The organism is Candidatus Insignibacter tubulum (assembly GCF_056790205.1).
This window is the reverse complement of the sequence record NZ_CP199715.1, coordinates 173,014-230,684: the sequence shown is the minus strand read 5'-3', so window position 1 is coordinate 230,684 and position 57,671 is coordinate 173,014. Positions and strand designations below refer to the sequence as shown.

General features: G+C 30.9%; 38 protein-coding genes, 2 tRNA genes and 1 other RNA gene (1 of these 41 running past the window's edge). 30 read left to right on the top strand and 11 right to left on the bottom strand.

Translation table 11 applies throughout. From position 1 onward, the window contains the following. The 3 genes in view from ACUBP5_RS00885 to ACUBP5_RS00875 are tightly spaced (at most 17 nt apart) and all read right to left on the bottom strand, a layout consistent with a single transcriptional unit that may run on beyond the window. On the bottom strand, positions 1-809 hold the 5' end (the start) of the coding sequence (locus tag ACUBP5_RS00885) for a protein-disulfide reductase DsbD family protein (RefSeq protein WP_482168429.1). Its footprint begins 1,135 nt before the window's first position; the window shows 809 of its 1,944 coding nt (coding positions 1-809); the start codon lies at positions 807-809; its stop codon lies off the left edge, out of view. Positions 810-826: 17 nt separating this feature from the next. After that, on the bottom strand, positions 827-2,131 hold the full coding sequence (tilS, locus tag ACUBP5_RS00880; protein ID WP_482168428.1) for a tRNA lysidine(34) synthetase TilS: 1,305 nt from the start codon (positions 2,129-2,131) through the stop codon (positions 827-829). 7 nt (positions 2,132-2,138) lie between these two features. Beyond that, entirely contained in the window at positions 2,139-2,663 is a 525-nt protein-coding gene (locus ACUBP5_RS00875; RefSeq protein ID WP_482168427.1) for a shikimate kinase, read from the bottom strand. Between the two features lie 114 nt (positions 2,664-2,777). Here ACUBP5_RS00875 and ACUBP5_RS00870 point away from each other — a divergent pair. Then, positions 2,778-2,850 (top strand) — tRNA-Lys (locus tag ACUBP5_RS00870). A gap of 860 nt (positions 2,851-3,710) precedes the next feature. On the opposite strand, the gene ACUBP5_RS00865 is transcribed toward ACUBP5_RS00870, so the two are convergent. Then, entirely contained in the window at positions 3,711-3,932 is a 222-nt protein-coding gene (locus tag ACUBP5_RS00865; RefSeq protein ID WP_482168426.1) for a hypothetical protein, read from the bottom strand. A 92-nt stretch (positions 3,933-4,024) separates the two neighbouring features. On the opposite strand from ACUBP5_RS00865, the gene fumC reads away from it, so the two are divergent. Together fumC and ACUBP5_RS00855 are read left to right on the top strand one after the other, a co-directional pair. Then, positions 4,025-5,419, top strand: coding sequence for a class II fumarate hydratase (gene fumC, locus ACUBP5_RS00860; protein WP_482168425.1), 1,395 nt, complete (start codon positions 4,025-4,027; stop codon positions 5,417-5,419). Between the two features lie 951 nt (positions 5,420-6,370). Further along, positions 6,371-6,444 (top strand) — tRNA-Arg (locus ACUBP5_RS00855). 559 nt (positions 6,445-7,003) lie between these two features. Here ACUBP5_RS00855 and ACUBP5_RS00850 read toward each other — a convergent pair. Next, positions 7,004-7,714 (bottom strand): CDP-alcohol phosphatidyltransferase family protein, encoded by a 711-nt coding sequence (locus tag ACUBP5_RS00850; protein ID WP_482168424.1) that lies wholly within the window; start codon positions 7,712-7,714, stop codon positions 7,004-7,006. A 330-nt stretch (positions 7,715-8,044) separates the two neighbouring features. On the opposite strand from ACUBP5_RS00850, the gene putP reads away from it, so the two are divergent. The 3 genes from putP (at position 8,045) to yidC (ending at position 13,958) form a co-directional block, all read left to right on the top strand. Beyond that, positions 8,045-9,520 (top strand): sodium/proline symporter PutP, encoded by a 1,476-nt coding sequence (gene putP / locus ACUBP5_RS00845; protein WP_482168423.1) that lies wholly within the window; start codon positions 8,045-8,047, stop codon positions 9,518-9,520. Positions 9,521-10,528: 1,008 nt separating this feature from the next. After that, entirely contained in the window at positions 10,529-12,139 is a 1,611-nt protein-coding gene (locus ACUBP5_RS00840) for a CTP synthase (protein WP_482168422.1), read from the top strand. 28 nt (positions 12,140-12,167) lie between these two features. Further along, a complete protein-coding gene (yidC, locus tag ACUBP5_RS00835) occupies positions 12,168-13,958 on the top strand; it encodes a membrane protein insertase YidC (protein ID WP_482168421.1) in 1,791 nt (596 codons plus the stop codon). A gap of 21 nt (positions 13,959-13,979) precedes the next feature. Here yidC and ACUBP5_RS00830 read toward each other — a convergent pair whose 3' ends face one another. After that, positions 13,980-14,726: a biotin--[acetyl-CoA-carboxylase] ligase gene (locus ACUBP5_RS00830; protein ID WP_482168420.1), complete on the bottom strand. Its 747-nt coding sequence runs from the start codon at positions 14,724-14,726 to the stop codon at positions 13,980-13,982. A 496-nt stretch (positions 14,727-15,222) separates the two neighbouring features. Between ACUBP5_RS00830 and ftsH the strand changes: the two genes are divergently transcribed. The 3 genes from ftsH (at position 15,223) to ACUBP5_RS00815 (ending at position 18,950) form a co-directional block, all read left to right on the top strand. Beyond that, positions 15,223-17,163, top strand: coding sequence for an ATP-dependent zinc metalloprotease FtsH (gene ftsH / locus ACUBP5_RS00825; RefSeq protein WP_482168419.1), 1,941 nt, complete (start codon positions 15,223-15,225; stop codon positions 17,161-17,163). Positions 17,164-17,468: 305 nt separating this feature from the next. Further along, positions 17,469-18,275 carry a phosphatidate cytidylyltransferase gene (locus tag ACUBP5_RS00820; RefSeq protein ID WP_482168418.1) on the top strand — a complete coding sequence of 269 codons (807 nt, stop codon included), beginning with the start codon at positions 17,469-17,471 and terminating at the stop codon, positions 18,273-18,275. Positions 18,276-18,287: 12 nt separating this feature from the next. Next, positions 18,288-18,950: a phosphatidylserine decarboxylase family protein gene (locus tag ACUBP5_RS00815; protein WP_482168417.1), complete on the top strand. Its 663-nt coding sequence runs from the start codon at positions 18,288-18,290 to the stop codon at positions 18,948-18,950. Between the two features lie 711 nt (positions 18,951-19,661). Here ACUBP5_RS00815 and dnaK read toward each other — a convergent pair. Next, positions 19,662-21,590 (bottom strand): molecular chaperone DnaK, encoded by a 1,929-nt coding sequence (gene dnaK, locus ACUBP5_RS00810; RefSeq protein WP_482168416.1) that lies wholly within the window; start codon positions 21,588-21,590, stop codon positions 19,662-19,664. A 361-nt stretch (positions 21,591-21,951) separates the two neighbouring features. On the opposite strand from dnaK, the gene rplM reads away from it, so the two are divergent. The 4 genes from rplM (at position 21,952) to tsf (ending at position 24,641) form a co-directional block, all read left to right on the top strand. Continuing rightward, entirely contained in the window at positions 21,952-22,407 is a 456-nt protein-coding gene (rplM, locus tag ACUBP5_RS00805; protein ID WP_482168415.1) for a 50S ribosomal protein L13, read from the top strand. 14 nt (positions 22,408-22,421) lie between these two features. Next, the gene (gene rpsI, locus ACUBP5_RS00800; protein ID WP_482168414.1) at positions 22,422-22,808 is read left to right on the top strand and encodes a 30S ribosomal protein S9; all 387 of its coding nucleotides are present in this window, start codon (positions 22,422-22,424) and stop codon (positions 22,806-22,808) included. 135 nt (positions 22,809-22,943) lie between these two features. Next, positions 22,944-23,756, top strand: coding sequence for a 30S ribosomal protein S2 (gene rpsB, locus ACUBP5_RS00795; protein WP_482168413.1), 813 nt, complete (start codon positions 22,944-22,946; stop codon positions 23,754-23,756). Between the two features lie 57 nt (positions 23,757-23,813). Beyond that, the gene (tsf, locus tag ACUBP5_RS00790; RefSeq protein WP_482168412.1) at positions 23,814-24,641 is read left to right on the top strand and encodes a translation elongation factor Ts; all 828 of its coding nucleotides are present in this window, start codon (positions 23,814-23,816) and stop codon (positions 24,639-24,641) included. Positions 24,642-24,730: 89 nt separating this feature from the next. Here the strand turns inward: tsf and mgtE are convergent, their stop codons facing one another. Further along, complete coding sequence (mgtE, locus tag ACUBP5_RS00785) at positions 24,731-26,071, bottom strand: magnesium transporter (RefSeq protein ID WP_482168411.1); 1,341 nt, start codon at positions 26,069-26,071, stop codon at positions 24,731-24,733. Between the two features lie 252 nt (positions 26,072-26,323). Between mgtE and leuS the strand changes: the two genes are divergently transcribed. Both leuS and ACUBP5_RS00775 read left to right on the top strand, forming a co-directional pair. Continuing rightward, positions 26,324-29,131, top strand: a complete 2,808-nt coding sequence (gene leuS, locus ACUBP5_RS00780) for a leucine--tRNA ligase (RefSeq protein WP_482168410.1) — start codon at positions 26,324-26,326, stop codon at positions 29,129-29,131. A 362-nt stretch (positions 29,132-29,493) separates the two neighbouring features. Further along, the gene (locus ACUBP5_RS00775; RefSeq protein ID WP_482168409.1) at positions 29,494-30,924 is read left to right on the top strand and encodes a Glu/Leu/Phe/Val family dehydrogenase; all 1,431 of its coding nucleotides are present in this window, start codon (positions 29,494-29,496) and stop codon (positions 30,922-30,924) included. Between the two features lie 45 nt (positions 30,925-30,969). On the opposite strand, the gene mfd is transcribed toward ACUBP5_RS00775, so the two are convergent. Further along, on the bottom strand, positions 30,970-33,372 hold the full coding sequence (gene mfd / locus ACUBP5_RS00770; protein WP_482168408.1) for a transcription-repair coupling factor: 2,403 nt from the start codon (positions 33,370-33,372) through the stop codon (positions 30,970-30,972). 1,356 nt (positions 33,373-34,728) lie between these two features. Here mfd and ACUBP5_RS00765 point away from each other — a divergent pair. The 12 genes from ACUBP5_RS00765 (at position 34,729) to guaA (ending at position 52,432) form a co-directional block, all read left to right on the top strand. Beyond that, positions 34,729-36,078: a peptidylprolyl isomerase gene (locus tag ACUBP5_RS00765; protein ID WP_482168407.1), complete on the top strand. Its 1,350-nt coding sequence runs from the start codon at positions 34,729-34,731 to the stop codon at positions 36,076-36,078. 296 nt (positions 36,079-36,374) lie between these two features. Beyond that, on the top strand, positions 36,375-37,667 hold the full coding sequence (locus ACUBP5_RS00760) for an adenylosuccinate synthase (protein WP_482168406.1): 1,293 nt from the start codon (positions 36,375-36,377) through the stop codon (positions 37,665-37,667). A 26-nt stretch (positions 37,668-37,693) separates the two neighbouring features. Next, positions 37,694-39,127 (top strand): adenylosuccinate lyase, encoded by a 1,434-nt coding sequence (gene purB / locus ACUBP5_RS00755; RefSeq protein ID WP_482168405.1) that lies wholly within the window; start codon positions 37,694-37,696, stop codon positions 39,125-39,127. 90 nt (positions 39,128-39,217) lie between these two features. Continuing rightward, the gene (locus ACUBP5_RS00750; protein WP_482168404.1) at positions 39,218-42,904 is read left to right on the top strand and encodes a phosphoribosylformylglycinamidine synthase; all 3,687 of its coding nucleotides are present in this window, start codon (positions 39,218-39,220) and stop codon (positions 42,902-42,904) included. A 32-nt stretch (positions 42,905-42,936) separates the two neighbouring features. Then, the gene (gene purE, locus ACUBP5_RS00745; protein WP_482168403.1) at positions 42,937-43,422 is read left to right on the top strand and encodes a 5-(carboxyamino)imidazole ribonucleotide mutase; all 486 of its coding nucleotides are present in this window, start codon (positions 42,937-42,939) and stop codon (positions 43,420-43,422) included. A gap of 7 nt (positions 43,423-43,429) precedes the next feature. Then, positions 43,430-44,137, top strand: a complete 708-nt coding sequence (purC, locus tag ACUBP5_RS00740; RefSeq protein ID WP_482168402.1) for a phosphoribosylaminoimidazolesuccinocarboxamide synthase — start codon at positions 43,430-43,432, stop codon at positions 44,135-44,137. A 21-nt stretch (positions 44,138-44,158) separates the two neighbouring features. Next, positions 44,159-45,568 carry an amidophosphoribosyltransferase gene (purF, locus tag ACUBP5_RS00735; RefSeq protein ID WP_482168401.1) on the top strand — a complete coding sequence of 470 codons (1,410 nt, stop codon included), beginning with the start codon at positions 44,159-44,161 and terminating at the stop codon, positions 45,566-45,568. A gap of 31 nt (positions 45,569-45,599) precedes the next feature. Beyond that, positions 45,600-46,607 carry a phosphoribosylformylglycinamidine cyclo-ligase gene (gene purM / locus ACUBP5_RS00730; protein WP_482168400.1) on the top strand — a complete coding sequence of 336 codons (1,008 nt, stop codon included), beginning with the start codon at positions 45,600-45,602 and terminating at the stop codon, positions 46,605-46,607. An 849-nt stretch (positions 46,608-47,456) separates the two neighbouring features. After that, on the top strand, positions 47,457-48,050 hold the full coding sequence (purN, locus tag ACUBP5_RS00725; protein ID WP_482168399.1) for a phosphoribosylglycinamide formyltransferase: 594 nt from the start codon (positions 47,457-47,459) through the stop codon (positions 48,048-48,050). Continuing rightward, the gene (purH, locus tag ACUBP5_RS00720; protein ID WP_482168398.1) at positions 48,047-49,561 is read left to right on the top strand and encodes a bifunctional phosphoribosylaminoimidazolecarboxamide formyltransferase/IMP cyclohydrolase; all 1,515 of its coding nucleotides are present in this window, start codon (positions 48,047-48,049) and stop codon (positions 49,559-49,561) included. Before purN ends, purH begins: the two co-directional genes overlap by 4 nt. A gap of 84 nt (positions 49,562-49,645) precedes the next feature. Continuing rightward, complete coding sequence (gene purD, locus ACUBP5_RS00715; RefSeq protein ID WP_482168397.1) at positions 49,646-50,884, top strand: phosphoribosylamine--glycine ligase; 1,239 nt, start codon at positions 49,646-49,648, stop codon at positions 50,882-50,884. 9 nt (positions 50,885-50,893) lie between these two features. Then, a complete protein-coding gene (gene guaA / locus ACUBP5_RS00710; RefSeq protein WP_482168396.1) occupies positions 50,894-52,432 on the top strand; it encodes a glutamine-hydrolyzing GMP synthase in 1,539 nt (512 codons plus the stop codon). 19 nt (positions 52,433-52,451) lie between these two features. Here guaA and ffs read toward each other — a convergent pair. Then, an RNA gene (ffs, locus tag ACUBP5_RS00705) (signal recognition particle sRNA small type) lies at positions 52,452-52,553 on the bottom strand. 1,287 nt (positions 52,554-53,840) lie between these two features. Between ffs and rpmF the strand changes: the two genes are divergently transcribed. From rpmF to accC, 3 genes are all read left to right on the top strand, one after another. Continuing rightward, on the top strand, positions 53,841-54,047 hold the full coding sequence (gene rpmF / locus ACUBP5_RS00700) for a 50S ribosomal protein L32 (protein WP_482168395.1): 207 nt from the start codon (positions 53,841-53,843) through the stop codon (positions 54,045-54,047). Positions 54,048-54,249: 202 nt separating this feature from the next. Beyond that, positions 54,250-54,714 carry an acetyl-CoA carboxylase biotin carboxyl carrier protein gene (gene accB / locus ACUBP5_RS00695; RefSeq protein ID WP_482168628.1) on the top strand — a complete coding sequence of 155 codons (465 nt, stop codon included), beginning with the start codon at positions 54,250-54,252 and terminating at the stop codon, positions 54,712-54,714. A 33-nt stretch (positions 54,715-54,747) separates the two neighbouring features. Then, on the top strand, positions 54,748-56,106 hold the full coding sequence (accC, locus tag ACUBP5_RS00690) for an acetyl-CoA carboxylase biotin carboxylase subunit (RefSeq protein WP_482168394.1): 1,359 nt from the start codon (positions 54,748-54,750) through the stop codon (positions 56,104-56,106). 271 nt (positions 56,107-56,377) lie between these two features. On the opposite strand, the gene ACUBP5_RS00685 is transcribed toward accC, so the two are convergent. After that, positions 56,378-57,331 carry an acetyl-CoA carboxylase carboxyltransferase subunit alpha gene (locus ACUBP5_RS00685; RefSeq protein WP_482168393.1) on the bottom strand — a complete coding sequence of 318 codons (954 nt, stop codon included), beginning with the start codon at positions 57,329-57,331 and terminating at the stop codon, positions 56,378-56,380. Positions 57,332-57,671: the final 340 nt, after the last annotated feature.

Genomic DNA, 57,671 nt, shown 5'->3' with positions numbered 1-57,671 from the left:
ATAAATAATACAAAAAACAATAAGTTTATCCAAGGGCTGCTAGAAATTTCATTAAGCGCTGAAGCTCCAAAAATTATACTTATAAAAGTGCCTAAAAAAACATAAATCAATACAATAAAAATTCCATATAAAAGGACTTTTTTTATACTTTCAAATCTGTTTTTAATTTGTCTGCTAAAGAGACTTACCGTAAGTGGAATCATTGGGAAAATACATGGCATAAATACAGAAGCTATACCCGCTATAAAACCAAAAAAAAGAATATTAATCCAAAGGCTTTTTTGTTTTTTTACAAAAAAATCTATTGAATATGATCTTTTCTTATGCCCTGTTGTAGGGCTTTTTATATATTTCTTAGATTCATTAAAATAAAAAATAAAATCTCGTCTTTCGGGAGCTAAACAATTATCATGACTGCATGCTTGAAATTCAAGTAAAACCTTTATTTCAAAAGGATCTGAAGAAAGTTTACGAATATGTTGGCTGTAAACTACTTCATCGCTAAAAAAGTAATAACTAAAGCCTAAATCACGTAAATATTTCTTTTTTAATTGCCCTATTTCCTTTAGTGGCCCAATTTTTTCATAATGATTTTGATCTTTATTAAAATTCACTGATATAGGAATTCCTATATTTTTAGCTTTCATATATGTCGAATAGACATACCAATTTTTTTTTATACTAACTTTTATTGAAAGTTCGTATTTGTTTTTAGAAATTTTTTTTTGTTCAGAAGTAAATTGTACCGGTTGGAAAATTTGTGCTGATAAATTCCAAAAAACTAAAAATAGTATAAAAACTCTATACAAAATTTGAATATTAGGGGTTATCTTATATTTAATATCTTTTCAGTCGTTATACTTATTTTAAAGCGTTCATCTAAGCGATGAGCTACAATCCAAATAATAGCCCCATCTGCATTGATTAACAGCCAGATTTTTTCCTTCTTAGGAAGGCTAAATTTTTCATCCTTGAAAAATTTGCTAAGTTTTTTTTTTTTACGCATTCCCAAAGGATAGAAATAATCTCCAAAACACCACTTTCTCAGTATAAGTGGATAACAAACTTTTCCAAAATCTATAGAAACTAGCGCTGTTGTATCTACCGAATTGCTTATTTTAAAGGATAATGATAACGGTTCTGTAATGGTTCTTGGAGAATAAATTTCATACATTCTTTTCTTATTTTCAAGTTCTCTTTTAATAAGTAACCATCGATTTCTATCATTAATTATACGATAAGAACGAGAGAAAAGTTGTTTCCCGGATTGTGCATATATAAGATGTTCAAGATCAGATAAATTTTTGAAATTATAAGGAGAAAATAATCGAAAAAGATAAGGTTTTAAAGGATGTAGATTCCTAAGTTTAGAAATATCGATTTCCCATTGAAATGGATTTTTTCTATTGCTTAGAGTTATTTCTTTTATAGTCGTTTTAATAATTTCTTTTGAAAGAATATAATCATCATTTAAGTTAAGCAAAGTGGTTGAGAAATTTTTATAAAGATTAGGCGAAAGATTTAACAGCAAAGGTATTATACGGTGTCGTATAACATTACGGGAATATTTATGATCTTGGTTACTTGAATCTTCGCGCCACTCAAGGTTAGAGGCCTGTGCATACTTAAAAATCTGCGCCCGTGTGAACGGTAATAAAGGTCGTAAAATATCTTCTGTATTTGAGATACCCAAAAATCCTTTAAGTCCCGTACCACGCATGAAGTTGATAAAAAAAGTTTCTAATGTATCATCCAGATGATGACCTAAAGCTATAGCATCTAATTTAAGTTCTTTTAAAAGTCTAGCAAACCATCTATAACGCAAAGCACGGGCGGCCATTTGTATAGAGCACTTATTCGTTTTTACATAGGTTAGAGTATCAAAGCGCTGAAGATAAAAAGGAATTTTTTGATGTTTACAGAGCCCTTCAACAAATTTCTCATCGATATCTGAATCGATAGTACGCAATTGGAAATTGGCATGTGCTACGCTTAGCGAAAGCGAAGTACTTTGTAAAAGATTTAATAAAACCATACTATCAATTCCACCACTTACCGCTACTAGTACATGCTTAGTATTTGAAGGTAGTATTTCATTTAAATGTTTTAAAAAGATTAGTTTAATTCCCATCCTGTTATCAAACAAAGGTATCTAATAAATATCGTTGAATATAGTGAGCGATTTCTAAAGGTGATTTATTAATAATATCCACTATGTAATCTGCCTGTTCATAAAAAATCATCCGTTCGGAAAAATGCTTAAAAATAAAATTATTAAGTTCTTTATCTGATAAATGACTAATAATAGGGCGATTAGTTTTTTGAGTACGAAGCCGTTGATAAATTAATTCAGGAGATAATTTTAGATAAACGGTTTTTGCTAAACGTTTCATCAATAAAATATTATCCGCATGACAAGGCGTACCCCCTCCACTAGAGAGGACATAGTTTTTTATTGATTTTAAAATATAGTTTAAATAAAAAGACTCTACTTCCCTAAAATAATTTTCACCTTTTTTTAGAAATATATCTCTAATATGTTCTTGCTCTTGAACACTTATATAGTGATCTAAATCGTAAAATTTCATTTTCATATATGAAGCTAATAGTTGACCAACAGTGGTTTTTCCACTACCCATATATCCTATTAAAATAACCTGCAAAATACTATTATAAATCACTAAATTATAAGATTTTTCTAGATTCTCTAGAACATACATTGTTAAACAAATAAAATGATTGTATATTTGCTAGCTGCATAATGCCAGCTTAAAAAAGACCTGGTAGCTCAGTTGGTAGAGCATTACACTTTTAATGTAAGGGTCCTGGGTTCGAGACCCAGCCAGGTCACGCTTACTATTGTGCTTGTATATTTACTCGTTTATATCTTCTTTCTATTCATTTTTTACTATGATATACATTATAGTAAAAAATTAAATAACATTAAATATTTATTTAATATTTATTAAAAAGCGTAGGATAATAAAATAATTTCTCTTTTTATTGAGATAAATATTATTACTTCTGAGATTAGAATAATGTTTCTTTAATATAAGTAGTTATTTACTATATGAAGTATATCAGTTTACTTTACACTAATACTTTACACTAAAAAAAACTCATTTGGTAAAATTTCCTAGGTAAGATAAATCCGAAAGGAGTATAAGTTGTTTTGATAATATTTATTAAAATATGAATGCATAATAATCTCTAAAGATTCTTAGATAAACTCTTTTAATAAATATATAATTGATATGTGCATTCCCATTTTTAACACAAGTAAGAAAATCAGGTAATAAAATATTTCTTAAAAAAGAGGAGTCCATGTTAATTCTAGTATTTAGTAAATATCAAAAAGTTTTTTTAAACAAAAAATATAGAGGCAATAAATATCTATTACTCCTTAAAAGGATGTAGAATTTGATTATCACATTATTATAGATGGGGCTTTAAAACTGTTTCATAAGAAGTAAAACTCATCGAGTTTTTGATAATTTTTTATAAATAAAAAGAAAAGCTATATCTTTTTTTCCCTAAAAGGGGATAGGGAAGCTTAATAAGGATAAACATTATATAACCTAATTATATAATGTTATTTATCAGGAAATTGAAAGATATGATAACATATGATTACTTTAAATAAAATTTATTCAATAAAGGTAAGCCCCCTATCTAGGGGATATAGATAATATAATGTAGCTTTACAAAAGCTAAGGTTTTCTCCAAAGTAACTTTACATTTTCTTGCTTAGGCAAAATTTTCCTGCATACTTTCTCTGGTAATATTGATGCATTGATTTTTTCATATGTTTCAGCTGTCCCCATAATAACCCAATAAGGCACTATAGCAAGAAGAAAACTCAGGCACCAAAAGCCCGATATAGCTATTATAATAAAAAATAAAAATCCTATAAATTGTGCAATTATTGTCATGACAATACTTTAATTTAAAATTAAAATTAAAAAAATATTATTTAATCTTTTCGTATCTTTATCTCTATTCTAAAAAATAGAAATAGATAAAAATGAATTTTCGTATAGAAAGAGATACTATGGGCCGAGTAGAAATTCCCAATAATAAATATTGGGGAGCGCAAACCGAACGTTCAAGAAGTAATTTTAAAATCGGCCCGCCTGCTTCTATGCCTTTAGATTTGATATATGCTTTTGCTTATTTAAAAAAAGCTGCTGCTTACGCTAACACTGATTTAGGAATTTTAACTGAAGAGAAAAAGACTTTGATTTCAAAAGTTTGCCAAGAAATATTATGTGGGGATCTTAATGATGAGTTTCCTTTAGTAATATGGCAAACAGGGTCGGGGACTCAAACTAATATGAATATTAATGAGGTAATTGCTAATCGAGCACACGTTATAGAAGGACGAGCGCTTGAAGAAGATACACGTGTGATTCATCCTAATGACGATGTAAATAAATCGCAATCTTCTAATGATACTTTTCCTACAGCCATGCACATTGCCGCTTATAAAAAACTTATAGAAGTAACCCTTCCAGGAGTAAAAAAATTACGTGATGCACTGAATAAAAAGTCTAAAGATTTTATAAATATTGTTAAAATAGGTCGTACTCATCTCATGGATGCCACTCCACTTACCTTAGGTCAAGAGTTTTCAGGTTATGTAGCCCAACTCGATTACGCTATCCGCTCTATTGAGTATACCCTTTCTCATCTCTCAGAACTTGCGTTAGGAGCAACAGCTGTAGGAACTGGACTAAATGCGCCTATGGGTTATGATATAAAAGTAGCTGAATATATAAAAGAGTTTACAGGCTTCCCATTTAAAACTGCTAGGAATAAATTCGAGGCTTTAGCCGCTCATGATGCTTTAGTAGAAACGCATGGTGCACTTAAACAATTAGCTGTTTCGTTAATGAAAATTGCTAATGATATACGTATGTTAGCCTCCGGACCTCGTTCAGGTATAGGTGAGTTATTAATTCCGGAGAATGAGCCAGGTTCTTCTATAATGCCTGGAAAGTTTAATCCGACACAATGTGAAGCCCTCACGATGGTATGTGTACAAGTTATGGGGAATGATACCGCAATTTCTATAGCAGGTTCTCAAGGACATTATGAACTTAATGTATTCAAACCTATGATGATTTACAATTTTTTACAATCGGCTCAACTTCTAGGAGATGCTTGTTTTTCTTTTGCGTTACGTTGCGTAAAGGGAATTATTCCAAATTATGTGCGTATTAAAGAACTTTTAGAACGTTCATTAATGCTAGTTACCGCACTTAATACCTATATAGGTTATGAAAAGGCAGCTGAAATTGCTAAAGCAGCTTATAAACATAATACAACCCTTAGGGAAGAAGCTTTTCGATTGGGATATGTAACACCTGAAGAATTTGATGAATGGGTTAAGCCTGAAAATATGATTGGTAAAATATAAATTAGTATTTTTATCAATTGATTTATTTTTTTAATCTGAATATTTATGCAAATAAACTTATATATGAATAGAGATCAATAATTTTTTATCTAACGTATTATTAAGCTTTTACTGTATAGTTTTTATTATATGTAATAATTTTTTTTAACTTCTCTTTCCCTATATAATTCCCACCTAAAAAAAATAATAGTCTGTACTATTTACAGATTGTATCTTCACAACTATTGTTTTTTATAATTAGTCTACTAAAAAAAACTTAAGTATAATATTATTTATTTAATACATTTTTGTGAAATTATTGGCTTGAAATAGAAAGTATATTAAGTATCTTAACCCCAAGGTTTTATTTTTCTTTTCACTTTTACTATGATCTTTTTCATCATTTTTAAAAATGATTCTCTATCCTCTTTAGGACTGATTTATAAAAAAGATATGAGAAGTCATCATATATTGTTATTATAATAAACTATGTTAATTACTATTAACATACAGGAGATAAAAATTTATAGGATTTTTAATTATTCTAGAAGAATTTCTAACCATATTGGTTACATTAATTTTTAACTTATATATCTTAAGAGTACTTTTTATTATTTTAATAAAATCCTATAATTATTATACACTTAATATCTATAAACATAGGTTAGATAGAATACAAAAGTATCTGAATATATTTTATATAAGACTCCATAATAAGTTAATAAACATAATAGATATTATTTAAAATAAGATATTTTATTCAAAAACTAACCCAGTTAAAATTAAGTTTACATAAAAACAGTTTTAGATAAAAAAAATACAACATCACGAGAAAAATTTAACAATATCACATATTATATATATATAAATAGTATACTTTATAATAAATCATTATATAAACTAGTTTATCAGAACTATTTTGATATCTTTTTGGGAAAGCTATATAGTCTTTAGTATATTTGTCCGAGGCCTGGCCTCGTAGCTTAATTGGATAGAGCATCTGACTACGGATCAGAAGGTTGAGGGTTCGAGTCCCCCCGAGGTCACAAATTTTTATTCTTATGATATGTTAGAAACTAATTAAATAATGTTTTAGATAAAAATCTCATTTTTTTTTATTTTTAATAGATAGTACTTATACTGTATATCTATTTTATATTTTCTATTTTTTTTGTCTTTGTTAATATCCTTGGAGGGTGTTTTTTTTTACATTTCCTATAAAAATTATGCCAGTAATATTTTTTTTTTATAGGCTAGTTATGATAATGTTTAGGGAATTAACTTTTTATAATATAATTTATAATTTCCTATATAGGCTAGTTATGATAATGTTTAGGGAATTAACTTTTTATAATATAATTTATAATTTCCTATAATTATACTTTTAAAAAAGAGGCAGGTTATATACTAGTTACTTACTCCTAATATCATTGGCTATATCTAAGTCCCCTTTTGAAGGGGCCATACTTAGAATTTAAATCACTATTTTTTTTCATAGGCCTTTATAGGCAAATTTTGATGATGATTATCATATGTTTAATGGTTAAAAAACCTTTAAATCTTATGCCAAAAAACAAATACACTTATTATGCATACTTATCATAATTAGGTAAGTAATCGTTTTTTATTTAGTATTGAAATAAATATATATAATAGGATTATTATAGGAAGCGCTGATAGTTGCATATGTAAAAAAAGCGCAATAGAGAATATTAAAAATAAATATCTAGGAAAATTCTCTTTCCAGAGAAAAGAGGAAAATTTTAAAGAAATCATAGGAATTTTTGAAATAAGCAACTTACACGAAATAAGTAATAGGAATAATAATAAAATAGATGAATTGAGTATACATTTCCAAAAATCATAACATATATCCCTAGGATCTAATACAGATAATCCAATAAAAAAAAGTGTATTTGCAGGAGTCGGAAGCCCTTTGAAATTGATATTTGAAGTTTCATCGATGTTAAATTTTGCTAATCGCCATGCTGAACATAAAACTATGGAAAAAGCGCTCCATTTACAAAATGAAAAAAGTGGGTATGCAGTTATAGACTGTTCTAAAAAATTAAATACAATAAGTGCTGGAACTAATCCAAAAGATACTAGATCAGCCAATGAATCGAGTTGTTTGCCAAGTTTGCTTTTCTCCTTAAATAAACATGCGAAGAAGCCATCAAAAAAGTCTAGGATTAATGTTATAAAAGTTAATAAAGCAACTTTTTCATAATAAGGGCCTCTAATTAAAAAGATTAGAGCTATACACCCGCAAAATAGATTTAAAAATGTAAGCATATTAACTAAGTATCTATTCATATTAAAATTTTTCCTCAAATATAATAAGCTTTTTTTACCCTTATATCCCTCCCTGAGGGGGCAGATTCTCTTTTATTAGCTTAGTAATTTAACTTAGTTAAATAATAAAGTATTTATTACAAAACGTATATAAAATATATATTCATCCCTATGGTTTTTTACCTAAAAAACCTATTAAAATAGGTCATTTGATTTTATAGAGTATAAAAAATAATAAATACATATTTGTTAAAAAACAATCATCTTAGAACTTTATATATAAGAAATATTATCTTGGCAACCTATTAACAATAGTACTTCTATGTAATTATAATTATTCAAGAAAATAAAATGTTTTATCAATATATCTCTATTAGCATTTATATGCTTGCAATGATGGGATTAGGTTATTACGCTTACAAAAAATCTACTGCTAATATTTCAGAGTATATGTTAGGCAACCGTTCTTTAGGACCACTGGTAATAGCCCTTTCAGTAGGAGCATCTGATATGAGTGGCTGGTTATTAATGGGATTGCCAGGTGCTATATATGTATTAGGTCTTTCTGCAATATGGATTTCGGTAGGACTAATTCTAGGATCATATTTCAATTATCTTCTTGTAGCACCTAGACTTCGCATATACACTGAATTAGCAGATAATGCGATTACCATCCCTAATTTTTTCCAAAATCGTTTTGAACGATATGGCCGTTCTTTACGTTTAACATCAACATTGATCATTTTTATTTTTTTTACGATTTATATTTCTTCAGGTATGGTGTCAGGAGGTACGCTTTTTGAATCAGCCTTTGGCTTGAGCTATCATTGGGGGTTACTTTTAACGGTAGGTGTAGTAGTATTTTATACTTTTTTAGGAGGGTTTCTAGCTATTAGTTTAGCTGATCTAATTCAAGGATTTTTGATTGTTATTGCACTGATTATCGTCCCTATTATTTCTATTTTGGATCTAGGAGGGATTAGCAATTCATTAAAGCTTATAAAGGGGGTTAATATTGATTTGCTAAATTTTTTTAGCAAAAAAAATAATTTGACCGTTATTTCTTTTATAGCTTGGGGCCTAGGGTATTTCGGTCAACCTCATATCATTGTTCGTTTTATGGCTATTCGTTCCGTTAAACAAATGGGGTCAGCTCGTAGAATTGGCCTTTCCTGGATATTATTTTCTATTTTTGGAGCTATGGTTAGTGGCTTTATAGGTATTGCTTATGTAGATAAATATAAATTAATTTTAGATGATCCGGAAACTATTTTTATACGTTTTTCACAATGGTTGTTTCACCCTTTTATAGGAGGTTTTTTTATATCAGCTGTTCTAGCAGCTATAATGAGTAGTATTTCCTCTCAACTTTTAGTAACCTCGAGTGCGATTACTGAAGATTTATATAAATTTTTTTTTCATCGAGAAGCTTCAAATAAAGAACTAATGTTAATAGGTCGTATATCCGTTTTGATTGTAGCTATTATAGCTATTTTTCTTTCGTTGCGCGCTAATGATAATATTATAAATTTAGTATCTCATGCTTGGGCAGGTTTTGGAGCGTCATTTGGGCCTGTAATACTATTTTCTTTATACTGGATAAGAACTACCGGGTTAGGTGCTTTATGTGGAATGATATCTGGATCTATCACCATTATAATTTGGATTAATAGCCCTTTAAAAGACACAATATATGAAATAGTCCCTGGGTTTTTAGTAGCTTCTTTAGTAATTTTTATTGTAAGCTTATTAAATAAAACACCTGGGGAAAAAGTTTCTCAAAAATTTAATCAAATGCTTCATGTATTGGGAGAATCTAAAAAATGAATTTTTAATTTTAGATAAATTTAAACTTACTTTATTTGTGAGACCGTATTTACTTAAAAATCAAAAATGGCTTTCTGACCTTTATAATACTCCTAAATGCGTAGAATGACTAAAAGATCTTATCAAAGATTATCCTTAAGAACTTAGAGAATGCTTTTCTGAGGATTTAGAAATTTGGTATAATAGTTCGTATCGTAAAAATAGTAATTTCTATTGTATAACTAGTTTTTACGATTTTCAGATATTTAAAAAAAATGTTTAAAAAAAAAAAACATTTTTGCTACAGCTAATAACTTCATTATAGTTAATGCTCATGATATACATAAAAATAGTGATTTTTTTTCATTTAAAAGTTCCCGGAGGTTCTTTAAAATGAGATAATTAGTGTTTTTTTTTTGCTTGCTTAAGGATCTAGTTCTAGATAAAATTATTAGAAACTTACATTCGTTTAGGTTTCTTCTCAAGAAAAAAAAATATCTTATATTTTTATTCTCCATCTATAAGGGAAGAACTTAAATTTTTAGTATTCTTAATAGGGATTTAAATCTACGTTTGACATATAATGCTAATAAATCTATTCTTTAATTATAAGCCCCCCATTCCGTTAGGATATTTTTTATTTCATAGAATTCTATTGAATTAATATTTATTACCTAATAAAATTAGGTAATAAATATATAAAAGGATTAAAATATTCCTTGAAATTATAAGTTTTATGTATATCTATAAAACAATGTTCTCTTTTAATCATTGATTAAATCAAAACTGCGAAATAGAAAAGGATAAAGTTTAGTATCTATGCCTATATAGAGTTATGTAGTGATATACTCTTCTATCCTCTCTGTTAGAGAGAAGAAGTATATTATGTTTTATATCTTAACAAGCCCTCCCCTATTTGCATACTAGTTTGTTTATTAAATTTAGCTTATGATTATCGAAATATGACTTTTTAAGATACTCCTTAAAATTTTGTTTGTAGTTTTGTTAAAGGTTTAAAGTTTTTTCTTTATGTCACAGATTAAATATATTTTCGTTACTGGAGGGGTTACTTCTTCCTTAGGAAAGGGTATTATTTCAGCCTCTTTAGGAGCATTATTACAATCACGTGGCTATAAAGTTAGCATTCAAAAACTTGATCCATACTTTAATATAGATTCCGGTACACTTAACCCTTATGAACATGGCGAATGTTTTGTTACTGAAGACGGGACTGAAACAGATCTAGATCTTGGACATTATGAACGTTTCCTTAATAATTTTACATCTCAAGCAAATAGCATAACCTCAGGAGGTATCTACCAAACCATTATCAAAAAAGAACGTAGAGGTGAATATTTAGGGAAGACCGTACAGGTTATACCCCATGTTACCGATGAAATTAAACGACGTGTTCAATTGTTAGGAAATTCGAATCAGTATGATATTATAATTACTGAAATCGGAGGAATTGTCGGGGATATTGAGTGTCTTCCTTATATAGAATCAGTACGTCAACTTAAATGGGAACTTGGCTCTGACAATAGTCTTGTTATTCATTTAACTTTACTCCCTTTTTTAGATACTACTGGAGAGTTAAAAACCAAGCCTACTCAGCATTCGGTACGATATTTAATGGGAAGCGGTATACAGGCTGATTTTTTAATATGTCGCAGTAGGCAAGCAGTATCTGATAAGCTCAGGGATAAGCTAGCTCTTTTTTGTAATGTTAAACCTGGAAGAGTATTTGAGTCTGTAGATGTCCAAACTATCTATGATCTTCCTGAACTACTATATATCCAAGGTTTTGATCAAGCAATATTAGATGATCTAAATCTTTGTTCTAAGAGCCCCCCTGATTTATCTATATGGCGAGATTTTTTAAGAAAATATAAAAATTCTAAAAAAGAGGTTTCTATCGCAATTGTTGGCAAATATACAAACCTTCATGATGCGTATAAATCTATTAACGAAGCTCTGATACATGCAGGTGCTTGTAATGAAGTGCGAGTAAATATTCGTTGGATTTATTCCGGAGGTATTAACAATAATAATAGAGATAAATATTTTAAAGATATTTCAGGTATTATCGTAGCTCCTGGTTTTGGGAAACGAGGAATTAAAGGAAAAATATTAGCTATAGAATTTGCTAGAGTTTATCAGATACCTTTTTTAGGTATTTGTTTAGGTATGCAAATGGCGGCTATAGAATTTGCTAGGAATATTTTAGATATAAAGGCTCAAAGTACAGAAATGTACCCTAATACAAAATATCCTGTCATAGATCTTATGCAAACTCAAAAGACTTTGACTCAAAAAGGCGGGACTATGCGTTTAGGAGCATGGGATTGTCGTATTAAAAAAGATTCTCTGCTTTGGCAGATTTATGCCAAAGAATACATAAGCGAGCGTCATAGACATCGTTATGAATTTAATTCTGATTATCTAGAAGTTTTCACTAAAGCAGGGATGGACTTTCCTGGAGATAATCCTGAAACAGGATTAATTGAAGCAATGGAACTTAAAAACCATCCTTTTTTCTTAGGCGTTCAATATCATCCTGAATATAAAAGCACAGTAGCTATACCACATCCATTATTTATACATTTTATAAAAGCTTCTAAAGCTTTTTTATCCAAATAAATATCTGAAATTTATAGAGTATAATATTATGCAAAGTAGAAAAATAGATTATAGCTCTTTAATAGGTTCTATTTGCATATCTGTTATTTTAATAGGCTTTCTCTATTTTAATAGAACTTCTCATCCAGATAAAGAACTAGATAATATATCATCTTTAAAACAATCTTATCTGCCGACTAAAGTTATTAAAAAACCTATTGTAGATTTTCATTCTGTAGGTAGAGCTGGTGAGACTATTTTAGAGAACGAAGTGATGCGAGTAAAAGTATCTAATTTAGGTGGAAAAATTAGTGAAGTGCTCCTAAAGCGTTATAAGGCTTATAATCATAAAAATTCTAATCATCATGCAGATCTTTACCTAGTAAAACCTAGCACTTTTTATTTTGGACTGAATTTACAAAACTTTGATAAGGGGAAAGTGTTGAGTCAATATTTATTTTTCATCCCTAAAATTAAAGAGACTAAAAGCGAATATCAATTAACTATGAAAGCGCTTTTGTCTTCTAAAGCCGAGTTAGAGTACACTTATGTGCTATCTAAAAAACCAACTTATAAATTGGATTTTAATATAAAAACTCGCAATCTTCTTTCTTTTGCTTCATCTGATTATATATCTTTCAATTGGGGACAAAAGGTAATGAGTTTTGAAAAGAGCCCCAATTGGGAAAAAAGCTATACTCAGGTATATTATGCTTATAATAATAGAAAAAAAGTAAAATATTTAAGTAATAGCTCTCAGGATGAAGAAAATGTTCAGGGGGCTAACTGGATAGCAAATAAGCAGCAATTTTTTACTACTATACTATCTTCAGAGCATCCTTTCGAGCAAGCGAATATTAAATCAAAGGTTCTTCCTAATTCTTCATCTTATCTCAAATCATTTGACCTATCAGCTAATCTAGCACTAGATTTAAATGAGATTAACTATAAAGGCCAATGGTATTTTGGCCCGCTTGATTATAACTTACTTAAGAGTTATAATCAAAATTTTGAAGATATTATCCCTTTTGGTTGGGGTATTATTAAATGGGTAAATAAATATTTTTTCCTAATTATATTTCAGTTTCTTGAAAAAACTCACCTTAATTATGGTATCATAATAATTTTAATGACTATTGTTGTAAAGCTTATCCTCTCTCCGATTACCTACCAGCAATACAAGCTTAGTGCAATGATGAAGATCATTCGGCCTGAGATAGATGAACTTAATCTAAAACTTAAGGGAGCCGATCCGTTAAAAAAACAACAAGCTACTATGGCTCTTTACCAAAAGACAGGTGTTAATCCTATATCAGGTTGTTTACCCGCATTTTTACAGATCCCGATTTTCTATGCACTTTTTAAATTCTTTCCAACCATTATTAATTTACGTGGACAATCTTTTCTTTGGGCCGATGATCTAACTTCTTATGACTCTATTTACGAATTCCCTTTTTCTATACCTATTTATGGAGATCATGTGAGTTTATTTACTTTGCTCTATACTTTAGCTTTTTTACTTTATACTAAAATAAGTGGAACCGGGAATATGAATCCTCCGGTACAAGAGCGAGGATCGCCTGATATGAGATTTATAATGTCTTTGGCGCCTATTATTATGTTGTTATTTATTAACAGTTATGCTTCAGGCCTTTCACTGTATTACTTTATTTCAAATACCCTTAATATTGCGCTTATTTTTATAATAAAAAGTTTTATACTTGATGAAAAGATCATTCATAAGAAAATACAAGAAAATAAATCTAAACCTAAAATTAAGAGTCTATGGCAGAAACGATTACAAAAAATGATGAAAAAAACTCAAAATAACAGTATTTAAGGGTAAAATAAAGGAGAAAAGTTAATAAATCATATGGATTTCTTTAGGAGAAAAATATATTTTTTGGTTGTATTTTTCAAAAAATACTAATAGATGACCGTCTCTATCAACAATTTGTATTTCTCCCTCATAGATTATATCATTTAGTTTAAAATATTTTTTTTCTCTTTTGCCAAAAAGATGTAACATATAATAGTTTCTAAGAATTTGGTGATTTCCTTGAGAAAGTTGTTGATATTCTTTTTGTATATGTTCTATAATATTTATAAGAAGCTCTTTTAAATTAAAAGTTTTATAAACTAAGTTTCTTAGTGAAGAAACTCTAGAGGTCTGAAATTTTTCTTGATGAACATTTAATCCGATCCCTACAACAGTATTTCGAATATATTCTTTATTTATTTTGTTTTCAATTAGAATACCTCCTATTTTTTTCCCCCTTAAAAGGATATCGTTAGGCCATTTTATAAAAAAATCTCGTCCTTCAAGAGAGAGTCTTTTATGAATGCCGTTAGAGATGCATATATTCAATAAAAATTTTTCTCTCACTGGGATATAAGTAGCGAATGAAAAACTAAAAGTTAGATTTTTAGCTTTTTCTGTTTGCCAATACTTGCCATAAGTGCCCCTTCCTTTAGTTTGCTCTAAGGCCCATACAACTATCCACTCATCTGATAAAAAATTTGTAGGACGTATTTTTTTTAAATAATCATTAGTAGATGTTACTGTATATAACTCAATTAAGTGAACGGGATATAAAAATGAGTTCATAGTTAAAATTTACATGCTATGAATTGATAAAAGTATTTATTTATTTTTGCCTATGTATTATAAATACAAGGCTAAAACATTTATAGTATTTAAGGTAAAAATTTTTATTTTGCTCAAAGCAATCACTAAAGCCATCCATAGAAAAAAGGGGAAAGGAATATTGTTATTTTAAATATTATTCAAAACGTTATTTTTAGTTATTTCATCATTAGCAATACTAATTCTTAGATACAAATTTATGTATCATATCAAATCAAATATTCTATGTTCTTAAACACCTAAGAAAAAATCCTATCATGTTAAAGAGAATAACCAACGTCCAATATGGGATTTTAATGATTGATGATCTATGCTTGTTGTTATACTACATCAATTTTTAAAATTGATAAGATAAATAGATTATTGTAATCTTAAAAATTTTAATAGGAGAGAGGGAAAGGGAGATATATATAATTAAAATTGGGATGATAACTAGTAAAATGAACAAAATAAAATAATGGATAAAAAAATAAAAAATAAGAGCAGTTCTTTTTGGGTATTCACTATTGTATTACTTATTTCTATCAGTATATTTTTCTTTCAATCTTCTTTTTTGGGAATAAAACGTATTAACCAGGAACTTTTTTTTGATAAGCTATCTAAAGGTGAAATTCAAAAAGTACTAATTAGGCATCGTGAGTTTGCAAGTGTTTGGATCAAAAAGAAATTAATTAAAAATTACTCTAAAGACAGTAATGTTTTTTTTTCACCTGAAAAAAACTTTCCTTCAGCTAATATAGCCCAATATGAATTCGAGATAGGTGATCTTAGGCTTTTCGAGCAAAAATTTCAGGACTATAAACGACTCTATCAATTAGATGCTATAATCGATTTTAAAAATGAACAAGAATACAGTATAGGTAAATTTTTTGCTGAATATGGATTCTTTTTTTTACTACTTATTGTATTCTGGGTATTTATTCTTCGTCGTATTGGATCAAGTAATGGCCCTGGAGGAAATATTTTTAATATAGGAAAATCTAAGGCTAGGTTATTTGATGAAAATGATAATGTAAAAACTACTTTTCATGACGTAGCAGGTCTCGAAGGAGCTAAAGAAGAAGTTCAGGAAATAGTGGAGTTCCTAAGGAGTCCAGATAAATATACTAAGCTAGGAGGTAAAATTCCCAAAGGGGCGCTTCTGATAGGCCCTCCAGGAACTGGGAAAACTCTTTTGGCTAAGGCAGTTGCAGGCGAAGCAAAAGTTCCTTTCTTTTCTCTTTCGGGTTCTGATTTCGTTGAAATGTTTGTAGGTGTAGGCGCTTCTAGAGTAAGAGATCTTTTTAAACAAGCTAAAGATAAGTCACCTTCTATCATCTTTATAGATGAAATAGATGCTATAGGAAGAGCTAGAGGAAAAAACAATATTACTGGAGCAAATGACGAACGAGAAAATACGCTAAATCAACTACTTACTGAAATGGATGGTTTTGGAACTAATACTAATGTTATTGTTATAGCAGCTACTAATCGTTCAGATATTCTTGATAAGGCGCTATTACGTCCAGGGCGTTTTGATCGCACTATTTTTGTCGATTTACCTGAACTTAATGAAAGAAAACAAATTTTTTATGTACATCTTCAGAAATTAACTTTAGCAAAAAAAGTGGATATCGATTTTCTTGCTAGACAAACTCCTGGGTTTAGTGGTGCAGATATCGCTAATATTTGTAATGAATCTGCGCTTATAGCAGCAAGGAGGAATAAAAATGAGATAGAACATCAAGATTTTTTAGATGCTATAGATCGTATTATAGGTGGACTTGAAAAGAAAAACAAGATTATTAAACCTAATGAAAAAAAGCGCATCGCTTATCATGAAGCGGGGCATGCTACGATAAGTTGGCTTATAGAACACGCCGCTCCTCTTGTAAAGGTCACTATAGTGCCTCGTGGGCGTTCTCTAGGGGCTGCATGGTATCTTCCTGAAGAACGTCAATTGACAACCTTTGAACAGATGCTAGATGAGATCTGTGCACTCTTAGGAGGACGTTCTGCTGAAGAAGTCATTTTTGGAAATGTTTCTACTGGTGCTTTAAATGATCTAGAACGTGTGACAAAACAAGCGCATTCTATGGTAACTATTTTTGGATTAAATAAACGTATAGGTAATATTTCTTATTACGATTCTACAGGTCAAAGCGAATATTCTTTTAATAAGCCTTATAGCGAAAGTACCGCACGGGTTATAGATGAGGAAATTTCTAAAATTATAGAACAACAGTATCAACGAGCTTGTGAATTACTTAAAGATAATATTGTTAAACTTAAGGAATTATCTAATAAATTACTTGAAAAAGAAGTTATTTTTAAAGAAGACTTAGAAATAATATTTGGGAAAAGAGTTTTTATAGATGAAATAGGAGATATGCTAAAAGCATCTAGATCTACCTCTTAAAATAAGATAATTATATATTCTCTTGAGAGAATATATAGTATGTTCTATGTGATGCTATTCTTTATTAAACTTATAATTAAGACAATAGGAGAAAAAGTTTGTTTTGCTAGGCCAAGTTTTTTTTTTTAGAAATCGTTTTTTATATTACCTCCTTTTTAGGATAGGCTATGAGTCTATCTAATTATTTAATTGAATTTACTTTACTTATTAATAAGTATCAACTGTTTGATAATAACTGTATATAAATAGATAATAATATAGGCTTTGTATCCAAAATATAAAAAAAAATATTTACTTGATCTTTAATGATTAACTTCAAAAGTGAATTTTTCACTAGATTTTTTTCCGGAACGTTATATATAATAATAGTATTGCTTTGCAATAATTTGGGATTTTTTTATTTCAAAATACTTATGCTCTTATTTTCTCTCTTATGTTTAAGAGAGTTTTTCATCATTACTGCTATAGGCTCAAAGCTCTCAAATTTTTTATTAGCTATCTTTATTATAGGAATGATTTTTCATTCCTTATTTACTGAAGGTAACATTATAGAAAATGCCATATATTTCTTAATATTTTTTTCTCCTTTACCTATATTATTTGAATTATTTTCTCCAATTCCTGCTAAAGAAAAACTTCGTCGTATAGCCTGTGTATTTTTTTCCTTTATTTATATTTATATCCCTTTTATATTAGCTTGTGAGCTTTATTTACTAAAAGGCAAGCAAATGTTTTTAGGATTATTTTTACTTATATGGATTAATGATACATTTGCCTATATGATAGGTACTAGTCGTTGGGGCAAGCATAAGTTAGCTATACTTATTTCTCCAGCAAAAACACTAGAAGGCTTTTTTGGAGGCTTGGTTCTTTGCATGATAATCTCTGTTGTTTTCTATCTATTTTCCCTACAAAGATATTGGCCTATAATAGGGCTCATTACAGGAATATTTGGAACTATAGGAGATTTAGTAGAATCACTTATTAAGCGTACTTGCCGGGTAAAAAATTCAGGAAATTTACTCCCTGGACATGGTGGATTTCTTGATCGTCATGATAGTTTTATATTTGTTATATATGCTACGATGATTTATGTAATTTTATTCAATTAATATATTATTTACATGATTCATAAGGAAGGATACTCTATTATACGGAACACTTTGATACTATCAATTATTTTTATAATAGGATCTCTATTTTTTTTCTGTATTGCAACAACATTGTTAATCAGTGTGATTGTTCTTGTCTTAAACTCCTCTATATTATGGTTTTTTAGAAACCCTAAGCGGAGACTCAACGTGAAATATAATGAGGTAGTAGCACCTGTAGATGGTAAAATAGTGATTCTAAAAGAAGTTCATGAGCCTGAATTTTTCAAAAAAAATGCTCTACAAATTTCTATATTTATGTCTCCTTTAGATGTACACGTAACACGTTATCCTATATCAGGAAAAATAATTTATTCAAAATATCACCCGGGGAAATATTTTATAGCTTGGTATCCTAAGGCTTCTACTAAAAACGAACATACCAGTTTAGTGATACAGACAAGTGCAAAGCAACAAGTGTTATTTCGGCAGATTGCAGGTTTTTTAGCACGACGTATTGTTCTTTATGGATATAAAGGAGATCAAGCTGAAGCTGGGAAAGAGTTTGGATTCATTAAATTTGGATCTAGATTAGATGTTTTTTTACCATTAGATACTGAGATTTATTCATGTATTGGTGATAAAATTATTGGAGGGGAGAGTATTTTAGCTAAGCTCTCAGGAATAGCAATCTAAACAAATTAAAAATTATGAAAAGACAATATATTGTTATATTTATTGCTCTTTCACTGTTGTTATGTATAGCTTGTACTCAAAATTCTGGAGGTAACAAAGGGAACTATCCCTTAGAAGAAGGTAGTTAAACATAATTTGTCCTATAATATAGGCCTCTACCTCTCTAAGAGAGTAGAGGCTTATATTATCCGGTTAATTGTTTATAGTGATATTTTTTATATTTTAGATATACTATCAACATTATTCACTTCTCCTAAGAAGGAGAGGATAATCTTTTTACTCTCTCATAGAGTAAAAAGATTATCCTCTCCTTCTTATTAAGAAGATGAAAATGATCAACTTTTTTTTTCACTATATTATCTGTCAATAGAACCTTAGTATTTATATGATACGATATATAAGCACTCCCTATTTAAATATTAACTACTAAGAAATTTATTTGTTTTTTTAATCTTTAAAAGAGATATATTCTGATTGATAAATATATATTTATATTTAGTTAAATATGATTAACTAGTTTAAATCACTATTAAGGTTTTTTACTTAAGAAACTATTTAAGTAATCTAGGATTAGAAAAGATTTTTTTATATTTTTTTCCGAAAAGGCAAAAATTTAACTTGCTTATTTAAGAACAAATATTAAGTTTATAAAATTACATATAAGAGTTTTTTTAATTAATTAAAAAATCCGCTGTTCAATAAGCGGATTTTTTACTTTACTTCTTCAAAATCTACATCTTGAATATTCTCACTATTTTGGTTAGATTTTTCACTACTATTAGATTTAGTAGTATTAGAAGGATTCTCTATATTCGAAGTATTATCACTTACGTTAGTTTTTTGTGCGCTGTATAATTCTTGAGAGGCGGTAGCCCAAGTATCGTTAAGTAATTTTATATTATTCTCAATCTCCATAAAATTCTTAGAAAGATGAGCGGTTTTTAACTTTTTTAGAGCATCCTCTATTTTTTTCTTATTTTCTTCAGAGAGTTTATCTTTATAATCTTTAAGCTGTTTTTCAGTCTGAAATATAAGAGCATCTGCTGAGTTTAGCTTATCAATTTCTTGTTTAGCTTTTTGATCTTTATCAGCATTTTCTTGTGCTTCTAATTTCATTTTTTCAATCTCTTCTTGGCTTAACCCTGAAGAGGCCTCAATACGAATAGATTGTTCTTTACCAGTCCCTTTATCCTTAGCTGATACACTTAAAATGCCGTTAGCATTAATATCAAAGGTTACTTCAATTTGTGGTGTGCCTCTGGGAGAAGGTGGAATATCTATCAAATCAAAGCGTCCAATTTCTTTATTATCATTGAACATAGATCGCTCACCTTGTCCTACGCGTATAGTTACGGCAGACTGATTATCCGCTGCAGTAGAGAACGTCTCGGATTTTTTAGTAGGGATAGTAGTATTTGCCTCAATGAGTTTAGTAAAGACTCCACCTAAGGTCTCTATGCCTAGAGATAAAGGAGTTACATCAAGTAAGAGTACATCCTTTATATCTCCGGTAAGCACACCTCCCTGAATAGCTGCACCTATAGCGACTACCTCATCCGGGTTTACCCCTTTAGAGGGGTTTTTCCCAAAGAATTTTTCTACTTCTTCTTGTATTTTAGGAATACGTGTAGATCCCCCAACTAGGATTATTTCATCGATGTCATTAGCCTTTAATCCAGCAATTTCCAATGCTTTTTTGCAAGGTTCCATAGAACGACGAATAAGTTCACTAGAGAGCTGCTCAAATTTCGAACGTGTTATAGTTTTCACTAAGTGCTTAGGGAGGGAATCTACAGCCGTAATGTAAGGTAAATTAATTTCAGTTTGGGCGCTTGAAGAAAGCTCAATCTTAGCTTTTTCAGCTGCCTCTTTTAAACGCTGATGTGCCATAGGATCTTTGCGAAGATTTATTCCCTCTTCTGATTGAAAATTATCCGCTAAAAAATTAATAAGAATATCATCAAAATCATCTCCACCAAGTTTAGTATCCCCGTTAGTAGAAAGCACCTCAAATACTCCTTCACCTAGTTCAAGAATAGATATGTCAAATGTTCCACCTCCTAAGTCGTAAACAGCTATCTTTTTATCCTGTCTACTTTTATCTAAACCATAAGCTAAAGCTGCCGCAGTAGGTTCATTAATGATACGCTCTACTTTTAACCCCGCAATTTCACCTGCTTCTTTAGTAGCTTGACGCTGTGCGTCATTAAAATAAGCAGGCACAGTAATCACGGCACGATTCACTGACTGTCCTAGATAATCTTCAGCGGTCTTCTTCATTTTTTGAAGGATCATTGCAGAAATTTCTTGAGGAGTGTAAGGTTTTCCGTCTATATCTACTCTTGGAGTATCATTAGGTCCTTTTATAACTTTGTAAGGGACACGATCAACTTCATGAGAGACATCTGAAAATCTTGTCCCCATAAAACGTTTGATTGAAAAAACAGTTCTTCGTGGATTGGTAACCGCTTGCCGCTTAGCTGGATCACCTATTTTTATCTCGCCTCCTTCAACAAATGCTACCATAGAAGGAGTGGTCCTCTTCCCCTCGGAATTAGGGATTACTGCGGGGTCGTTCCCTTCCATTACGGCGACACAGGAGTTTGTAGTTCCTAAGTCTATGCCAATAATTTTACTCATTTTTTCAATTTTAAAATATGTCTTAACCTAACATCAAGCATTATGCCATAGATAAAAGAGTAGATATTTATACTTATATGGCAGATTTATTCTTATAACTTGAACTATAAAATGACATAAAGTCATTACTTTATTTCTATTTTGTCATAAATTTTCATATTCGTTTATAACAGTTATTTTTTTTTTTTATATATAGCTAAAGACTGATATTTTGCTAAAGCAATAAAGAGTGTAAAGAATGCTTAGATATTTAAGTAACACACAAATTTTGTCAACTGATATAAGATACTTATATTCGTAGTTCAAAAAAGCTAATAAATAATTTTAACCTTAGTTGATACTAATTCAAAAAAAAAAAAACGTGAATAGTTTGAGTTTTAAAACAACTATAGTTCCTGTATCAGCCTTGCAAAAACGCTGGTTACTTTTTGATGCAACTGGCAAAAGTCTAGGTAGACTTGCCTCTACCATTGCTAATATTATAAGGGGAAAGTGCAAAACTTATTTTACACCGCATGCTAATTGTGGAGATCATGTGATAGTAGTCAACGCTAGTAAAATTTTACTTAAAGGGAACAATTGGAAAAATAAAGAATACGTTCGTTACACGGGATATCCAGGAGGTCAGCGGGTTAGAACTGCTAGCGAACAATTAATAAAAGATCCTAGATTTCTTATAGAGAAGGCAGTTAGAGGAATGTTACCTAAAAATCGTTTAGGTAAACAAATTTATAAAAGTCTTCACGTATATATAGGAGCTGATCACAAACATAAAGCTCAGAATCCTGTAACAGTGAACTTTACTGAAAAATATTAATACTAATTAAGAGTATGAAAATTTTACACGCGATAGGTAGAAGGAAAACTTCAGTGGCGCGTTTATATCTTTCTGCTGGGGCAGGAAAGATTATTATTAATAAAATAGATTATAGAGATTATTTCCCACAAGAGATTCTCAAATATAAAATTCTTCAGCCTTTTTTACTTACTGCTAATATCGATAAGTTTAATTTAAATATACGAGTTTGTGGAGGTGGTATAAATGGTCAGGCTGAAGCTATACGTTTAGCTATTTCCCGAGCGCTTTGTAGTCTTAATTTAGATCATAGAGCAGTTTTAAAACCTGAAGGATTGCTTACTCGAGATCCTAGGAAAGTAGAGCGTAAAAAATTTGGAAGAAAAAAAGCACGCAAAAAATTCCAGTTTTCAAAACGTTAAATTCTATAGCTTAAATTTATCAAAAAAACAATATCTATAGAATGTGTTATCTAGTTTTTAGTAGCTAAAAAACTATTTATAGTTAATTTACTAGCCTTATAAGATGCAGGAACATAAACTAATTTATAAAAGTAAATGTCAAAAGCAAGTATTCAGGAATTATTAACAGCTGATGTCCATTTTGGACATCTCTCTCGAAAATGGTCTAATCATATGGCTCCATATATATACATGGAGAAGAATGGAATTCATATCATAGATCTTTATAAAACTTCAATAAAGTTACAAGAGGCTTGTCAAGCTATACAAGCTATCGTAGCTTCAGGCAAAAAAATATTGTTTGTAGCTACAAAAAAACAAGCTAGAGAAACCGTATCAGAAGTATCTAAGAGTAATAATATGCCTTATGTTACTGAGCGTTGGTTAGGTGGTCTTTTAACTAATTTTATTACGATTAGAAAGGCTGTACGTAAGCTCAATGCTATTGAACGTAAAAAAAAGAGCGGTGCTTATTCTTCTATATCAAAAAAAGAGTTGCTTATGCTTAATAGAACCAAAGTTAAACTTGAACGAAACATAGGATCTATTGCCGATATGACTCGGCTCCCAGCAGCAGTCTTTATAGTGGATATCTATCGCGAGGCTATTGCCTTAAGAGAGGCTCAAAAACTTAATATTCCTGTTTTCGCTATGGTAGATACTAATTCTGATCCTAGAGAAATAGATTATGTTATACCTGCTAATGATGATTCTTCAAAATCTATTGCTGTTATTTTTAAACATCTGGATCAAGCTTTATCTAAAGGTCTTTCTTTGAGGAAAACTGAGCGAGAAAAACAAAAATTCGAAGAGAAAGAAGAAAAAGAAAAAGGAGAAAATAATCCATTTGTAGCCCAAGTAATTTCAGAAGAAGATCTCTCTATTGAGCCTAATATATCTAAAGGTTAATTATAGTTTTTTATAAAAAAGCATTTATTGTTTTTAACAAAAAAAAAATTGCTAAAAATGTTTCAAATAACCCCTCTACAAGTAAATGAGTTAAGAAAAAAAACTGGATCTGGGATAATGGATTGTAAAAAAGCTCTTTTAGAGGCTAAAGGTGATTTTGATAAGGCTACTATATTATTACGCAAGAAGGGACAAAAAATTTTAATAAGTCGTTCTAATAATCAAGTTAATGAGGGTGTAGTTATAGCTAAAGTAAATTCAGATAAAACAAAAGGGATTGTTTTAGGCTTAAATTCTGAAACGGACTTTGTAGCTAGGAATAATAATTTTATACAACTTGCTCATAATTTAGCTCAATTAGCTCTTAATTATAAAGATAAAGAGGAATTTTTAGAAGCTTTTTTTGAGGAAAGTGTCACCATAAAGGAAAAACTTATAGAACAGACCGGAATAATTGGAGAGAAAATATGTTTAGGGGCTTTTGAGATACTCAAAGCTCCATTCGTGGCTTATTATATCCATAATGGGAATAAAATAGCTACCCTAGTAGGGTTATCTAATTCTTATGACAAAGAAGTTGATAAGATAGGTAAAGATTTAGCTATGCAAGTAGCCGCTATGAATCCTATGGCTCTAAATGAAAAAGAATTGGCAGTCGAAATAATTGAAAAGGAAAAAGAGATTATTTTAGAACAACTGCATAAAGATAATAAGCCTAAAAATATGATTGATCATATTGTTCAAGGTAAATTAAAGAAATTTTTTTCTGAACATGTACTTATTCAACAATCTTTTATAAAAGATGAAAAAATATCCGTATTAGAATATTTGAAAAATTTTGATAGCAATATTCAAATTACAGCCTATAAAAGAATAGCTATATAATTTTCTATATATAAATATATATCCTTAGATTACTAATCTTTAGTTATATAAGATTGGTGTTTTAATTTTGGATCAAAACTGTTTTATACTCATAAGAGTACTCCTTTGAGGAATATATATGCTGAAGAGAAGTAAATAATAATACCTGTCACATCTACCAATGTTGCTATAAAAGGAGCTGAAGAACTTGCTGGGTCTCCTCCTAAACTTTTAATCATTATAGGGAACATTGATCCACTGAAAGTACCTAAAAGCACAACGCCTATCAGTGAGAAAGCCACTGTAGCGGCTACCATAAACCAATGATCCCCGTAATCATATAAACCTATCTCCTGCCATAAAACTATTCTGGTAAAGCCTACTATACCTAGTATACATCCTAGAGCTAGGCCACAGATAAACTCTCTGCGCATAATTCGCCACCAATCTTTCAAATGAATCTGTTCTAAGGCCATAGCTTGTATAATTAAACTTGCTGCCTGAGAACCACTATTCCCTCCACTAGAAACTACTAAAGGAATAAACATTGCTAATACTAGAACTTTTTCTAAAGCATATGAGAAATGGTGCATAGCTGTACTTGTAAAAAGCTCACCTAAAAATAATATAATTAACCAACCGGCTCGTTTTTTTACTAATTTTAAAAATGGGACATCAAGATAAGGCTGATCTAAAGCCTCCATACCTCCCATTTTCTGAACATCTTCACTATAATTTTCATTTACCGTCCAAAGAATATCATCTATAGAAACAATACCTAGTAAAATATTTTGATCATCTACTACAGGTAAAGCAACTCGATTATTCCTGTTAAATACTTTAGTAGCTTCTCCCTCATTATCAGTAACATTTAGACTTACATAGCGACCATCCATTAAATCAATAACCTTGGTTAAGGGATCTACTAGAAGAAATTTTCGTATTCTAATATCATCTATTAATTCTCCTTTTTCATTAACAACATAGATTACCTCAATCATTTCGCTGTTTTTCCCTTTATAACGTATATTATCAAGTACCTCTTGAACTGTCCAGTTATCTCCTATAGCTATATAATCGGGAATCATTAATCGTCCTACGCTATCTTCAGGATAACCTAACGAACAAAGTGTTCGGCGTTTTTCTTCAGGATTGAGATATTTTATCATTTTCTTGATAAGAGTATCGGGTAATTCCTCTAAAAATGCAACTCTATCATTAACACGGAGTTCATTAAGAAGTTGAGCAATTCTTTCATGAGGTAATGTTTTTATAGTATCTCTTTGTAAAGAACTATTTAATAGTTTAAAAACACTAGCAGCCCTGTGTATATCTAAAAGTTTAATAATTGCCGAAGCATATTGAGGAGAGTCCTCAAGCATTTGAGCTATATCGCTGATACTGAAATTATTAAGTTGCTTATCTATGTTCTGTACATCGGATCTCTTCATCACGTTTTCTATAACGTTTTTCAGCAGATTTTTATCATGGATCATAACTACAGATAGTTTTTTTTAGTCTATTAAAACTCTTAAAATTGTCAATCTTAATACTAAGATCGGTATAATTAAATAATTATATCACTTAAAAAGTTGATATAATTATTTAAAATTAAAATTCTCCAAGAGGCTTAGTAAGAACCATAATTTAAAAATGGTAAAATAAGTACATTTGTAATTTGCAACATTATAGCTGTTAAGATTATGGGATACTCATTTAGAAAAATAGAAGAGCATTGGCAAAAATATTGGAAATTATCTCAAACTTTTAAAGCAGAAAACTATTCTAAAAAACCTAAATGTTATATTCTAGATATGTTCCCTTATCCTTCTGGAGCAGGGTTACATATTGGACATCCCTTAGGATATATTGCATCTGATATCTATGCTCGTTATCAACGAGCTCAAGGTTATAATGTATTGCACCCCATGGGTTTTGATTCTTTTGGACTTCCAGCTGAACAATATGCTATACAAACAGGTCAACACCCAGCTATAACAACACAAATTAATATTCAAAGATATAAAAATCAACTTGAAAAACTCGGACTCTCTTTTGATTGGGATAGAGAAATATGCACTAGTGATCCATCTTATTATCACTGGACCCAATGGGTATTTTTACAGCTTTTTAACTCTTGGTACGATCAAGAACTTGACAAAGCACGTCCTATAGATGAATTAATCGCAATCTTTGAAAAGATAGGGAATCTTAAAATAAAAGCAACGCAGAGCACAAACGAAAAATTTAATTCTGATCAATGGAATGTATTTTCTGCAGAGAAGAAGAATGAAATACTTCAAAATTACCGACTAGCCTTCCGGTTAGAAACATATGTTAACTGGTGTCCAGTCTTAGGTACTGTTCTAGCTAATGATGAAATAAGAGAAGGTAAAAGCGAACGTGGTGGATATCCTGTATATCAGAAAAAGATGACACAATGGAATATGCGCATTACTGCTTATGCTGAACGACTTTTAAAAGGATTAGATCAAATTCATTGGCCACAAGCGCTTAAAGAAGCTCAACAAAACTGGATCGGAAAATCTTTTGGCGCGAAAATTTTTTTCCCTATAGTTAATTTACCTTCTTTAACTATAGAGGTTTTCACCACACGTCCAGACACTATTTTTGAAGTTAGCTTTATTGTACTTGCCCCTGAACATCCATTAGTAAGCAAAATAACCGTAAGCAATCAAAAAAAGTCAATAGAAGACTATATTGAAAATAGTAAAAAACGAACTGAACGCGAACGTATTGCTAATATAAAAAATATTTCTGGAGTGTTTACTGGTGCTTACGCAAGGCATCCTTTTACTAAGGAGGTTATAGCTGTTTATATCAGTGATTATGTGATAAACAGCTATGGAACAGGCGCTATTATGGCCGTTCCTGGACATGATAAAATAGATTACCAGTTTGCTAAAAATACACTTAGAATAAATAATATTATAGGTAGAGAGGAAATAGGATTGCCAATTCACAAAATCAAAAAAAGACATTACATACGTCCAAATTTTCTCAATGGATTAGAAATAAAAGAAGCTATTTCAAGCGTTATTAAAAAAATCCAAGAAAAAGGTCTTGGACATAGTATGATTAATTATCGTTTACGAGATGCAGTATTCTCAAGGCAGCGTTATTGGGGAGAACCCATTCCTATCTACTACAAAAAAGGCATCCCCTATGGGATTCCTGAAGAAAATCTTCCTCTACATTTGCCTGAAATAGATGAATATCTACCTACTAAGAGGGGGGATCCCCCCTTAGAAAGGGCCACTTGTTGGGGTTGGAATGATAAAGAGCGTAAGATAGTCTCTAGTGATCTTATAGATGATAAAAATGTTTTTCCTATAGAAACAAGCACTATGCCCGGATGGGCTGGCTCAAGTTGGTATTTTCTTCGTTATATGGATCCTTATAATAAGGATATTTTCGTAGATCCTAAAGCTCAAACTTATTGGCAAAAGGTAGATTTATATGTTGGAGGCTCAGAACATGCGACTGGTCATCTTCTATATTCACGTTTTTGGAATAAATTCCTCAAAGACCGAGGTTGGATTTATACTGAAGAACCTTTTGAAAGACTCCTTAATCAAGGAATGGTTCTGGGTAATTCAGCCTTTATTGCACGTATAGAAGGGAGTGAAAAATTTATATCGTTGAATTTAATTAAAGGACAAAAAATACAATATCTACACGTAGATATTCACTTACTAAAAAATAAAGATGAGCTTGATATAGAGAAATTTAAAAAATGGAGACCTGAATTTTCTAAGGCTATATTTATAAGCGAAAAAGGGAAATTTTTTTGTAAACGTGAGATAGAAAAAATGTCGAAATCAAAATATAACGTTGTTAATCCAGATGAAATATGTATACAGTATGGGGCAGATACTTTACGCATGTATGAAATGTTTCTTGGACCTATAGATCAGGCTAAACCTTGGAATATAAGAGGGATTAATGGTATACATCAATTTTTAAAAAAATTTTGGAAGTTATTCCACCCCCAAAAAGAATTTCATGTCAGGTCTTCCTCTGCTTCATTTGAAGCCTTAAAAGTATTACATCGTACTATTAAAAAAGTTAGAGAAGATGTTCCCAGGTTTTATTTTAATACTGCTGTAAGTGCCTTTATGGTTGCTGTTAACGAATTGAATACATTAAAATGTAATGAGAGAGAAGTTTTAGAACCACTAGTTATACTGATTGCTCCTTTTATACCTCATCTTGCTGAAGAACTTTGGATGCACTTAGGGCATAAAGCTTCAATAAGCTTTATGCCTATTCCTGAATATAATGAACAATATCTTTTTGAAGAGTTTATTAATTATCCCATTATGTTTAATGGGAAATTACGTTTCAAAATGAAATTTTCATATGAGGTTGATGAAGATTTTATTAAAAAAAGTGTATTAGAACATCCAAAAACTCAAGAATATCTAAAAAAAACAACTATAAAAAAAATTATCTATGTATATAAAAAAGTTATTAATATTGTAACATAAATTACAGTACTTAAATATTTGAATATCACATAATTATATTTTAAATAAGCTCTCTATTACTAAATATTAACTATTAAATTTTTAATTAATCTATAATTAGATATATAAAAGCTTTTTTAGAAAAGTCAAAAGTTCAAAAAGACACTAAGTAAAATACAGTTTTTTTTAAACCGTGAATAATCTATAAGAACCAAATCATATTTTTAAAATAAAAAGCATTTATCCCCTATATGTTAGATATATTTAGATAATAAAGAATTATTTAACTTGATATCAGAATATTTTTTTATTTTGAAATAGCATAATTACCAATAGTAAATGTATACCTTAGGCGAAGGGTATTATCAATTCAAAATTGTATTATGTTTTTACATAGAAAAGCCTTAGAGAAAACGGATAGTTTCTTTAAAAGTGTAGAAAAAAGCTTTGATAAAGCTGCAAAATTCCTTAATATAGATAAGGGTATACTTGATGCTATAAAAGCCTGTAATTCCGTATATCGCATGAGATTCCCAATAAAATTGGGGAAGGAGATAAAAGTAATGGAAGCTTATAGGGTGCAACATTCACATCATAAATTACCTTGTAAAGGAGGTATACGTTACAGTACTGCTGTTAATCAAGATGAAGTAATGGCATTAGCAGCACTTATGACCTATAAGTGTGCTATTGTAAACATTCCTTTTGGAGGTGCTAAAGGCGGAGTAAATATAGATCCCCAAGATTTATCTGCAGATGTACTTGAAAAAATAACACGGCGTTACACATCAGAACTAATAAAGAAAAATTTCATAGGTCCTGGAATGGATGTACCAGCTCCTGATTATGGGACAGGAGAGAGAGAAATGAGTTGGATTGCAGATACTTATATGTCTTTAAGATCAGGTGAGATAGATGCTCTAGCCTGTGTTACAGGAAAGCCTGTTTCACAAGGAGGTGTCAGAGGAAGAACCGAAGCTACCGGATTAGGCGTATTCTATGGTATGCGTGAACTTTGTCAAAGTTTAGAAGATATGAAAAGAATAGGCTTAAAAACAGGATTAGAAGATAAGCGTATTATAATTCAGGGACTTGGGAATGTTGGCTATCACGCAGCTAAATATTTTTATAAAGCCGGTGCCAAAATTATAGTTTTGGCTGAACGAGAAGGCGGAATATTTGATGAAAAGGGGTTAAATCCTGATGAAGTAAAGGAACATATAAAAAAAAATAAATCCATATTTAACTTCCCTGGAGCAAAAGATATACTAGATAGTAGTAAAGCTTTAGAATTTGAGTGTGATATATTAATTCCTTCAGCTCTTGAAGGTGTCATTTATAAGGAAAACGCCGGACGTATTAAGGCAAAAATTATAGGAGAAGCTGCTAATGGCCCTATAACTGCCGATGCTGATGAAATTCTAAATAAAAAAGGAATAGTTATCATCCCTGATATCTATTTAAATGCTGGAGGTGTAACGGTATCTTATTTTGAGTGGCTTAAAAACCTTAGTCATGTTCGACATGGTCGTTTAGAGAAACGATTCAGTGAAAATATTAATACAGAAATTTTGCAAGTTGTTGAGAATCTTAGTGGAAAGAACATTTCAGAACAAGAACGTAAAAAAATTTTGCATGGACCTGATGAGATAGATCTTGTTCAAAGTGGTCTAGAAGATACTATGATCAATGCTTTTCATGAGATACGAGAGATCCAGAAAGAAAAACAGATACATGATATGCGAACGGCAGCTTTTGTCCTTGCCATAAAAAAAATATCTGATAGTTATGAAAAATTAGGTATATTCCCGTAATATACTATATAAGTCCTTAATTAACAGGCATTTAATAAAATTATCTTAAGAAGTTTTAGAGTAATTATCTAATAATCTTTCCAACCATAAAATAGCTTGTGAAACTGTAGTTATTTTTTCAATTCGCAATAGCAAAATAACTTGTTCTTTGTTAGTATGCTTTTTAAGAAAAACTTTCTGGGGATAATTATTTATATAGTTTAATATGGAGTGGAAACAATCACCCTTATAATAAGGTGATTCTGAATCTCTGATAAAATGTAAGAGCATTACCTCTTTTTTTAGAGAAATTTTTTCAAATCCAAGGACCTTGCATAAATATTTTAATTTTGTAACATTCAATAGTTCTTCAACCTCATTTGGAATAGGGCCAAAACGATCTTTTAACTGAGTTTTGAATTCATAGAGATTTATCTGGTTTTCTATCATAGATAATTCTCTATATAACTCTAAGCGTATAGTAGGATTATTTATATAATTATTAGGTAACGAAAGTTCCATATCTGTATCAATCTGAACTCTTGAGACAAATATCTTCTCAGCATCTGAATTTTCTTTTTTTTGATTATAAAGCGATTTAAATTCATTTTGTTTTAATTCTTTTACTGTCTCATCTAGAATTTTTTGATAAGTCTCAAATCCCATTTCTGATATAAAACCGCTTTGCTCTGCTCCTAATAAATTTCCCGCACCTCGTATTTCTAAATCTTTCATAGCAATCTGAAACCCTGATGCGGGATCTGAGAATATTTCTATAGCTTCAAGACGTTTTCTAGCTTCATTATTTAAATTATTCATAGGTGGGGTAATTAAATAACAAAAAGCTTGTATGTTTGATCTGCCTACTCGTCCTCGCATTTGATATAGATTAGCTAAACCAAAATTTTGTGCGTGATAAATAAAAATAGTATTAACATTTGGAATATCTAGTCCACTCTCTACAATAGTTGTAGAAAGCAAGAGGTCTATTTCCCCTTTTATGAAATCAAGTATTAACCTTTCAAATTTTTTGCCATCCATCTGTCCATGTCCGATAGCTATACGTGCTTGTGGTAACCAAGTTTGCAAACAGTTATACAATTCAGGTAATTCATCTATTTTATTATGTATAAAAAATACTTGCCCACCACGAGAAAGCTCAAAATGTATAGCATCTTTTATATATTTAGGTTCAAATCTGATAATATTTGTATTTATAGGATAGCGATTCGGAGGAGGTGTATTAATTATGGAAAGATCGCGAGCTGCTATTAGAGAAAGTTGTAAAGTCCTTGGAATAGGAGTAGCAGTTAATGCCAAAGTATCTATATGATTGCGAAGTATTTTTAAGCGATCTTTAGCTGCTACACCAAATTTATGTTCTTCATCAATAATAATGAGACCTAAATCTTTAAATTCTATATTTTTGTTAATAAGTTGATGCGTACCGATAATTAAATTAATATCTCCTTTTTTTAATTGTTCGAGAATCCGTTTTTTATCAAATAAAGATCTAAATCGATTGAGATAATTTATAGAAACAGGAAAATCTTTAAAACGTTCTGAAAAACTTCTATAATGTTGAAAAGCTAAAATAGTAGTAGGTACAAGTAAAACTACTTGTTTACTATCTATAACTGCTTTAAAAGCAGCACGTATAGCTACTTCGGTCTTCCCAAAACCTACATCTCCACAAATCAATCTATCCATAGGACGATTGCTCTCCATATCAGCTTTTACTTGTTCAATAGCTCGTGATTGATCGGGTGTATCTTCATAAGGAAAAGAAGCTTCAAATCTTCTTTGAAGAGAATTATCAGGTGAAAAAGCAAAACCTGAACTAACTTTTCGTTTGGCATATAATTGTATAAGATCAGATGCTAATTTTTTTACCCTAATTTTAGTTTTATTCTTTAACTGATTCCAAGATGTAGATCCTAATTTATTGAGGACAGGCTTAGTTCCGTCTTTATCACTAAATTTAGTGATTTTATCAAGTGAGTGAATACTTACGTATAATAGGTCATTGTTTAAATAGATGATTTTTATCATTTCTTGACTTTTCCCATGCAGGTTAATTTTCACCAGTCCCTCATATTGACCTATTCCGTGATCGATATGAATTACGTAATCACCTATATTAAGACTTGATAAAGATTTAAACGTAATCGTCTTTTGTGCGCTTTTATTTTTATGTGAATGTATAGTGTAGAAACGTTTGAAAATTTCGTGATCTGTATAGCAAAAGACTTTATAAGTCTTATCGATAACCCCGATATGTAAATTTTCAATTAGTGATAAAAAATTTACTTCTTTTCCAGAATTCGGAAAAATATCTATAAAACATTGTATTTGAAAAGTATTAGCACAACATATATAATTAACATAGCCTCTTTGAACATATGTTTTTAAATCTTCTATTAAATACTTAAAACGCCTATTAAAAATAGGATAAAAAAGGCCTTTCATAAAGAAAGTTTTGAGATACTTAAATAGCCTTACCTGTATATCTTCTACTATTATGAAGGACTTAATATTCTGTATAAATTCATATTTAGGCATAAATAAATCTTCGGGTTAAGTTTGATTTTTATCTTTTTCAGGAATATTAAAAGTGTAATCAATACGTTCTGCTACTAATAGACCATTTTTTAGAAATATTAAGCCTTACTTGGAAGGAAGGCTAAAAAAAAGTTACCTTCTAGTCTTGTAATACATTTAGATTATAAATCAAGTAAAAGTATTATTTGATCAAGTCTTGAGGACAGTTGGCTCTTTAAATTAAAAACTTCTCAAATTCTTTATTCCATCACTAAAAAAAATCTATCCGAAATAGCTTTATACTGTAGTCAAATTTATACCTCTTTTTAATATTATCTCTCCTAGAGAGGTAAATACTAAATATGAGAAAACTCAAAATAAGTTTTTATTGGGAATCATATAACCTATTATACCATTTAGCTAATAACCTAGTTATAACTTATTTATAAGTTAAACTTAATATTAGCAGTAATAATTAAAATTCATAAAAAACAATAATAGAAAATAAATGATAAATAACGATAAAAAAAACAGAGAGTATTATAGATCTTCTCTAATAAAGATTATAAAATATAGATATATAAAAAAAATATAAATAATTATATCAAAAAAAAACTCTTATAATCAGATAAGATATCATAAAATTTTATCGCGATAAAAGAAAATAATAGATACATTAGGTAAATTATAAAAAATTTTCATCTAGTTCATTGATATTAGTATTATATACAGTATAACCAAACGTCTTACTATTCAGATAGTATAAATTTTAAACCCAAGAAAAGTAAACCGAGAATAGAATAGCATGAAATATGTAAAAATATTTACTGAATAAAGTATTATAATATAAAGATTTTACCAATTTTTTATTGGTATATTTTATACTATTAACCCTGAAAGACAATAATTTATTAAAGTGATATATTATATGCTTTTTCTTATGAAGATTTTTTTTGTTTTTTCTAAAAGTCATATAAAATAGAACATTTTTTACATCAAAACGATAATTTTTTATATTATCGAGTACTTTTTTTCTACGTCTAGTGAATTATATATAAGTTATTAAAAACTTGTAATAATTTTTTTTCGTTAAATATGTCCCTTAGGTAGTTTTAACCTTATTTTACCTGAATTTATTTTGAGGAAAATATAAATTTCTAAAAATGTTTTTTTTTGATATAATTATATATATAAAAATCAATCTGTAGAATTTAAAAACATCTATTAATATTCTATAAAAAGACATTTGTATATTTGAAATTATTTTTTTTTTATAAAAACATCATGTATCAATTTTTTCGTACGGTTTTTATCCGTTTTATTCTTTTCCCTTTAATCATTTCTTCTCCCCTATATGCTCAACAAAAGCTTGAAGAAATTGTAGCTGTAGTGGGGGATGAAATTATTCTAGAATCAGAAGTTCAAGAAATACTAAATAATAACAGAACTCATCGAAAAATATCTCCAGGTGATAATTGCAAATTTTTTGAAGAAATGCTTAAAGATCAATTGATTCTTCATTTTGCTAAAAAGGATGCTACTATTCGAATAAATGATGAACAACTACAGCTACAAGTTGAAAAAAATATTAAAAATTTTAAAAAGCAATATGGGAGCGAAAAAGCTTTACTCAAATTTTATGGAAGAACTAATCTAGATGAAATACGTCAAGATATCACTACAATGATGAAAAATCGTGAATATTTTGAACAAAAACGTCAGAAAATTATAGAAGAAAGAATTATAGATCCAAGCCCCAAACAAGTTAGAGATTTCTACGAAAGAAATAAAGAAAATTTTGCTGAAATTCCAAAAGAATTTGAACTATCAGAAATTATTTTTCCTATTCGTATTACAGAAACACACCGTAAAAAAATTATAGACCAACTCAAAAAAATTAAAGAAGATATACTTCAAGGGGAAAGTTTTGCTACTAAGGCTATTGCCTATTCAGAAGATCTAAGTTCTGCTATTGAGGGGGGACTTATAGAGGGGGCAGAACGTGCAAAAATGCTAGAAGAATTTCAAACGAGAATTTCTTCTATGAAGGAAGGAGAAATCTGTGAACCTTTTGAAACTGAATTGGGCTTTCATTTACTGCAACTGGAAAATAATAATGGAGAAGAAGTAGATATTCGTCATATATTGCTAATACCTAAATACACTGAGAAGGAGATAGAGAATACTAAAGCTTTAGCTAATTCGGTTAGCAAACTTTTAAAAAGTGGAAAAATTACCTTTGAAGAAGCTCTTAAGAGATATTGTAATAATAAAACCGTTCAAGGTGGCCCCATCAAAAATATTGAAACGGGAACCAATCATTTCCAAAAATCTCAATTACCAATAGTTACATTGGCGCATATAACAAATTTACAGGAAGGATCGACAAGCGATGTTTATGAAGAGGAACGGGATGGTCGTAAGGTTTATGTAATTATAAAACTTATAAAGGACATTCCTCCCCGTAAAATTTCTTTTTTGCAAGATTATAAACAAATTAAATATATAGTAGTGCATAATCAAGAAGAAGAAATATTAGGAAATTGGATACATAAACACCTTGATAAGGTCTTTATTAAGATCGGTAAAAATTATCAAAATTGTTTATTTAAGAATAATTGGCTAAAAAAATAGATGTAAAAGATATCTATCGAAAGTAGATTTCTTAACTCCATTAAAGTTTATATATAAGAAGTACTGAACTATCTTAATGTTTCTCCCATATTTACATAATATTTAAAGGAAGTTAAAAAAAAATATAACTCTAATATTATTTCTAAATATTTAGAATTGTTCAAAAGTAAATAGTAATATTTTCATAAGATATTGGTGAAGATTTCTAAGTAAAGATTTAATGTTTTTACTTGCCAATAAAAAACTAAATTTGCCTAAATGAATTAAAGAAACCTAATTAAGATTCTAAAAACAATATGTCTTCAAGCGTTATTGTAGGGTTACAGTGGGGAGATGAAGGTAAAGGAAAAATTACCGATCTGTTTGCTGAAAAGTCTGATTATATTATACGTTATCAAGGGGGCAATAATGCTGGACATTCTTTACATATTAATAAAGAATCCTTTGTATTGCACCTAGTTCCTTCAGGTGTGATACATCCAGATAAGAAATGTCTCATAGGAACAGGAGTGGTAGTAGATCCACGGGCTTTACTTGAAGAACTTCAAATGCTTGAGAGTCGTGGATTAGATACCTCAGGAGTATTTTTAGACAATCGCGTACATATCACCTTCCCTTATCATCGTCTTTTAGATAATTACAAGGAGGAATTTAGAGGAGATAGTATCTCCATTGGGACTACTCTAAAAGGAATAGGGCCTACTTATGAGGATCAGATAGCTAGAATAGGAATTAGAATGATTGACTTGCTTGATAAAAAAATCTTTTATGAAAAGCTTAAAACTAATATTAACTATAAAAATCAAATCATAAATTCTATATATGGTAAACCTATTATAGATTTTTTATCTATTTATAAAGAATACCTTGTTTATGCTGATAAATTACGTTCTCGTGTTATCGATAGTATTTATGAAATCCATAAGGCCTTAAAAATCGGGAAAAAGATTCTTTTTGAGGGAGCACAGGCTATATTACTTGATATAGCCTATGGTACATATCCTTATGTAACCGCATCTTCCCCTTCTACTGGGGGAGTATGCACAGGTGTAGGGATACCCCCTGCAGCTTTAAAAAATTTTATAGGAGTGACTAAAGCTTATAGCACTCGGGTTGGTTCAGGCCCTTTCCCTACTGAATTAAAGAATATTACGGCAGATAATCTCCGTGAGAAAGGTCACGAGTATGGCGCTACTACTAAAAGACCAAGACGTTGCGGATGGCTTGATTTAGTAGCCTTACAGTATGCTTGTATGATCAATGGGATTAATCATTTAGTACTTACTAAGTTAGATGTTCTTTCAGGATTTAAAACTCTTTGTATATCCATTGCTTATAAAAAAGAGGATCAAACTCTTATAGATCAATTCCCTGCTTCAAGTGAAATTCTTGAACGAATACAACCTGTATATGTGAACTTGCCTGGATGGCAAGAAGATATCTCACAGATAACTTCTTATAAGGATCTTCCAAATAACTGTAAAAAATATTTAACCTTTATAGAAAAATTTATAGGGATGAAGTTTAGCGTTATATCCTTAGGTCCAGATCGTTCTCAAAATATAATTATGAAACCTATATTTCTTTGATTCAAAAAAAAAACTAAAATTTGCCTGTGAATAAATATAAAAACCCTCTAGTAGAGCGATATGGAAGTTCTGAAATGCTCTATAATTTTTCTCCTCATAAAAAATTTACTACTTGGCGTAAGCTTTGGCTGGCTTTGGCGGATATACAAAAAGATCTTGGTTTATCTATTTCAAAGGAGCAAATTCAAAATTTAGAAGCACATATTGAAGATATCGATTTTGAAAGAGCGAAAAACTACGAGGAAAAATTTCGTCACGATGTAATGGCTCATATACATACTTTTGCTGATGCAGCTACTCTGGCTAGTCCCATTATTCATCTTGGGGCTACTAGCGCCTTTGTAGGGGATAATACTGATTTGATTCAGATTCGTGATGGCATGAATATTCTTCTCAGAAGAATGATTTCTCTCATACAGTGTCTTAGAAATTTTGCTATGAGGTATAAAGATCTACCCTGTTTGGGGTTTACTCACTATCAACCAGCACAACTTACCACTGTAGGGAAGCGTGCAACTATTTGGTTGCAAAGTGTTCTATTGGATATAGAAGAATGGGAATTCCGTTTTGAAAATTTACGTTTTCGGGGAGTAAAAGGTACAACTGGAACTGCAGCTAGTTTTAAGGAACTTTTTGATGATGATTTTGAAAAAACAAAGAAACTTGATGATCAAATTTCAAAACGTTTTGGTTTTTATAAACGTTTTGCCGTTACCGGTCAAACCTATGATCGTAAACTCGACGCTCAGATACTGAACTTACTTTCTAATATTGCTCAATCAGCACATAAGTTTAGTAATGATTTAAGACTCTTACAAAATCTTAAAGAAATAGAGGAGCCTTTTGAAAAGGAACAAATCGGATCAAGTGCTATGGCCTATAAGCGTAATCCTATGCGTAGCGAACGTATCGCCGCTCTAGCAAAATTTGTAATATCGCTCTCTTTAAGTCCATCTATGGTAGCAGCTACACAATGGCTTGAACGTACACTTGATGATTCAGCTAATAGACGTTTGGTAATAGCTCAGTCTTTTCTTGCTGTGGATGCCATTTTAATTATCTGGAACAATATTATAAATAATATAGTAGTTTATCCTAAGGTGATTGAAAGACATATAAAAGAAGAGCTCCCCTTTATGGCTACAGAACGTATTATTATGGAAGGGGTAAAAAAAGGAGGAAATCGTCAGTTGCTGCACGAACGTATTCGTATTCATTCAATGCAGGCTGCTCAAGTAGTAAAAATTCATGGAAAAGAAAATGATTTGATCGAACGCTTATTAAGCGACAATGAAATTTTCATAGAAAAAACACATATAATAGATTTACTAGATCCAAAAAAATTTATAGGGTTTGCTCCTGAACAAACAGTAGACTTCCTTATAGAGGAGGTAGATCCATTGTTAGAAAAGTATAAGAAGGTTATCAACAATAAAAGGGATGAAGAGATCAGTATATAGAGATATTTTATATAAGTTTATTTAATAAATTATTGATATGATATATACTTATAGAAGAACTAATAACCCCTTTATTTATCCATAAATAGTATGAATCGAAGAATTTTCATCCAAAAAAAACCCTCTTTTGATCATCATTCACAAAAACTTTTTAAAGAAATTAAGGAATTAGTATCTCTTAAAGATCTTCATATCTATACTATTTATGATATTTTTCAATTAGATAAAGAGAATTATCAAATGGCCCTTTACAGTATTTTTGCTGATAAAGTTACTGACATAGTACACGAAAATTTTTATTCTTCTCATCCTTATTTTGCTATTGAATATCTTCCCGGTCAATATGATCAGAGAGCTGACTCTGCTATGCAATGCCTTAAAATTATTGCTCCGAGTACAAATGCTATCGTACGTAGTGGATATCTTATAGAGTTGATAGGATTGACTTTAGAAGATATTTATAAGGTAAAAGGATATTGCATAAATACTGGCGAGACTCGCCAGAAGGATTTAAAATTACTTGAGATTACTCCTAATTTGTGTACTTCAAGCATAATGGTTATAAAGAATTTCTGCTCGTTTTCATATGATGAATTAAAGTATTTTCATAAAGAAGGTGGGTTTGCTATGCACTTTAAAGATTTTGTTTTTATTCAGGAGTATTTCCGTAAGAAAATGCGAGATCCTAGTGAGACTGAATTACTTGTGCTTGATGCGTATTGGTCTGATCATTGTAGGCATACTAGTTTTACTACGAATTTAACTGATATTATTTTTCAAGGTACTTTTAAAGAAACTTTGCAGAGCATTTTTAAGGATTACCAGAATATGCGAGAAGAGCTATATTATGATGAGAAGAGCCCTATAACACTTATAGATCTTGCTACTATTACTTCAAAGGCTCTTAGGGCTAGAGGATATCTGAAAGACTACGTTATATCCGATGAGGTTAACGCTTCTAAGATTGATATAAATATTGAAGTAGATGGCAATATTCAACAATGGCAATTACTTTTTAAAAACGAAACGCATAATCATCCTACCGAGATTGAGCCTTTTGGAGGCGCTTCTACTTGTATTGGAGGGGCTATACGCGATCCACTATCAGGAAGGGCTTTTGTATATCAAGCTATGCGATTGAGCGGTTCTGCTGATCCTAATGAGGCTCTCGAGCAGACTTTGCCAGGGAAACTCCCTCAACGTAAAATAACTACTGAAGCTGCCAAGGGTTATAGCACTTATGGTAATCAAGTAGGATTGGCTACAACCCACGTAGCTGAGATTTATCATCAAGGCTATAAAGCCAAACGTATGGAAGTGGGAATGGTACTTGGTGCGGCACCAAAAACAAATATTAATACTCAACCGCCTTTGCAGGGCGATGTCATACTATTGCTCGGAGGTCTTACTGGACGTGATGGGATAGGAGGCGCTACAGGTTCTTCGAAAGAGCATGATGAACAATCTACTCAAAATCTTAGTTCGGAAGTCCAAAAAGGGGATCCTATTACTGAACGAAAAATTCAGCGTCTTTTTCGAAATCCAAAGGCAACTAAACTTATTAAACGCTGTAATGATATGGGGGCTGGAGGTATAGCTGTAGCTCTTGGAGAGATTAGCGAGGGGATCATGATAGATCTTGATAAAGTTCCTTTAAAATACCAAGATCTCAACGCAACTGAAATTGCTCTTTCTGAATCTCAAGAACGTATGTCTATATTGCTAGATAAAAAGGATGTAGAACCCTTTATTAGTTTAGCCTATAAAGAAAATTTACATGCCGTAGTTATTGCAGAAGTTACTAGTAACAACCATTTAGAGATGTACTATAAAGGATCTTTAGTCGTTAACTTAGAAAGAGCCTTTCTTGAAACTCGTGGAACATCTCGTTATTCTCGAGTAAAAGTAAAAGCTCCCAAAGAAAAAATATCACCTTTTGAAAAAGAAATTCCTTTTGAAAAAAGATCCTTTCTTAAGAGTCTAAGAAATTTAAATGTGGCCTCGCAAAAAGGTCTAGTTGAGCGTTTTGACTCCACTATAGGCGCTAGTACTATTTTTATGCCTTTTGGAGGACGCTATCAGCTCACTCCAGCTGAGGGAAGTGCTAATAAGATACCTGTTTTGAGTGGATATACTAACGCAGTAAGTTTAGCTGCCTGGGGATTCCATCCAGCTCTTTCTTTTTGGAGTCCTCTGCATGGGGGTGCTTATGCAGTCGTAGAGTCTATAGCTAAGATAGTAGCTATGGGAGGAGATTATAACAAAATATACTTCAGCTTTCAAGAATACTTTCGCAAGCTTGATATAAATCCAGAGCATTGGGGAGATCCTTTTGCTGCTCTTTTAGGAGCTTATCAAGCTCAGGTAGCCTTTTCTTTAGCTGCTATAGGAGGTAAAGATAGCATGTCTGGATCTTTTAAAAATTTGCACGTTCCTCCTACTTTAATTTCTTTTGCTGTAGCCATGGCCTCTAATGATTATCTTATTTCACCTGAATTTAAGCGATTAAAAAGCCATATCTATCTATATCGTCACTATCCTCTCCTTGATGGTATGCCTGATTATAACTCACTAAAAAAGGCTTATTCGTATATATATAAAAAAATTAAAGAAGGAAAAATTCTATCGGCAAAGACTGTTAAAGATGGAGGTGTTGCAGTAGCTCTTTCTCAGATGGCTTTTGGTAATGGGTTAGGAGCCAAAATAAAAAAACAAACACGTCTTTTAAATACAGATATAGGTTCTATAGTTCTTGAGAGTTCTGAAGAACTTTCTAACGATTTTATTTCTCTTGGAGAAGTAATAGATATACCTGAGTTACGTTTTGAAGAATTTACTATTAAGCTTAAGGCTGCTCTTAATGCATGGCAAAAAACTTTAGAGCCTGTATTCCCGAGCCGAATTCCAACTTCTAAAAAAAAAAATATACTACATAAAAATGTATCTAGGAGTTATCACCATAAGCTAAAAAGCCCTAAAAAGGGGAATCCAAGAGTGTTTATCCCTATTTTTCCTGGAACAAATTGCGAATATGAATCTGCTAAAGCTTTCGAAATAGAAGGAGCTATAATAAAGCAAATGGTTTTTTGTAATCTCAATTCGCATCAAGTTGCTGACTCTATTTTAGATTTTGTTAAAAACATCGAAAAATCCCAAATATTGATGCTTCCTGGCGGGTTTAGCGCAGGAGATGAACCTGATGGTGCTGGTAAATTTATTGTGGCAGTACTACATAATCATTATGTACAAGAAGCAATTCATAATCTCTTACAAAGAGATGGCCTTATTCTAGGAATTTGTAATGGTTTTCAAGCACTTATCAAATCTGGTCTTTTACCTTATGGTAAAATTTGTTCACTTAAAAGTAATTCTCCAACGCTTACATTAAACGAAATAGGATACCATGTTTCTAGATTTGTAGATGTAAAAGTTGTATCAAAAAACTCACCTTGGTTAGAAGGCATGTACCATCAAATATTTCGTATTCCCGTTTCGCATGGAGAAGGAAGATTTTATGCAACCAATCCGGTACTAAATTCCTTATTTGAGAAAGGTCAGATAGCTACTCAATATGTTAATTTAAATGGCAAGCCTACACTAGATAGCCCATATAATCCTAATGGATCATTAGGTGCTATAGAAGGAATTACTAGTTTAGATGGTCGTATTTACGGACGTATGGGACATCCTGAGCGTTGTGCAAAGGACTTATTCAAAAATATTCCAGGAGTTAAAGGACACTCTATTTTTCATAACGGGGTCCAATATTTTTTATAATATATGTATATCTATATTTTTAGAATAAAAAAATGGGAAATAATATAAAAATAGCTATACTTTTCGGTAGTCTCTCAGATAAGACTATTATGCAAAAAGCAGCTAATCTCTTAAAAGAACTTGACATAGAATATGTCTCATATGCAATATCAGCTCATCGCCTTCCTGATATGTTATCCAAAAAATTGGAAGAATTAGAGAAATACGGAATAGAAATTATTATCGCTGGAGCGGGATTAGCAGCACATCTTCCTGGAGCAATTGCTTCAAAAACACTTATTCCGGTAATTGGGATTCCTATAAATGGAATTTTAGGCGGATTAGATGCACTTTTATCGATAGTTCAAATGCCTAAGGATATTCCTGTGGCTACAGTAGGCATTAATAACTCACATAATGCAGCACTTTTAGCACTTCAGATTCTTTCGATAAAATATCCCCAATATAAAAAAAGCTTAAAAAATTATCATCAAAGACTTAGAGAAAAACTAATCCCTCAAATAGAACAACAATTATAAAAAACCTATGGATAAAAAAAAAAAATTATATCAAGGCAAGGCTAAAGAGATTTATATGACTTCTGATCCTGACGAATTAATCATCTGTTATAAAGATGACGTTACGGCATTTAACGCTCAAAAAAAAGGGTATATAGAAGATAAGGGCAAATTGAATAATGAGATTTCTAGTTTGATCTTTAAATATCTTGAAAATAAAGGTATCTCTACTCATTTCATTAAAAAACTTAATGAGCGTGAACAGTTATGTAAAAACCTTAAAATCATCCCTTTAGAGGTTATCGTGCGAAATTTGGTTGCTGGGAGCATGTCAAAACGTTTAGGAATTGAAGAGGGATTTAACCCTTTTAATACTATTTTTGAGTTGAGCTATAAAAACGATGCTCTAGGAGATCCTTTAATAAATGATCACCATGCCGTTGCTATAGGTGTAGTTAGCTATGAAGAACTTAAAGTACTTTATAAAAATTCCTCTAAAATCAATGACTTACTTAAAATCCATTTTCTTAAGAAGGATATCATATTAGTTGACTTTAAAATAGAATTTGGTAAAGATAAAAATGGTAAAATTTTATTAGCTGACGAGATTAGTCCTGATACTTGTAGACTTTGGGATAAGTCAACTATGAAAAAACTCGATAAAGATTGTTTTCGAAGAGATCTAGGAGACGTTAGTCAAGCTTATACAGAAATTTTACAGCGTTTGAATTTGTGAAACAATTTATACTTCTTATTGATGTATCCAAAGATCTTTGAAGATCCCTTTTTTATTAGAGATAAATTTCATGAAGAATGTGGAATATTCGGCTTGTTTTCTAATGATAATATAGATACCTTATCAATCATCCAGTTTGGTATGTTTGCCTTACAACACCGAGGACAAGAGGCTTGCGGACTATCTGTTTTACGTGAAGGGGTGATTTATTCTTATAAAGGAGAAGGATTGGTTTTAGAAGTTTTTCGAATGATAGAAAATCCTGAAAATTTTTATGGAAATGCTTCTATAGGTCACACTCGTTATTCTACTTCAGGCGGACATAGTAAAAAAAATATTCAGCCTCTTTTCATTAAAGATGCCAATGAAAAGGTAAATCTATCTATAGTACATAACGGAAATCTTATTAACGCTAATCAAATCCGTGAGGAATTAGTTAAAGAAGGTATACATTTTATTTCTGATAAATCTGATTCCGAAGTGATTTTACAACTTATTAAGAAATATATTACTTTGGGATTAGAAGAGGCTATACGAAGAACTGTTAAGCGTATTTACGGGGCTTATTCAGTGCTAGTTCTTTCAGATACAGAGCTTGCTGCTTTTAAAGATCCTAACGGAATTCGTCCACTATGTTATGGAATTTTAAATAAGGGAGTACATGTGTTTAGTTCCGAAACCTGTGGTTTGGATTCTATAGGTGCTACTTATATACGTGATTTTCTTCCTGGGGAATTAGCTATAGCAAATGCCTCAGGCATTCATTTTTCTAAAATTTCTGAAAAAACTAAAAAACGCACCTGTGCTTTTGAATATATTTATTTTTCTCGTCCGGACTCTGTAATAGAGGGTATCAACGTATATGAAATACGTGAGAGAAGTGGTGAGAAACTATATGAACAGCACCCTGTAGAGGCTGATATAGTCATTGGAGTCCCAGATTCGGGAGTCCCAGCAGCTATAGGTTATTCAAAGGCTTCTGGCATCCCATTTAAACCTGTTCTAATAAAGAATAAATATATAGGTCGATCTTTTATAGCCCCTACTCAACAGTTTCGTGAATTAGTAGTTCATCTAAAGCTGAATCCTATAATGAATCAAGTAAAAAATAAACGTGTAGTAATAATAGATGATTCTATAGTTCGCGGAACTACTAGTTATCGATTAGTGAATCTTTTCCGAAAAGCCGGTGCTCTTGAAATACATCTAAGAAGCGCCTCACCTCCTATTATTGCTCCTTGTTTCCTAGGAGTAGATACACCTGATAAAAAGCATCTAATTTCTGCGAAATTAACTAATGAAGAAATCATCAAGATACTTAGTGTAGATAGTTTAGCTTTTCTAAGCATAGAAAATCTTAAAAAGATTCTACAAGGTATTGATTATTGTTTTGGATGTTTTACAGAGAACTATCCTGTTCAAAAAGAATAGAATTTTCTATTATTAAAAATAATATTGTTTTATGACCACTTACAAACAATCAGGCGTAGATAAGGAAGAAGGTTATCTCACTATAGCAAAAATAAAGAAATCAGTAGAAAGAACGTACAATACAAATGTACTCAATACTTTAGGAGGGTTTGGTGCTTTTTATCAGCTTTCAGGTTATAAAAATCCTGTATTAATATCAGGTGCTGATGGCGTAGGCACTAAGTTACGTCTTGCCCTGAAATACCATAAATATCCCTGTATAGGGATTGATTGTTTTGCTATGTGTGCTAATGATATTTTATGTCATGGTGCTAAACCCTTATTTTTTCTAGATTATATTGCTTGTGGTAAACTTAACGCAGATATCGCCTCACAAATAATATCTGGGATGGTAAGCGCTTGTCAAGTTACCGGAACAGCCCTTATAGGGGGGGAAACAGCAGAGATGCCAGAAATATACCGGCGAGGTGATTATGATGTAGCCGGGTTTTGTGTAGGTGTTCTCGAACGAGAAAAGATTCTTGATAAGAATAAGGTACAACAAGGTGATTTACTTATAGGCCTCCCTTCATCAGGCATACATAGTAATGGTTTTTCACTCATTCATAAAGTTTTTTCAGATAGAGAACTTACGCAAGATTTTCATGGAAATTCTCTTTATAAAACGCTACTTGAACCCACTAGACTTTATCATGTTATTATTCATAAACTTTTAGACCGTTTTACTATTCACGCTCTAGCTCATATAACTGGTGGTGGTCTTATTGAAAATATTCCTAGAATTGTACCAGACGGTTTATGTGCTTTTATTGATCTAACAAAAATTGCAGTACAACCTATTTTTAGACATATTAAATCTAAAGGTAAAGTATCTGAGGAGGAAATGTGGAGCACATTTAATATGGGGATAGGTATGGTAATAGTTATTCCATATAAAGATCAAAAAAAGATTTCTCAATATATGGAATCGATTGGTGAGAATTTTTTTATGATAGGGTCTATTGAAAAAGGGTCTAAAAAGCTAAATTTTAAAAAGTAATCTCTTTAAAATTTTTATTATTAAAAAGAATTTTATCTTTCTTTGTATGGATATTACTTATTTTAAGTATTTTAACTTAAATTTTAAATCAAAATGATAAAATAGTTATTTAGAAAAGTGAGATGAAGAGTTTTTTTTTCTATTCCATCTTATTTTCTATTTTTTAGAAGTATCCATTTAAATATGCCATTTATTAATAATAATCGAGATATCCTTTTACTATAAATTTCATCTCAAATATATACTATAGGAATTTTAAAGTCCTTATATAATATATAAAGTTTCTATCCTATATATAATTATTTATAAATATGTTCCACACATTTATTTATTCTTAATAATAAATTGCTAAATTGAGGTTATCTAATAAAAAATATAATTATCTAAATCGATGAAAACCTAAAACTATTTTATCGTAGGGAGATCTTCTCTAAAAAAACGTTAACTTTAATATTAACTCCTGGTTCAGGAGTAGTCTTTAAAGTATTAATTAAAGGATTAAAGTACATTATCATACTAAAAGTAAAAATATAAAATACATATTCTCATAACAGATTAGAAATAAAACTTAAAACATTTTTTAGGAGTTGCCATAATTTATATGGCAGGGGTAAGGTACAGAGGCAGGAGTATAAATATCTTATTTTTAGGACACTAAAGTTTTTCAGTGAAAAAAAATAAACCACAGATTTTAGTTTCTATAAAATATATAAAAAAGTAAAAGTATTGTTTAATATATCTTATGTTAACTATGCTAAATATAAATAAATATGATATTTTTTACGGAAAAAACATATCATAAGCTATAGATTATTTTAAATTCTTATTTAAAGAAATATTCATTCAAAAATGATTAGAATAGCTGTTTTAGTTTCAGGGAAAGGAAGCAATCTTGCAAATCTTTTCCAGGCAATGAAACAGGGTCGTCTTTCTTGGTTAAGAATTACTCAGGTAATCTCTGATAGGGCCTGTAAGGCATTAACAATTTCTGCAAAAGAACGAACACCTGTTTTTTGCATTGATCGAGGTCCTGAACTTTCCAAAAATATTGATAATATCCTTTACAAGGATAATGATTGGATTGTTATGTCTGGATTTCTTTCAATACTCGATATAGATTTTTGTCAAAAATGGGCTGGGAAAATAATAAATTTACATCCATCTCTTTTACCTAAATACGGTGGTAAAGGGATGTATAGCATGAACGTACATAAGGCAGTTATAGAGAATAAAGACTCTCAATCAGGAGCTACAGTTCATTATGTGATTCCTAAAGTTGACGCTGGAGAGATTATTCTTCAAAAAGCTTGCGATATAGCCCCAAAAGAAACGCCTGAATCTCTGGCAAGAAAAATTCATTTGCTTGAATATGAAATTCTTATAGAAGCCCTTGAGCGAATTTCATTTAATCAAAATAATCTTGCAAAAAAAATAAACAGATGAAAAAAAGAGTTCTTATAAGTGTTTTTGATAAAACTGGGATATTCCCTATTGCTAGATTCTTAGAGAATAATGGTTATGAAATTATTTCTACAGGGGGCTCTTTCAGATATCTCCAAAAAAGAGGATTACGGCCTTTAGAAATCTCTGAACTTACTAAATTCCCCGAGATATTAGATGGTCGCGTTAAAAGTTTACATCCTGTTATTCAGGCAGCTATTTTAGCTAAACGTGAAAATAAAGATCATATGCATACAATCTATGATCACAATATATTTCCTATAGATATGGTAATTGTTAATATTTATCCTTTTTTTGATAAAATTAAGGAAAATCTTACTTTTGAGGAAAAGCTTGAATTTATAGATATCGGTGGTCCTGCAATCTTGCGTGCAGCAGCAAAAAATTTTTCTAATGTAGTAGTTATTACTGATTTAGAGGATTATCAAATTATTCAGAATGAGATTATACAAAATGAAGAAGTCTCTTCAAAATTGCGGAGGGAATTAGCTGGAAAAGCTTTTAATCTTACTGCTGCTTACGATGCAGCAGTTTCCCAATATCTCTTAAAAGATGATTTTCCTTTATTTATTAATGCCTCTTATAAAAAGAAGTTTGATTTACGTTATGGAGAAAATCCTCATCAGAGGGCTGCTTATTATTTAAATACTATTAGATCAGGTGCTTTTTGTGATTTCGAACAAATACAAGGTAAGGAACTGTCTTTTAATAATATTCGTGATATGGATGCTGCATGGAAGCTGATATCGGAGTTTACTGATCCAGCTGTTTGCATCATTAAACACGGTATCCCATGTGGAGTAGCTTTGGATAAAGAGTATCTTTCAATAGCCTATCAAAAAGCTTATTTATGCGATACAATATCTATTTTTGGTGGAGTTGTAGCAGTAAATCGTTCTTTAGATAAATCTACTGTTGAATTAATGAAAGATACTTTTTTAGAAATTGTATTAGCGCCACACTTTAGCGATGAGGCATTAAAAATACTTGAAATAAAAAAAAAAATACGTCTTATACGCGTAAAAAACCCTATATCCGATAAAATAGAATACATTAAAACAGATGGTGGAATTTTATTGCAAGAGTGTGATGATCAATTTTCTACTCACTATACGGTAGTGACTAAGGCTCAGCCTACTTCTGAGCAGTTAAAGGCTTTGTTCTTTGCACAAAGAGTAGTTAAACATGTTAGATCTAATGCTATAGTAGTAGCTAAAAATACACAAACTTTAGGAATTGCTGGGGGACAAACTAATCGTATCTGGGCAAGTTCTCAAGCAATAGAACGCGCTCTAAAAAAATCTTCTAAAGATCTTGTACTTGCTTCAGACGCTTTTTTCCCTTTTAAAGATGTAGTGGATCAAGCTGCCTCTAAAGGTATTACTGCTTTCATTCAACCAGGGGGATCTATTAGAGATTCCGATTCTATAGCCGTTTGTGATAAACATGGTCTTCCTATGATCATGAGCGGTATGCGACATTTTAGACATTAAAAAAAATGAAAAATATTTCATAATATATAATGTTCCCTTCTTTCTTTCTTTCTTTATATTTGGAGTTATTTATAAACTTTACTGGTGAGGATACTTATTATAGGAAATGGTGGACGTGAACATGCTATCGGCTTGAAATTATTGGAAAACCTACGAATACAAGAATTATACTTTGCCCCAGGTAATGGAGGTACTGCTCAAATCGGTCAAAATATATCACTTTTTGATATCAAAGCGTTAGCTGATTTTTCTATCAAAAAAAGAATAGACCTTACTATAGTTGGCTCTGAAATACTTTTGATGGAAGGTATTGTTGATGTTTTTCAGATGCGGGGGCTTCGCATATTTGGGCCACATAAACAGGCAGCTCAACTTGAGGGAAGTAAGGTTTTCGCAAAACGTTTTATGAAAAAGTATGGAGTGAAAACAGCTTCTTACGCGAGCTTTTCTAATTATGAAGAAGCCAAAAATTATATCAATACGATTAATTTTCCTGTAGTAATCAAAGCTAGTGGATTAGCTTATGGTAAAGGGGTAATCATAGCTCAAGATAAATCCTCTTCGCTTAGAATTATAAAACTTATGATGAAGGATAAAATTTTTGGACCTAATGCAACAGATCATGTGCTTATCGAAGAATATCTACAGGGACAAGAAGCTTCAATATTATCAATATTTAATGGTAAAGAACTATTCCCCTTTTTATCGGCTAAAGATCATAAAAAAATTGGAGAGGGAGAAACAGGGCCCAATACAGGAGGTATGGGTACAGTGGTTCCTAATCCCCACATGAATGATAGTGTTTGGAGCGACTTTAATAAAAATATTTTAAAACCTACTCTTAAGGGTCTATTTTACGAGAAGTTTTTTTTTTCAGGCGTGATATTTTTCGGCCTGATAATCACTGAAAAGGGCGTTTATCTTTTAGAATATAATTTACGTATGGGTGACCCCGAGACGCAATCTCTTTTACCTCTTATGGAAAGTGATTTTCTTGAGATTATAGAAAAAGCTATAGATAAAGATTCTATAAATATCTCTTGGAAACCTGCATACTCTTGTTCTGTGGTAATAGCCTCTAGGGGATATCCGGGATCTTATGTAAAAGGATATGAAATTAAAGGCCTTGATACATTAGATACTTTATTTTATATCGCTGGAGCCCAAAAAGAAGAAAATCGTTGGATTACCTCTGGGGGGCGGGTATTAAATGCTATAGGCATTGGTTCCTCACCTAAAGAAGCACGTGTAGATGCTTATAAAAAAGTAAAGAAAATATTTTTTGAGGGTGCTTACTATAGAAAGGATATAGGTTTATATTGAAAATATATTATGGAATATAAATCTATATTGATATTAGATTTTGGATCTCAATATAATCAGCTCATAGCTCGTTGTATTAGAGGGATGGGAGTCTATGCCGAATTATTGCCTTATAATAATTCTATAAAGGACATTATTGCTCGTTCTCCATGTGGTATTATTCTCTCAGGAGGGCCTTCATCTGTTAATAAAAAAGATGCATATATGCCTTCTCAAGGCCTATTTGAACATAATATTCCCATTTTAGGGATATGCTATGGCATGCAACTGATAGCGTATATTTTTAAAGGGAAAATATCACGTAGTACTCAAGCTGAGTATGGCCGAACTGATTTTATTGTAGATGATTATAAAAGCCCTTTATTAAGGGGGTTACCTGAAAAATCTGATGTTTGGATGAGCCACTTTGATCAAGTAGTTAATGTACCTATAGGCTTTAAAATTATAGGTCACACTCCTACTTGCATCGGTGCTTTGGCTAATGATAAAGACAAAATTTATACTGTACAATTTCATCCTGAAGTGGAACATACTATTTATGGAAAGAAGATTTTACAAAATTTTATCTTTGATATTTGTCATTGTAAAAATAATTGGGGAATCCAAAATTTTTCTCAAACTTCTATTAAGAAGATTAAAAAACAAGTGAGAGATAAAAAAGTAATATTAGGTCTCTCAGGGGGTGTGGACTCTTCTGTAACAGCAGTGTTAATGCAGCTTGCTATTGGTGAAAAATTGAGATGTATATTTATAGATACGGGATTACTCCGAAAAGATGAGGCTAAAAAAGTTATAGAGACTTATAAAAACTATTTCCATATAAATATTCATACGATAGATGCGAGCAGATATTTTATATCTGCTTTATCTGGAGTCTCCGATCCAGAGACTAAACGTAAAATCATAGGAAGGGAATTTATACAGGTTTTCAATAGAGAAGCTAAGAAGATTCAAGGAGCTGAATTTCTTGCGCAAGGGACTATTTATCCAGATGTAATCGAATCAATTTCTGTAAAAGGTCCTTCTTCAACTATTAAATCACATCATAATGTAGGAGGATTACCTTTAAAAATGTCTCTAGAGCTTATTGAGCCTTTACGTAATTTATTTAAAGATGAAGTAAGAAACTTAGGAATAAGTTTAGGAATTCCTAGAGATATGATTGATCGTCACCCTTTTCCTGGACCAGGGTTAGCAGTGCGTATTTTAGGTGAGGTCACTTATGAAAGACTTGATATTTTGCGACAAGCAGATCAAATCTTTATTGATGAAATGCGTATACATAAACTTTATGAACAAGTAGCACAAGCTTTTGTGATTTTGCTGCCAGTAAAATCAGTAGGGATAATGGGAGATAGGCGCACTTATAGCTATACAGCTGTATTGCGTTCTGTAAACACAAGCGATTTTATGACAGCAAGAATATCGCATTTACCTTATGAATTTTTAGAAAAGGTGTCTTCTAGAATGATCAACGAGGTAGAGGGAATAAATCGATTAACTTATGATATAACCTCTAAACCACCTTCTACTATAGAATGGGAATAAATAAGAAATATAAGATAAAAAAGATAAGATACTCCCGCATCACACCGCTACAACCCTCTACCCTTGCTGCGTTCCCACCCTAGGGGATTTGAAGGGAGCCTGATTGTGCGGGAGACTTACCAACCGCAAAGATAGCTATTTAATATGATTAATAAAATTTTTTATACTCATGAATTTTAAATTTATTTTATCTTCATTAAGATTAAGTGCTTTTATATCATCTATAAACATCTTTACCTTTATTATTATCTATATCTTTTTCTATCAGAAAGATTTTTTTTATATTTTTCGATCCTTAATGCTTTTGTAATACCTTCGTTATATGCGATTTTTGCTATAACATTTGTTTATTTGCAAATTAAAAAACATCATAAATTAATGTTTTTACCATCTTTTATATGGTCTTCTTTAAGGTTTTTTATCGGAGGTATAGTTTCTTTAATAGTTATATTTTTATTTCTTAAGTTTGTCAGCTTTAATGTTAAGCCCTTCCTTAGAAAAGGAATTAGTTCCTTATTGGTCCGATATAAGTAATATATATCCATATATATATTACTTAATATAGCTATAATAACAGTACCATGGGTACACAAGAATATTCTGTTCCCAATATTTGGAGATTTTTATTTTATATTTTTTTTTTGCATTTTTTACTTTCTTTATTAATCTATTCCTTTTTTATAAAATCTTATAAATCTTATAAATGACTTTTTTAGTAATTACATCTTTAAGAGATGTAATATTTTATAGAAGAACTGTCTATTTATGAATTAGATATTCTAAAATAAAATCATTACCTTTCTAGATCATAGTTAATAAGACCAGATTTTTACTAATTGCTAAAAAACCGATTAATCTATCACAGACTTAATTATTAGTCTTAGTTTTACTTTATTAAAGTAGAAACGCATACAATAATATTATATAAAAAAGTTTTAACTTCGCTACTGAGAGTTGTAATAACGTTCATTTTTTATGGATAGGGTTAGAAAATTATTATATTTTCTCCATATACGCTATATTATGGTAATCATATTTTTAATTTTCAAATTACACAGGATATTTTTAACTTATTTATATTTCATTAAGAATTTGATGATATCAATTTAAGTATAATGATTAAATTAAAAAAGCATACAGGCTCTGTTTTGTTAGAAAACAAACAAAAAAGTAGTATTATATTTGGTTGTAGTATCCTTTCTTATATAGAAGGTATAATTAATACAGCTAAAAATATAATATTATAATGATTTATTCATGATTTTGCTTCCTAAAGAAAAGATTCTCAAAAGAGACAAAATGATATATCTAGCTCTCAAATACTTGCAATTCTTACTAAGAATGGTATAGAAAAAATATCTTATTATAAAAACTTAATTAAACCTTTTATTACTCAAAAAAATAATCTATGCCCCATCCTAAGAGAAAACAATCGAAATCTAAAAGAGATAAAAGAAGGACGCATTATAAGTCTAGTATACCTCAGCTTTTTACTTGCTCTACAACAGGACAAATTCATTTGTCTCACCGAGCTCATTGGCATGATGGTAGGCTCTATTATAGAGGAAAAGTAGTATTAGAAAAAACTTCCTCTACTACTAAAGAGGATTCTTAGAAAAAGCTTATATTACTATAATAAGTATTATTCTACCTTTTTTTGTAAGTATAAATTTTATTTTGGAGACTCCTCCCTCTCCTCCCTCTCCCCCCCCCCTCCCCTCCTCCCTACCTCCCCCTGAGTGGGAGTGGGGGAGGTAGGGAGGAGGGGAGGGGGGGGGGGAGAGGGAGGAGAGGGAGGAGAGGGGGAATATAACACTATGGATTTAAAATATATTAAAACACTTATACAATTAATTTCAAAATCAAGTCTTGAGGAATTTGAATATCAATCATCGAATTTTAAAATTCGAATAAAGAATACTATTCCTCTAAAAATTCAAAAGGCAGAATCTTTAGTCGCTTTTAAGCCATCTATTCCTCTAACGCCTTCTGCTGATTCTGGATTATCATTTCATCAAGAAGAAATGATACCTCATGATAAGCTTATCAGTATAAGATCTCCTATGATTGGAACTTTTTATGAACGTCCTGCTCCCGATAAAGATCCCTTTATAAGGGTAGGTGACCAGGTTAAAATTGGTCAAACAGTATGTATTATTGAGGCTATGAAACTTTTTAATGAAATAGAATCAGAAGTTTCTGGCCACATTATAAAAAGTCTTGTTGAAAATGCTTCTCCTGTAGAATATGATCAGCCATTATTTTTAGTGGATCCCTCTTAAAAAGTCTAGTTTTTTTAAAAAAAAATAATAGGGATGTTTAAAAAAATACTCATCGCTAATCGTGGTGAAATTGCTCTTCGTATTATAAGAACCGTACGTGAAATGGGGATGAAGACTGTTGCAGTCTATTCTACAGCAGATAAGCATAGTTTACATGTACGATTCGCTGATGAAGCAGTTTGTATTGGTTCTTCTGCACCTAAAGATTCTTATTTAAATATACCTCATATCATTGCTGCAGCTGAGATTACCAATGTAGATGCTATTCATCCAGGCTATGGGTTTTTATCTGAAAATGCTTATTTCTCATCTATATGTGCTAAACATAACATAAAATTTATAGGAGCTTCGTCAGAGCAAATTCAGATAATGGGCAATAAATCCTCAGCTAAGGAAACTATGAAAAGAGCTGGTATACCTTGTATACCTGGATCGGAAGGTATCCTTCCCTCTTATGAAAGTGCTTTTGATTTAGCTAAACGAATTGGATACCCCATTATGCTTAAAGCTAGTGCTGGAGGAGGTGGAAAAGGAATGCGAGCTGTATGGAATAAAGATGATCTTAAAAAAGCGTGGGGAATGGCTAGGCAGGAAGCTAAATCGTCTTTTTCTAACGATGATATGTACATGGAAAAGCTCATCTTGGAGCCCCGGCATATAGAGATACAAGTAGCTGGAGATAAATATGGTAATGCCTGTCATTTATCGGAAAGAGATTGTTCAATACAACGTCGTCATCAGAAATTAGTAGAAGAAACTCCTTCTCCCTTTATCACTGAAACCTTACGCAAAAAAATGGGGGAGGCTTCGGTAAAGGCTATCTCTTTTATAAAATATGAGGGCATAGGTACAATAGAGTTTCTCGTTGATAAGAAAGAAAATTTCCATTTTATGGAGATGAATACTAGAATCCAAGTAGAACATCCTATTACTGAAGAGGTAACAGGTTATGATCTTATTCGCGAGCAAATTTTGCTAGCTGCAGGAGAAAAACTTTCAGGAATAAATTATTATCCTAATAAATGTTCTATAGAGTGTCGTATTAATGCTGAAGATCCTTATCATGGATTCCGCCCAGTACCTGGTAGGATTATACAAATGCATACACCAGGCGGACACGGTATTCGTGTAGATACACATGTTTATGCAGGCTATATGATTCCTCCATATTACGATTCGATGATAGCTAAATTAATTACTACAGGTCATAACCGTGAACAAGCGATATATAAGATGCGTCGAGCATTAGATGAATTTATTATTGAAGGGGTACAGACTACTATTCCTTTTCATAGACAACTAATGCATGATGAACGTTTTTTATCAGGTAATTATACCACTAATTTTATAGAGGATTTTTACATTAATCTTCATTTTAAACAAGAACATTAAAAAATATTATGATAAAATGAGATATTATTTATAATGAAACTTTATTTGTAATATCCTACTCTTCTGTAGGGTAAATGATAAATTATTCTTCTTAAACATAAGAGCTATGTTATATATATTATTAAATAAGTATTCTTCTATAGTAATCCCTCTCATTATATATATCTATCTTAAGATACCTTTATAAAAAACTAAATTAACTGCTCTTATATTTAAACTTTCTTAGGTTGTAAGAAATATTATGCAGCATAAAATAAATATGCTTATAGATTTAATTTTGAAATATACCCATAGCAAGATACTTATCTTGTCTTTTTGCAATAAGCTCTTCAGGAGTAAGCATTGAAAGTTCTTTTGCTGCTTTTATAATGTAGCGTTTTACTATTTTAAAAGCCTCCTCTGGATATAAATGTGCCCCTCCTAATGGCTCTTTAATAATATCATCTATAAGCTTTTGCCTGAGCATATCAGCAGCGGTAAGTTTTAGAGCAGCTGCAGCTTTTTCCTTATACTCCCAACTACGCCATAAAATGGTAGAACAACTCTCAGGTGAGATAACCGAGTACCAAGTATTTTCCATCATGTACACATGATTGCCTATACCAAGGCCTAGAGCGCCTCCGCTAGCTCCTTCTCCGATAATAATGGTAATAATAGGCACTGAGAAGCGCATCATTTCATAAATATTTCTTCCAATAGCTTCTCCTTGACCACGTTCTTCAGCTTCTAGGCCTGGATAAGCTCCAGGAGTATCTATAAAAGTTACAATAGGTTTCCTAAATTTTTCTGATAGCTTCATTAGTCGAAGAGCTTTCCGGTAACCTTCTGGATTTGGCATGCCAAATCTTCTATATTGTCGATCTTTAGTATTCTTCCCTTTTTGCGTGCCAATAAGCATAAAACTTCTATTTTCTATCTTACCAAAGCCAGCAACAATAGACTTATCATCTCCTATATTACGATCTCCATGTAATTCAATAAAATCTCCCTTAGTAAGGGCTTGTATGTAATCAAGCGTATAAGGCCTATTAGGATGTCTTGATAGCTGCACTCTCTGCCAAGGACTGAGATTTTTATGAATCTTTTGAATAGTTTTTTTTAGTTTCAATTGAAGTTGTTCACAAGTTTTTTTAGTGTTTATCCCACTTTCGCCTCCTAAAATAAGGCATCTATCATACTGCTTGTATAATTCTTCAATAGGCTTTTCAAAATCAAGATACTCCATAGTAAAATTATTCTAACAAATATAAATATTTATAAAAAGAGAATTTTAAGATGTTTTATCCTATTTTAATTTTATTTATAAGTAAAAAAAGTAGTTCCTAATAAAATCAACCAGAGCAGAAATATCTAAAAAATTAGGATATATAAAGTATTTATATTCTTATATAAATAAGAAAAAATATATTCTAATAATATAGTTTATAAAACAGTAATAAATTAAGCTTTAATAAGTATGGGAAAAGAATTGAATAGTAGTGTATAATGCTAATAAAAATCAGCTAATACACGAAAAATTTCCTAATTTTTATCTTTATTCTATTATATTAAAATTAGCAATAGGA

Coding starts and splice junctions, on each gene's coding strand:
- purH (WP_482168398.1), top strand. CDS start 48,047: ATGAAAAAAAGAGTTCTTATAAGTGTTTTTGATAAAACTGGGATATTC.
- rpsI (WP_482168414.1), top strand. CDS start 22,422: ATGAAAATTTTACACGCGATAGGTAGAAGGAAAACTTCAGTGGCGCGT.
- rpmF (WP_482168395.1), top strand. CDS start 53,841: ATGCCCCATCCTAAGAGAAAACAATCGAAATCTAAAAGAGATAAAAGA.
- accC (WP_482168394.1), top strand. CDS start 54,748: ATGTTTAAAAAAATACTCATCGCTAATCGTGGTGAAATTGCTCTTCGT.
- mgtE (WP_482168411.1), bottom strand. CDS start 26,071: ATGAAGAGATCCGATGTACAGAACATAGATAAGCAACTTAATAATTTC.
- ACUBP5_RS00820 (WP_482168418.1), top strand. CDS start 17,469: ATGATTAACTTCAAAAGTGAATTTTTCACTAGATTTTTTTCCGGAACG.
- purF (WP_482168401.1), top strand. CDS start 44,159: ATGTATCCAAAGATCTTTGAAGATCCCTTTTTTATTAGAGATAAATTT.
- purE (WP_482168403.1), top strand. CDS start 42,937: ATGGGAAATAATATAAAAATAGCTATACTTTTCGGTAGTCTCTCAGAT.
- ACUBP5_RS00850 (WP_482168424.1), bottom strand. CDS start 7,714: ATGAATAGATACTTAGTTAATATGCTTACATTTTTAAATCTATTTTGC.
- purN (WP_482168399.1), top strand. CDS start 47,457: ATGATTAGAATAGCTGTTTTAGTTTCAGGGAAAGGAAGCAATCTTGCA.
- ftsH (WP_482168419.1), top strand. CDS start 15,223: ATGGATAAAAAAATAAAAAATAAGAGCAGTTCTTTTTGGGTATTCACT.
- mfd (WP_482168408.1), bottom strand. CDS start 33,372: ATGAAAGGCCTTTTTTATCCTATTTTTAATAGGCGTTTTAAGTATTTA.
- fumC (WP_482168425.1), top strand. CDS start 4,025: ATGAATTTTCGTATAGAAAGAGATACTATGGGCCGAGTAGAAATTCCC.
- ACUBP5_RS00840 (WP_482168422.1), top strand. CDS start 10,529: ATGTCACAGATTAAATATATTTTCGTTACTGGAGGGGTTACTTCTTCC.
- purC (WP_482168402.1), top strand. CDS start 43,430: ATGGATAAAAAAAAAAAATTATATCAAGGCAAGGCTAAAGAGATTTAT.
- accB (WP_482168628.1), top strand. CDS start 54,250: ATGGATTTAAAATATATTAAAACACTTATACAATTAATTTCAAAATCA.
- ACUBP5_RS00815 (WP_482168417.1), top strand. CDS start 18,288: ATGATTCATAAGGAAGGATACTCTATTATACGGAACACTTTGATACTA.
- ACUBP5_RS00760 (WP_482168406.1), top strand. CDS start 36,375: ATGTCTTCAAGCGTTATTGTAGGGTTACAGTGGGGAGATGAAGGTAAA.
- ACUBP5_RS00775 (WP_482168409.1), top strand. CDS start 29,494: ATGTTTTTACATAGAAAAGCCTTAGAGAAAACGGATAGTTTCTTTAAA.
- rpsB (WP_482168413.1), top strand. CDS start 22,944: ATGTCAAAAGCAAGTATTCAGGAATTATTAACAGCTGATGTCCATTTT.
- yidC (WP_482168421.1), top strand. CDS start 12,168: ATGCAAAGTAGAAAAATAGATTATAGCTCTTTAATAGGTTCTATTTGC.
- dnaK (WP_482168416.1), bottom strand. CDS start 21,590: ATGAGTAAAATTATTGGCATAGACTTAGGAACTACAAACTCCTGTGTC.
- purM (WP_482168400.1), top strand. CDS start 45,600: ATGACCACTTACAAACAATCAGGCGTAGATAAGGAAGAAGGTTATCTC.
- ACUBP5_RS00765 (WP_482168407.1), top strand. CDS start 34,729: ATGTATCAATTTTTTCGTACGGTTTTTATCCGTTTTATTCTTTTCCCT.
- ACUBP5_RS00685 (WP_482168393.1), bottom strand. CDS start 57,331: ATGGAGTATCTTGATTTTGAAAAGCCTATTGAAGAATTATACAAGCAG.
- leuS (WP_482168410.1), top strand. CDS start 26,324: ATGGGATACTCATTTAGAAAAATAGAAGAGCATTGGCAAAAATATTGG.
- ACUBP5_RS00830 (WP_482168420.1), bottom strand. CDS start 14,726: ATGAACTCATTTTTATATCCCGTTCACTTAATTGAGTTATATACAGTA.
- tilS (WP_482168428.1), bottom strand. CDS start 2,131: ATGGGAATTAAACTAATCTTTTTAAAACATTTAAATGAAATACTACCT.
- tsf (WP_482168412.1), top strand. CDS start 23,814: ATGTTTCAAATAACCCCTCTACAAGTAAATGAGTTAAGAAAAAAAACT.
- ACUBP5_RS00750 (WP_482168404.1), top strand. CDS start 39,218: ATGAATCGAAGAATTTTCATCCAAAAAAAACCCTCTTTTGATCATCAT.
- ACUBP5_RS00865 (WP_482168426.1), bottom strand. CDS start 3,932: ATGACAATAATTGCACAATTTATAGGATTTTTATTTTTTATTATAATA.
- guaA (WP_482168396.1), top strand. CDS start 50,894: ATGGAATATAAATCTATATTGATATTAGATTTTGGATCTCAATATAAT.
- putP (WP_482168423.1), top strand. CDS start 8,045: ATGTTTTATCAATATATCTCTATTAGCATTTATATGCTTGCAATGATG.